Source organism: Lactobacillus acidophilus (assembly GCF_034298135.1).
Taxonomy (GTDB): Bacteria; Bacillota; Bacilli; order Lactobacillales; family Lactobacillaceae; genus Lactobacillus; species Lactobacillus acidophilus.
In genome coordinates this window covers 1,441,785-1,498,571 of the sequence record NZ_CP139575.1, presented here as the reverse complement: position 1 = coordinate 1,498,571, position 56,787 = coordinate 1,441,785, and the positions used below count along the sequence as shown (strand labels likewise).

68 protein-coding genes, 1 other RNA gene, 1 pseudogene and 1 other annotated feature (2 of these 71 running past the window's edge) are annotated in these 56,787 nt (G+C 34.8%); of the genes and pseudogenes, 59 read left to right on the top strand and 11 right to left on the bottom strand.

Going from position 1 to position 56,787, the window contains the following annotated elements; translation table 11 throughout:
- The 5 genes from SO785_RS07135 to SO785_RS07115 all read left to right on the top strand — a co-directional run.
- A protein-coding gene (locus tag SO785_RS07135) for an energy-coupling factor transporter transmembrane component T family protein (RefSeq protein WP_003549052.1) crosses the window boundary here: on the top strand, window positions 1-570 show its 3' portion. 228 nt of this gene lie to the left of the window's left edge; the window shows 570 of its 798 coding nt (coding positions 229-798); its start codon lies beyond the left edge, outside the window; its stop codon occupies window positions 568-570.
- Window positions 571-572: 2 nt separating this feature from the next.
- Window positions 573-1,361 (top strand): tRNA pseudouridine(38-40) synthase TruA, encoded by a 789-nt coding sequence (gene truA, locus SO785_RS07130; protein ID WP_003549053.1) that lies wholly within the window; start codon window positions 573-575, stop codon window positions 1,359-1,361.
- A 104-nt stretch (window positions 1,362-1,465) separates the two neighbouring features.
- Window positions 1,466-1,909 carry a 50S ribosomal protein L13 gene (gene rplM, locus SO785_RS07125; protein ID WP_003549054.1) on the top strand — a complete coding sequence of 148 codons (444 nt, stop codon included), beginning with the start codon at window positions 1,466-1,468 and terminating at the stop codon, window positions 1,907-1,909.
- Window positions 1,910-1,920: 11 nt separating this feature from the next.
- Complete coding sequence (gene rpsI / locus SO785_RS07120) at window positions 1,921-2,316, top strand: 30S ribosomal protein S9 (protein ID WP_003549055.1); 396 nt, start codon at window positions 1,921-1,923, stop codon at window positions 2,314-2,316.
- Window positions 2,317-2,415: 99 nt separating this feature from the next.
- Window positions 2,416-2,556, top strand: a complete 141-nt coding sequence (locus SO785_RS07115) for a hypothetical protein (protein ID WP_003549067.1) — start codon at window positions 2,416-2,418, stop codon at window positions 2,554-2,556.
- 210 nt (window positions 2,557-2,766) lie between these two features.
- Here SO785_RS07115 and SO785_RS07110 read toward each other — a convergent pair whose 3' ends face one another.
- Window positions 2,767-3,351: a DJ-1 family glyoxalase III gene (locus tag SO785_RS07110; RefSeq protein WP_003549069.1), complete on the bottom strand. Its 585-nt coding sequence runs from the start codon at window positions 3,349-3,351 to the stop codon at window positions 2,767-2,769.
- A 45-nt stretch (window positions 3,352-3,396) separates the two neighbouring features.
- A complete protein-coding gene (locus tag SO785_RS07105; RefSeq protein WP_003549070.1) occupies window positions 3,397-4,056 on the bottom strand; it encodes an HAD family hydrolase in 660 nt (219 codons plus the stop codon).
- Window positions 4,057-4,129: 73 nt separating this feature from the next.
- Between SO785_RS07105 and SO785_RS07100 the strand changes: the two genes are divergently transcribed.
- From SO785_RS07100 to SO785_RS07075, 6 genes are all read left to right on the top strand, one after another.
- Window positions 4,130-4,888, top strand: coding sequence for a sulfite exporter TauE/SafE family protein (locus tag SO785_RS07100; protein WP_003549071.1), 759 nt, complete (start codon window positions 4,130-4,132; stop codon window positions 4,886-4,888).
- 39 nt (window positions 4,889-4,927) lie between these two features.
- The gene (locus SO785_RS07095) at window positions 4,928-5,608 is read left to right on the top strand and encodes a histidine phosphatase family protein (protein WP_003549072.1); all 681 of its coding nucleotides are present in this window, start codon (window positions 4,928-4,930) and stop codon (window positions 5,606-5,608) included.
- Window positions 5,609-5,669: 61 nt separating this feature from the next.
- A complete protein-coding gene (locus tag SO785_RS07090) occupies window positions 5,670-6,569 on the top strand; it encodes a cation diffusion facilitator family transporter (RefSeq protein ID WP_003549073.1) in 900 nt (299 codons plus the stop codon).
- 8 nt (window positions 6,570-6,577) lie between these two features.
- Window positions 6,578-6,760, top strand: a complete 183-nt coding sequence (locus SO785_RS07085) for a hypothetical protein (RefSeq protein ID WP_003549074.1) — start codon at window positions 6,578-6,580, stop codon at window positions 6,758-6,760.
- A 1-nt stretch (window position 6,761) separates the two neighbouring features.
- On the top strand, window positions 6,762-7,439 hold the full coding sequence (locus SO785_RS07080; RefSeq protein ID WP_021721658.1) for a 2,3-bisphosphoglycerate-dependent phosphoglycerate mutase: 678 nt from the start codon (window positions 6,762-6,764) through the stop codon (window positions 7,437-7,439).
- 103 nt (window positions 7,440-7,542) lie between these two features.
- Window positions 7,543-8,478 (top strand): AAA family ATPase, encoded by a 936-nt coding sequence (locus tag SO785_RS07075; protein ID WP_003549076.1) that lies wholly within the window; start codon window positions 7,543-7,545, stop codon window positions 8,476-8,478.
- A 50-nt stretch (window positions 8,479-8,528) separates the two neighbouring features.
- Here the strand turns inward: SO785_RS07075 and pepC are convergent, their stop codons facing one another.
- Together pepC and SO785_RS07065 are read right to left on the bottom strand one after the other, a co-directional pair.
- Window positions 8,529-9,878 (bottom strand): aminopeptidase C, encoded by a 1,350-nt coding sequence (gene pepC / locus SO785_RS07070; protein WP_003549077.1) that lies wholly within the window; start codon window positions 9,876-9,878, stop codon window positions 8,529-8,531.
- Between the two features lie 70 nt (window positions 9,879-9,948).
- Entirely contained in the window at window positions 9,949-10,245 is a 297-nt protein-coding gene (locus SO785_RS07065) for a hypothetical protein (RefSeq protein WP_003549078.1), read from the bottom strand.
- Window positions 10,246-10,376: 131 nt separating this feature from the next.
- Here SO785_RS07065 and SO785_RS07060 point away from each other — a divergent pair, with 131 nt between their 5' ends.
- From SO785_RS07060 to SO785_RS07015, 10 genes are all read left to right on the top strand, one after another.
- Window positions 10,377-10,928 (top strand): dCTP deaminase/dUTPase family protein, encoded by a 552-nt coding sequence (locus tag SO785_RS07060; RefSeq protein WP_011254121.1) that lies wholly within the window; start codon window positions 10,377-10,379, stop codon window positions 10,926-10,928.
- Window positions 10,928-12,304 (top strand): DNA repair protein RadA, encoded by a 1,377-nt coding sequence (gene radA / locus SO785_RS07055; protein ID WP_003549080.1) that lies wholly within the window; start codon window positions 10,928-10,930, stop codon window positions 12,302-12,304. The genes SO785_RS07060 and radA overlap by 1 nt, the downstream gene beginning before the upstream one ends.
- Before the next feature lie 77 nt (window positions 12,305-12,381).
- The gene (gene gltX / locus SO785_RS07050; RefSeq protein WP_003549081.1) at window positions 12,382-13,881 is read left to right on the top strand and encodes a glutamate--tRNA ligase; all 1,500 of its coding nucleotides are present in this window, start codon (window positions 12,382-12,384) and stop codon (window positions 13,879-13,881) included.
- 106 nt (window positions 13,882-13,987) lie between these two features.
- Window positions 13,988-15,412, top strand: coding sequence for a cysteine--tRNA ligase (cysS, locus tag SO785_RS07045; RefSeq protein ID WP_419773398.1), 1,425 nt, complete (start codon window positions 13,988-13,990; stop codon window positions 15,410-15,412).
- Window positions 15,405-15,848: a Mini-ribonuclease 3 gene (locus SO785_RS07040; protein ID WP_003549083.1), complete on the top strand. Its 444-nt coding sequence runs from the start codon at window positions 15,405-15,407 to the stop codon at window positions 15,846-15,848. Before cysS ends, SO785_RS07040 begins: the two co-directional genes overlap by 8 nt.
- Entirely contained in the window at window positions 15,835-16,587 is a 753-nt protein-coding gene (gene rlmB, locus SO785_RS07035; RefSeq protein ID WP_003549084.1) for a 23S rRNA (guanosine(2251)-2'-O)-methyltransferase RlmB, read from the top strand. Before SO785_RS07040 ends, rlmB begins: the two co-directional genes overlap by 14 nt.
- 139 nt (window positions 16,588-16,726) lie before the next feature.
- The gene (locus tag SO785_RS07030) at window positions 16,727-17,263 is read left to right on the top strand and encodes a DNA-directed RNA polymerase subunit sigma (RefSeq protein ID WP_011254124.1); all 537 of its coding nucleotides are present in this window, start codon (window positions 16,727-16,729) and stop codon (window positions 17,261-17,263) included.
- Between the two features lie 98 nt (window positions 17,264-17,361).
- Window positions 17,362-17,580, top strand: a complete 219-nt coding sequence (locus SO785_RS07025) for a P8 family protein (RefSeq protein WP_003549087.1) — start codon at window positions 17,362-17,364, stop codon at window positions 17,578-17,580.
- Window positions 17,581-17,718: 138 nt separating this feature from the next.
- Window positions 17,719-18,327, top strand: coding sequence for a hypothetical protein (locus tag SO785_RS07020; protein WP_003549088.1), 609 nt, complete (start codon window positions 17,719-17,721; stop codon window positions 18,325-18,327).
- A gap of 1 nt (window position 18,328) precedes the next feature.
- Complete coding sequence (locus tag SO785_RS07015; protein WP_003549089.1) at window positions 18,329-19,813, top strand: gluconokinase; 1,485 nt, start codon at window positions 18,329-18,331, stop codon at window positions 19,811-19,813.
- Here the strand turns inward: SO785_RS07015 and SO785_RS07010 are convergent.
- Both SO785_RS07010 and SO785_RS07005 read right to left on the bottom strand, forming a co-directional pair.
- Window positions 19,810-20,691 (bottom strand): helix-turn-helix domain-containing protein, encoded by an 882-nt coding sequence (locus SO785_RS07010; protein ID WP_003549090.1) that lies wholly within the window; start codon window positions 20,689-20,691, stop codon window positions 19,810-19,812. The genes SO785_RS07015 and SO785_RS07010 overlap by 4 nt on opposite strands.
- Window positions 20,692-20,813: 122 nt before the next feature.
- Window positions 20,814-22,556 carry a 1-deoxy-D-xylulose-5-phosphate synthase gene (locus SO785_RS07005; protein WP_003549091.1) on the bottom strand — a complete coding sequence of 581 codons (1,743 nt, stop codon included), beginning with the start codon at window positions 22,554-22,556 and terminating at the stop codon, window positions 20,814-20,816.
- 187 nt (window positions 22,557-22,743) lie between these two features.
- Between SO785_RS07005 and rpmG the strand changes: the two genes are divergently transcribed.
- The 12 genes from rpmG (at window position 22,744) to SO785_RS06945 (ending at window position 31,541) form a co-directional block, all read left to right on the top strand.
- Complete coding sequence (gene rpmG / locus SO785_RS07000; RefSeq protein WP_003549092.1) at window positions 22,744-22,893, top strand: 50S ribosomal protein L33; 150 nt, start codon at window positions 22,744-22,746, stop codon at window positions 22,891-22,893.
- Window positions 22,894-22,901: 8 nt separating this feature from the next.
- Window positions 22,902-23,069, top strand: a complete 168-nt coding sequence (secE, locus tag SO785_RS06995) for a preprotein translocase subunit SecE (RefSeq protein ID WP_003549093.1) — start codon at window positions 22,902-22,904, stop codon at window positions 23,067-23,069.
- A gap of 113 nt (window positions 23,070-23,182) precedes the next feature.
- Window positions 23,183-23,740, top strand: coding sequence for a transcription termination/antitermination protein NusG (nusG, locus tag SO785_RS06990; RefSeq protein WP_003549094.1), 558 nt, complete (start codon window positions 23,183-23,185; stop codon window positions 23,738-23,740).
- Window positions 23,741-23,866: 126 nt separating this feature from the next.
- Window positions 23,867-24,292: a 50S ribosomal protein L11 gene (rplK, locus tag SO785_RS06985; RefSeq protein WP_003549095.1), complete on the top strand. Its 426-nt coding sequence runs from the start codon at window positions 23,867-23,869 to the stop codon at window positions 24,290-24,292.
- Between the two features lie 79 nt (window positions 24,293-24,371).
- Entirely contained in the window at window positions 24,372-25,064 is a 693-nt protein-coding gene (gene rplA, locus SO785_RS06980) for a 50S ribosomal protein L1 (protein WP_003549096.1), read from the top strand.
- 103 nt (window positions 25,065-25,167) lie between these two features.
- Window positions 25,168-26,034 carry a phosphate ABC transporter substrate-binding protein gene (locus SO785_RS06975; protein WP_011254125.1) on the top strand — a complete coding sequence of 289 codons (867 nt, stop codon included), beginning with the start codon at window positions 25,168-25,170 and terminating at the stop codon, window positions 26,032-26,034.
- A gap of 3 nt (window positions 26,035-26,037) precedes the next feature.
- A complete protein-coding gene (gene pstC, locus SO785_RS06970; RefSeq protein WP_003549098.1) occupies window positions 26,038-27,033 on the top strand; it encodes a phosphate ABC transporter permease subunit PstC in 996 nt (331 codons plus the stop codon).
- Window positions 27,034-27,035: 2 nt separating this feature from the next.
- Window positions 27,036-27,923: a phosphate ABC transporter permease PstA gene (gene pstA, locus SO785_RS06965; RefSeq protein ID WP_003549099.1), complete on the top strand. Its 888-nt coding sequence runs from the start codon at window positions 27,036-27,038 to the stop codon at window positions 27,921-27,923.
- Window positions 27,924-27,928: 5 nt separating this feature from the next.
- Window positions 27,929-28,726, top strand: coding sequence for a phosphate ABC transporter ATP-binding protein PstB (gene pstB, locus SO785_RS06960; protein ID WP_011254126.1), 798 nt, complete (start codon window positions 27,929-27,931; stop codon window positions 28,724-28,726).
- A gap of 1 nt (window position 28,727) precedes the next feature.
- Window positions 28,728-29,483, top strand: coding sequence for a phosphate ABC transporter ATP-binding protein PstB (gene pstB / locus SO785_RS06955; RefSeq protein ID WP_003549101.1), 756 nt, complete (start codon window positions 28,728-28,730; stop codon window positions 29,481-29,483).
- A 16-nt stretch (window positions 29,484-29,499) separates the two neighbouring features.
- Entirely contained in the window at window positions 29,500-30,177 is a 678-nt protein-coding gene (gene phoU, locus SO785_RS06950) for a phosphate signaling complex protein PhoU (protein WP_003549102.1), read from the top strand.
- 182 nt (window positions 30,178-30,359) lie between these two features.
- The gene (locus tag SO785_RS06945) at window positions 30,360-31,541 is read left to right on the top strand and encodes an AEC family transporter (protein ID WP_003549103.1); all 1,182 of its coding nucleotides are present in this window, start codon (window positions 30,360-30,362) and stop codon (window positions 31,539-31,541) included.
- 55 nt (window positions 31,542-31,596) lie between these two features.
- On the opposite strand, the gene SO785_RS06940 is transcribed toward SO785_RS06945, so the two are convergent.
- Window positions 31,597-31,968 carry a hypothetical protein gene (locus SO785_RS06940; protein ID WP_003549104.1) on the bottom strand — a complete coding sequence of 124 codons (372 nt, stop codon included), beginning with the start codon at window positions 31,966-31,968 and terminating at the stop codon, window positions 31,597-31,599.
- 89 nt (window positions 31,969-32,057) lie between these two features.
- Window positions 32,058-32,179, top strand: a sequence feature (ribosomal protein L10 leader region).
- Window positions 32,180-32,221: 42 nt separating this feature from the next.
- On the opposite strand from SO785_RS06940, the gene rplJ reads away from it, so the two are divergent.
- The 25 genes and pseudogenes from rplJ to SO785_RS06815 all read left to right on the top strand — a co-directional run bounded on the left by rplJ (window position 32,222) and on the right by SO785_RS06815 (window position 49,644).
- A complete protein-coding gene (gene rplJ / locus SO785_RS06935; RefSeq protein ID WP_003549105.1) occupies window positions 32,222-32,734 on the top strand; it encodes a 50S ribosomal protein L10 in 513 nt (170 codons plus the stop codon).
- A gap of 49 nt (window positions 32,735-32,783) precedes the next feature.
- Window positions 32,784-33,146, top strand: a complete 363-nt coding sequence (gene rplL, locus SO785_RS06930; RefSeq protein WP_011254128.1) for a 50S ribosomal protein L7/L12 — start codon at window positions 32,784-32,786, stop codon at window positions 33,144-33,146.
- Between the two features lie 85 nt (window positions 33,147-33,231).
- Window positions 33,232-34,068: an ion transporter gene (locus SO785_RS06925; protein WP_015613298.1), complete on the top strand. Its 837-nt coding sequence runs from the start codon at window positions 33,232-33,234 to the stop codon at window positions 34,066-34,068.
- A gap of 1 nt (window position 34,069) precedes the next feature.
- On the top strand, window positions 34,070-34,690 hold the full coding sequence (locus SO785_RS06920; RefSeq protein ID WP_011254130.1) for a class I SAM-dependent methyltransferase: 621 nt from the start codon (window positions 34,070-34,072) through the stop codon (window positions 34,688-34,690).
- Between the two features lie 134 nt (window positions 34,691-34,824).
- Window positions 34,825-35,007 (top strand): hypothetical protein, encoded by a 183-nt coding sequence (locus SO785_RS06915; RefSeq protein ID WP_015613299.1) that lies wholly within the window; start codon window positions 34,825-34,827, stop codon window positions 35,005-35,007.
- An 87-nt stretch (window positions 35,008-35,094) separates the two neighbouring features.
- A complete protein-coding gene (gene tadA / locus SO785_RS06910; RefSeq protein WP_021874023.1) occupies window positions 35,095-35,601 on the top strand; it encodes a tRNA adenosine(34) deaminase TadA in 507 nt (168 codons plus the stop codon).
- 48 nt (window positions 35,602-35,649) lie between these two features.
- An RNA gene (gene ffs / locus SO785_RS06905) (signal recognition particle sRNA small type) lies at window positions 35,650-35,736 on the top strand.
- A 59-nt stretch (window positions 35,737-35,795) separates the two neighbouring features.
- The gene (gene dnaX / locus SO785_RS06900) at window positions 35,796-37,586 is read left to right on the top strand and encodes a DNA polymerase III subunit gamma/tau (protein ID WP_003549111.1); all 1,791 of its coding nucleotides are present in this window, start codon (window positions 35,796-35,798) and stop codon (window positions 37,584-37,586) included.
- Between the two features lie 177 nt (window positions 37,587-37,763).
- Window positions 37,764-38,921 (top strand): RNA-guided endonuclease InsQ/TnpB family protein, encoded by a 1,158-nt coding sequence (locus tag SO785_RS06895; protein ID WP_011254133.1) that lies wholly within the window; start codon window positions 37,764-37,766, stop codon window positions 38,919-38,921.
- Window positions 38,922-39,118: 197 nt separating this feature from the next.
- Window positions 39,119-39,454 (top strand): YbaB/EbfC family nucleoid-associated protein, encoded by a 336-nt coding sequence (locus SO785_RS06890; protein WP_003549112.1) that lies wholly within the window; start codon window positions 39,119-39,121, stop codon window positions 39,452-39,454.
- Complete coding sequence (gene recR / locus SO785_RS06885) at window positions 39,455-40,054, top strand: recombination mediator RecR (protein WP_003549113.1); 600 nt, start codon at window positions 39,455-39,457, stop codon at window positions 40,052-40,054.
- On the top strand, window positions 40,054-40,293 hold the full coding sequence (locus tag SO785_RS06880; protein WP_003549114.1) for a YaaL family protein: 240 nt from the start codon (window positions 40,054-40,056) through the stop codon (window positions 40,291-40,293). The genes recR and SO785_RS06880 overlap by 1 nt, the downstream gene beginning before the upstream one ends.
- Window positions 40,294-40,394: 101 nt before the next feature.
- Entirely contained in the window at window positions 40,395-41,045 is a 651-nt protein-coding gene (gene tmk, locus SO785_RS06875) for a dTMP kinase (protein WP_011254134.1), read from the top strand.
- Window positions 41,046-41,366: a cyclic-di-AMP receptor gene (locus SO785_RS06870; RefSeq protein WP_003549116.1), complete on the top strand. Its 321-nt coding sequence runs from the start codon at window positions 41,046-41,048 to the stop codon at window positions 41,364-41,366.
- The gene (locus SO785_RS06865; protein ID WP_003549117.1) at window positions 41,367-42,224 is read left to right on the top strand and encodes a DNA polymerase III subunit delta; all 858 of its coding nucleotides are present in this window, start codon (window positions 41,367-41,369) and stop codon (window positions 42,222-42,224) included.
- Between the two features lie 11 nt (window positions 42,225-42,235).
- A complete protein-coding gene (yabA, locus tag SO785_RS06860; protein WP_011254135.1) occupies window positions 42,236-42,586 on the top strand; it encodes a DNA replication initiation control protein YabA in 351 nt (116 codons plus the stop codon).
- A pseudogene (gene rsmI, locus SO785_RS06855) lies at window positions 42,586-43,439 on the top strand (16S rRNA (cytidine(1402)-2'-O)-methyltransferase). Before yabA ends, rsmI begins: the two are co-directional and overlap by 1 nt.
- Window positions 43,440-43,441: 2 nt before the next feature.
- Window positions 43,442-44,179 carry an acyl-[acyl-carrier-protein] thioesterase gene (locus SO785_RS06850; protein ID WP_011254136.1) on the top strand — a complete coding sequence of 246 codons (738 nt, stop codon included), beginning with the start codon at window positions 43,442-43,444 and terminating at the stop codon, window positions 44,177-44,179.
- Between the two features lie 47 nt (window positions 44,180-44,226).
- Window positions 44,227-44,745, top strand: a complete 519-nt coding sequence (locus tag SO785_RS06845) for a folate family ECF transporter S component (RefSeq protein ID WP_015613301.1) — start codon at window positions 44,227-44,229, stop codon at window positions 44,743-44,745.
- A 27-nt stretch (window positions 44,746-44,772) separates the two neighbouring features.
- Window positions 44,773-45,507 (top strand): tRNA (adenosine(37)-N6)-threonylcarbamoyltransferase complex dimerization subunit type 1 TsaB, encoded by a 735-nt coding sequence (tsaB, locus tag SO785_RS06840; RefSeq protein WP_003549123.1) that lies wholly within the window; start codon window positions 44,773-44,775, stop codon window positions 45,505-45,507.
- Window positions 45,491-46,063: a ribosomal protein S18-alanine N-acetyltransferase gene (gene rimI / locus SO785_RS06835; protein ID WP_003549125.1), complete on the top strand. Its 573-nt coding sequence runs from the start codon at window positions 45,491-45,493 to the stop codon at window positions 46,061-46,063. Before tsaB ends, rimI begins: the two co-directional genes overlap by 17 nt.
- Entirely contained in the window at window positions 46,060-47,109 is a 1,050-nt protein-coding gene (gene tsaD, locus SO785_RS06830) for a tRNA (adenosine(37)-N6)-threonylcarbamoyltransferase complex transferase subunit TsaD (protein ID WP_003549127.1), read from the top strand. Before rimI ends, tsaD begins: the two co-directional genes overlap by 4 nt.
- Window positions 47,110-47,246: 137 nt before the next feature.
- Window positions 47,247-47,960: a deoxyribose-phosphate aldolase gene (gene deoC / locus SO785_RS06825; protein WP_011254138.1), complete on the top strand. Its 714-nt coding sequence runs from the start codon at window positions 47,247-47,249 to the stop codon at window positions 47,958-47,960.
- Window positions 47,961-47,969: 9 nt separating this feature from the next.
- On the top strand, window positions 47,970-48,941 hold the full coding sequence (locus tag SO785_RS06820; RefSeq protein ID WP_003549130.1) for a Gfo/Idh/MocA family protein: 972 nt from the start codon (window positions 47,970-47,972) through the stop codon (window positions 48,939-48,941).
- Window positions 48,934-49,644 carry a GntR family transcriptional regulator gene (locus SO785_RS06815; protein ID WP_011254139.1) on the top strand — a complete coding sequence of 237 codons (711 nt, stop codon included), beginning with the start codon at window positions 48,934-48,936 and terminating at the stop codon, window positions 49,642-49,644. Before SO785_RS06820 ends, SO785_RS06815 begins: the two co-directional genes overlap by 8 nt.
- Before the next feature lie 48 nt (window positions 49,645-49,692).
- Here the strand turns inward: SO785_RS06815 and SO785_RS06810 are convergent, their stop codons facing one another.
- The 4 genes from SO785_RS06810 to SO785_RS06795 all read right to left on the bottom strand — a co-directional run bounded on the left by SO785_RS06810 (window position 49,693) and on the right by SO785_RS06795 (window position 56,096).
- The gene (locus SO785_RS06810) at window positions 49,693-50,880 is read right to left on the bottom strand and encodes a CoA transferase (protein WP_003549134.1); all 1,188 of its coding nucleotides are present in this window, start codon (window positions 50,878-50,880) and stop codon (window positions 49,693-49,695) included.
- 71 nt (window positions 50,881-50,951) lie between these two features.
- Window positions 50,952-52,289 (bottom strand): formyl-CoA transferase, encoded by a 1,338-nt coding sequence (frc, locus tag SO785_RS06805; RefSeq protein WP_003549137.1) that lies wholly within the window; start codon window positions 52,287-52,289, stop codon window positions 50,952-50,954.
- Window positions 52,289-54,037: an oxalyl-CoA decarboxylase gene (gene oxc, locus SO785_RS06800; protein WP_044304031.1), complete on the bottom strand. Its 1,749-nt coding sequence runs from the start codon at window positions 54,035-54,037 to the stop codon at window positions 52,289-52,291. Before oxc ends, frc begins: the two co-directional genes overlap by 1 nt.
- 139 nt (window positions 54,038-54,176) lie before the next feature.
- A complete protein-coding gene (locus SO785_RS06795) occupies window positions 54,177-56,096 on the bottom strand; it encodes an ABC-F family ATP-binding cassette domain-containing protein (protein ID WP_021874026.1) in 1,920 nt (639 codons plus the stop codon).
- Between the two features lie 183 nt (window positions 56,097-56,279).
- On the opposite strand from SO785_RS06795, the gene SO785_RS06790 reads away from it, so the two are divergent.
- Window positions 56,280-56,787: the 5' portion of a redox-sensing transcriptional repressor Rex gene (locus SO785_RS06790; RefSeq protein ID WP_003549143.1), read on the top strand. Its footprint extends 128 nt past the window's final position; 508 of the gene's 636 nt are visible here — the first part of the coding sequence; its start codon is at window positions 56,280-56,282; its stop codon lies off the right edge, out of view.

The following is a 56,787-nucleotide window of genomic DNA, read 5'->3' as shown; positions in this document are numbered from 1 at the left end:
TTCTTTACATCGCTATTACAGCTATTTTTTATGACGGGTGGTAAGATCTATTGGCAATGGTGGATTTTTACACTTTCAAGCTATGGTTTGATTAATGCAATTTATATTTTTATTAGATTTACACTAATTATTTTGATATCAACTGTAATGACTGTTACCACAATGCCTTTGGAAATTGCAGATGCAATGGAGTGGTTACTTAAACCGCTAAAAATATTTAAAGTTCCAGTAGATAAAATTGCATTAGTAATTTCGATTGCTTTGCGCTTCGTGCCTACGTTATTTGATGAAACGTTAAAAATAATGAATGCACAAAGATCACGTGGGGCTGATTTTAATGATGGCGGATTAATAAAAAGGGCAAAAGCAGTTACACCAATTTTAGTTCCTTTGTTTATTCATTCGTTAGAGACAGCTCTTGATTTGTCAACTGCAATGGAATCAAGAGGATATCGGGGAAGTAGCGGTAGAACGAAATATCGTGTATTAAATTGGTCAAAATATGATTTGATTTCTTTAGGCTATTTTGTACTTTTAGTAGGATTATTATTAATTTTTAGGACACACTAATTATGTTAACTAGATATAAAATGACAATGGCCTATGATGGGCACTTATTTCATGGCTTTCAATTACAGCCTGATCAAAGAACTGTTCAGGGAACAGTTGAAGATGCTTTGAAAAAAATGACTAAGGGGAAAAGAATAATTGTTCAAGGTTCTGGTAGAACTGATGCAGGTGTTCATGCAATTGGACAAGTGATACATTTTGATTATCCAGGCAAAGAAATACCAGCGAATAGGATGATTTTAGCATTAAATTCGATGATGCCAACGGATATTGTATTTACGGATTGTCAGATAGTTGATGAGGACTTTCATGCTAGATATTCAATAAAAGGAAAGTGGTATCGATATCGATTAAGTTTAGATTACTTTGTAAACCCATTTAAAAGATTTTATACAGGGCATTTTCCTTATCAATTAGATCTTGAAAAAATGAGAATAGCGGCCCAAGATCTATTAGGAAAACACGATTTTACTAGTTTTGCTGCAAGTGGTGGACAAATTAAAGATAAAGTCAGAACAATTTATTATATTAATATCACTAAGGATGAAAAAGAAAATGAAATAGTATTTGATTTTATCGGTTCAGGTTTTCTTTATAATATGGTTAGAATTATGGTCGCAGCCTTACTTGAAATAGGTAATGAGCGTCGACCTTTACATGACTTGCGGCGAGTAATTGCAGCTAAAGATAGACAAGAAGTTCGACAAACAGCTCAGGGAAGTGGCTTATATTTGTATCATGTTTTTTATGATGAAATACCGCAAAAATATCGTCAGGACCAGTATTTATAATTGACATTTTTCCTAAAAGGACGTACTCTAGTATAGTATGTTTGTCCACGATAGGCCCCGGAAACTTATTGTTTTCAAACTGCAAATAAACGGAGGAATTTAAATTGCGTACTACACCATTAGCAAAATCTAGTGAAATCGAACGTAAGTGGTACATTATTGATGCAACTGACGTATCTCTTGGTCGTCTTTCTGCAGCTGTAGCCACTATTTTGAGAGGTAAGAACAAGCCTCAATACACACCTAATGTTGATTGCGGTGATAACGTTATTGTTGTCAACGCTTCAAAGATTAAGTTGACTGGTAAAAAGGCTTCAGACAAGTTCTACTACCACCACTCATCATGGCGCGGTGGCTTGAAGGCTGTTTCTTACGGTGAGTTGCTTGCTAATAACCCAGTTAAGATGGTTGAAATCTCAGTTAAGGGCATGCTTCCAAAGAACACTCTTGGTCACCAAGAATTCTTGAAGATGCACGTTTATGCTGGTGAAGATCACAAGCATGAAGCACAAAAGCCTGAAAAGTTAGATATTAACAAATTAATCTAGGAGGTTAAATAATGGCACAACAAGCTGCATACACAGGTACTGGTCGCCGCAAGGACTCAGTTGCACGTGTTCGTTTAGTACCAGGTAACGGTAAGATTACTGTTAACGGTAAAGATATTGATCAATACATTCCATTCCCTAACTTAGTTAAGGACTTAAAGCAACCTTTAACTTTAACTGAAACTGAAGGTCAATACGACATTCACGTTAACGTTAACGGTGGTGGTTTCTCAGGTCAAGCTGGAGCTATCCGTCTTGGTATCGCTCGTGCTCTTCTTGAAGTTGACCCAGACTTCCGTGGTCCACTTAAGAAGGCAGGTTTCTTGACTCGTGACCCAAGAATGAAGGAAAGAAAGAAGCCAGGTTTGAAGAAAGCCCGTAAAGCTTCACAATTCTCAAAGCGTTAATCTTTGGATTTTACGTTTATATATCAAAAAGCATTCCCAAGTGGAATGCTTTTTTTGTTAGATAGATTTGGTTGAAGATTCATAGGAGTTTATAAAAGATTGTTAGAAAGTAAATTAGACGATATTTTAGATCAAGTGGATGAAAAGGCATATACGACAGCATATTTGGACTTTTTTCCAAAGACTTTTCAATTTGATAATGATAAATTTGATGAGTTTGAAAATTGCATTGATGGATAATAATAATTTGGCTTTGGTTTTATATGAAGGTGGAATGAGATTAAGTTTTTATAATTTAACAGCTAATCAAAGAGAAGTGGCTGAAAAGTTAGTAATATCTCAAGGCTTTTATTTTAAAGAATCGCACTAATACTTTTGTTTAATTCTAATAATGTAATCAAAAAAGACTTGAAGAACATATATCTTCAAGCCTTTGAATTGCGCTAAAAATTATAAACTATCTTGAATATTTTCAGCTAAGTAGTCGTAAAGCATACCCTTCTTTAATGCCTTGGTATCAACACCTAAAGCTTCCGCGATCGCATAAGCAAATGCCCATGCGGTAGCAGGACCACGGCTGGTTATAATCTTATGTTTGTCATCAGTAACAGTGATTCTTTCTGAAAAATGAGCATTTGGTTGATCCTCTAAGCATTCATCTTGAATACCTGGATAGCAAGTAAAGTCAGCATCATCTAAAACACCATAATGAGCAAGTGCACGAGGAGCAGCGCACATAGCAGCATCCCATTTACCCGCTTCATGACGCTTAACCATTAAGTCACGCAATTTTTCATTATCACGCAAGTTAGCTGAACCATTCATTCCGCCAGGGAATGCAACTAAATCATAGTCGAGCAAACCATCGTTGACAACTTTATCGCAAGTAATTTCAATGTGGTGATCGCCATCAACTTTTTTGCTAGTTAAGCCAACCATATCACACTCTACATTTAATCGGCGAAGTACATCGACAATACTTAAACCTTCAACTTCTTCACAACCATCTGCAAAGACCACAGCAACTTTTGTCATTAAAAGTCATCCTTTCTTTTTATCATGCTGATTCTATTATACTAGTTAATTAACGTCTAAATAAAATGAGAGATCTGATAATTTACTGAGATGGAGCGTAGGACGAGGTGAAATTGGAATCTTATCTTTTTTAGGAGCAAGCCAAAGTGATTTTAAATTGGCATTTTCAGCACCTTGAATTTCTTCATCTAAATTAGTACCAATTACTAAAATATTGTCGGGATCAATATCAGGATGATCTTTAAGAATTTTGAAAAAGATATTTTTATTAGGCAATTTTTCTTTAAAGTCATCAGCAAAATAAGCATGATCAAATAAGCTAAGTAGTTCTGTCGGCATAAGTCGCGGTTCTATTTGTTCTTTTGTTTCTTTTGCGAGTAAGATTAAAGATACTTTGCTGCTGATTTCATCTAAAAATTCAATTGCGCCTTTAACTAATCTAGTTTGTTTCTTCATTTCATTGTCAAAAATGGTATGCGTTTCACTAAGATCATTTTTTAAAAAAGTAGACAAAGATAGATCAATTTGTTCAGTAATTGATAGAGTTTTGAATTGCTTTTGCAAACTGGTATATCTTAATCTCTCAGCTGGTCCCCAATCAAGACCGAAGTATTTTAAGGTTTGACGCAAGGCAGTTTTAACAGCTAGTTTTTCATTTAAAAGGCTGCCTTCTGGAATGAAAATTAATGTATTAAATGTAGACATACAGTACCTTCTTTTTACGTTAGTAATCATTAGAATTATAATTAATTAGACAATTTTAGGAAAGGAATTAGAAATGACAATTTGGACAATTATTTTCTTACTAATTGGTGGAGTAGCAGGTGGATTGTTATCATCTGTTGCTTCAATGGCTTCACTAGCATCATATCCAGTATTGCTTGCGGTTGGTATCCCACCTGTTTATGCTAATGTGACTAATGATGCAGCTCTAATTTGGACAAGTATAGGCTCGACTATTTCTTCAACCAAAGAGTTAAAGGGACATTGGAAGGAAACATGGTTTTATACGATATTTACTGTTATTGGGTCGGTAATGGGATGTGTGTTACTTCTTTCATTTCCATCTAGTGTTTTTGAAAAAGCTGTACCTTTTTTTATTGCATTTTCAGGAATTATGATCATCATTTCGGGTAAGCATAATGCATTAAACACAGCTAAACAGCCAATGTGGTTGAAAATAGTATATTTAGTTGCACTTTTAATTATGGGTGTTTACACAGGATATTTTGGTGCGGCAGGTGGAGTTATTGTATTAGTTCTTTTAACATATATTACTAATGAAAAATTTATTGTAATTAATGCGATAAAAAATGTAGTTTGTGGATTTGCTAATTTGGTAGCTTTAATTATTTTTATGTTCACGTCACGAATTTATTGGTTACAAGCTATTCCGCTTGCTATTGGTATGTTCATTGGTGGTTATATTGGACCAGCCATTTTAAGAAGAGTTCCAGAAAAACCAGTTAGAATTTTTATTGCTGCATTGGCATTTACACAAGCAGGATACTTCTTTTATACCGCATATTTGCGTTAAGTTTGATACAATGTTTATTAATGAAAAAGGAGGGTTAATATGGCAACAGAAGTTTATTTAGTTCGTCATGGTGAAACGATGTTCAACCAATTGAATAAAGTTCAAGGTTGGTGCGATTCTCCATTAACAGTTAAGGGGATTAATGATTTAAAAAGAACTGCTAATGCTTTAAGTCAAGTACACTTTGATAATATGTATTCGTCAGACCTAAAAAGAGCGATTGATACTGTTCATTTAATGAAAGATGCTAATGTGGTTTCGGATATTGGGAAAATTAGAAAGTTGCCAGAATTTCGTGAAGTTTTCTTTGGAACTTTCGAGGGTGATGATATTAACCAAACTTGGGATCAAGTAGCGATGGCTGCAGGAATCGGGCATGAAGATGATGTGGCCAAAATTATTAATAAGGTTGGATTAGACAAATTCCGTGAAGCAACTAAGAAGGCAGATCCACGTCATTTAGCAGAAAATACTCAAGAATTAGATAAAAGAATGATTCGTGGGATTAATGTTTTACGCGATCTAACTAAAGATGAACAAAGAGTATTATTAGTGAGTCACGGAGATTTTATAAAGACATTAACTATTAAATACTGGAAGGACAGTGATGGTATCCATGATATTGTCTTTCCAAATAATGGTAGTGTTACTCGTGGAATTTTGCATGATGATGGAAAATTCGAAATTGTTGATTACAACATCGATGCTGAAAAACTATAAAAGAGTCCTACTGCATAAGTAGGGCCTTTTTTGGTACACTGATAACGAAAGGAAAATTTAGATGAATAAGGACCATACAACTAAACGTTATGTGTTTGTTACACTGCTTAATGTTATTATTACTATCGCAGAATTTTTGGGCGGTATTTTTTCAGGATCATTAGCGCTTTTATCTGATGCTGTCCATAATTTAAGCGATGTGGGTGCGATTATTTTATCTTTTATAGCGCATTTAATTAGTAGAAGAAGTCGGAATAATAATAAGACTTTTGGTTATGAAAGAGCAGAAACATTGGCAGCTTTTACTAATGGTGTAGTTCTAATCGTAATCAGTGTAGTGTTATTTGTGGAAGCAATCCAACGCTTCTGGGAGCCAGAACATATCCATGGTGGTATTATGCTGGTAGTATCAATTATTGGCTTGCTTGCTAATATAATTTCTATGCTTGCTATGCATAGGGATGCCAAAGGTAACTTAAATGTTCGCTCAACATTTATTCATATGCTTAGTGATGCCTTATCTAGTGTAGCTGTTGTAATTGGTGCGGTGTTTATTTACTTTTGGAATGTTACTTGGCTTGACCCTGTATTAACTATCTTGGTTTCATTGTTTGTTTTACATGAAGCCTATGAAATTACTATGAAAGCTGCTAATGTTTTGATGGAATCCAATCCCGATATTGATCTTGATAAAGTTAATGAAATAGTCCTATCTTTTCCAAAAGTAACTAATATTCACCATGTTCATGTATGGCGCTATAGTGATGATTTTATAATGATGGATGCGCATATAAATGTTGCACCAGATATGTGTGCAGATGAGCTAGAACAACTCTATCAAGAAATTGGTAAAAAGCTAAAGAAAGAATTAGGCATCAATCATATAACTTTACAGGCAGAATGTAAGCGAGGACAAAATGACGATATGATTGTGCCAGGACGTGGAAATAACGAAGATTAGGTGAAGAGATGTTTTCAGTAAATATTTTTACAGCTGTAATTGTATTAATTATGGGTATCTATGATATGTCCTATGCATTTAACAGGCGTAAACAGCCCACGAATAAAGGCGGAATTGTAGCTTTTATGATTTTGGGAGTGATTTTTACAATAGCTGGAATAATAATGATTATTAGATCTTTGGTGGGATAAAATTGCAAAGTTAGTATTAGTTAGACATGGTGAAAGTGTTGCGAATGCTGAAAATGTTTATACAGGATGGAATGATGTTCCATTAACTGAAAAGGGAAAGCAACAAGCAAAAAAAGCAGGAAAATTAATTAATACTATTACTGATTTTGCACCAACTCATATTCATACATCTGTTTTATCAAGGGCTATTGTTACTGCTAATATAGTAGCTGATACATGTGGTTTATTATGGTTACCTATGACTAAGACATGGAGACTAAATGAACGCCACTATGGTGCTTTAAGAGGCCTTAATAAAGATGTTTCACGTAAGGTGTTTGGTGTAGAACAAGTTTTATTATGGCGTAGAGGTTTTAATTCGATTCCTCCGGCACAAGGATCACCAGTAATTGATCGTCGTTATAAATTATGTGACCAGCACTTGATGCCAAGAGCAGAAAGTTTACATCAAACTCAAAATAGATTAATGCCATATTACTATGATCATATTGCTCCTAAATTACTCAATGGCGAAGATCAATTAATTGTTGCACATGGTTCTAGTTTAAGAGCTTTAATTAAAAAACTCGAAAATATTAACGATCATGATATTGTTAATCTAGAAGTCCCTAATGCAGAGCCAATTGTTTATACTATGGATGATCAATTGAATATTATAAATAAAAAAATTTTACGTTAAATGCAGTTAAAGCTGCATTTTTTGTGCTCTGAATAAGGATTTTCTTTTATCTATGGTAAAATCTATAGTGATTTCTAGAAATATTTAGTTTGGAGTATTAGGCATGCGTAAATTATTTTTATTGCGAGGTGCACCTGGCTCCGGTAAATCTTCTTTTATTGCACGTCATCACTTAACGCCTTATGCGATCAGTCGTGATCAAATTAGGTTATTATTGGCGGATTTAACAGTTTATTATCAAGAGGATGCGGATGTATTACACCAAGTTATTCCGCGGCACGTAACAGTGCGTACTGAGCAAATGGTGGATCACCTTGTAGAACACAAGATGGAACATGGGGAAACTGTGATTGTCGATGGAACTCATATTGTTCCAAGTGCAATCGAGCATTTTAAACCATGGGTAGAAAAATATCATTATGAATGCTTCGTAGTAGATTTGATGCAGCATAATACGCTAGAGAATTTACTTAAGCGTAATCAAACAAGAATGCATTATGACTGGGTTAAACCAGAAGTAGTAAAGCAAATGTATCGCTCATATGAAGCACATCCAGAAGTACCATATTGGGCACATAAAATAGTTCCAAATCAAATGGAACATGCTTTATCACAAAAGGAAAGTAATCTAGATCGTTACTCACATGTAATTGCTATCCCAGATAAAGTTGATGAAAAAGATTTCCCACATGTTCATATTTCGAATTTTTATTTTTCTTTTAATGAAAAATTTACTGAAAAGTATGGCACATATCGAAATGTAGTTTCAATTGCGAAAACTGAAGAGGAAGCTGTAAAACAGTTTAAATTACCATATTTTGTTTTTAAGTTTCACCATAAGCATTTCTTAATTTCTGCATACCCAATCAGAAATGAAATGTTGGATCCTATTAGAAAAGTAAAGGGAGTTTGGACATATTCGACAGGATTATACAATGTGGCAGATTTTATTAAAGAATTTCCAGAAAATCCTAAACAACATGTTCACCAATTTAACTTAAGCAAATTAGATCCAACACGTTTGCTACATATTTGGTAAAAGAAAAGAGTTATGTATCAATTTGATACATAACTCTTTTTAGTCAGCTATTAAAAATCAAATGCTAAAGCACCCATTGGATCCCATGGTAATAATTGGATTGGATCTTTAACACCTTCATCGTAGGCTTTCTTTAAGTCGTCTGGCAAGAATTTCTTGTTGATAACAGCTTGGTAAACAAATGAATCAAACCATTTGTCGCTCATTACAAAGTAACCTTTGAAGCCAGGCTTTTCGCCCCATGAGTTTTCGATCTTCCACTTAGTTGGTTTGCCATCAACAATATCAACACCAGTGATAACCATAGCATGGTCCATCATACTTTCACCAGAATCAAGCTTTTCAGCCTTTGACATTGAAAAGTCCACGTCAAATAATTCGTCACGTCTGTAAAGGTCAGTATCAAGAAGACCAGCTCTTCTTTCTGAGTCCTTAACAACGTTTGAACCAAACCATACAACTTCGCCGCTCTTTAGTTGCTTGATGATTAAGTCTTTCATTTCATCAACCTTTAAGTTCAAGTGACGAACTTGACGACCACCTTCAACATTACCTAAGTATTCAACTGAGAATACTTTATGGAATGGCTTGTCACTAGTTGGAGCATTGATAGTTGAGATGTGGTCTTCAAGGTCCATACCAACATATTTATCAAAGAATTCCTTTGGAGTAATGTCCTTATCAATATGGTAATTCTTGTCATCGTCACGATATTCGAAGTTAAATTTCTTTGGTGGAACGCCAAGTGAAACAGCTAGTACGCGGAAGACATCGTTAAGCATTTCTTCCTTACGAGTTTGAATTTCTTCTTCTGACTTACCATCGTTAACCAATTTACGTAATTCTAGACCATCTTTACGAAGCAAGGTGTTTAAAGTGTCGTTTAATGCACTTGAGTTAGTTGCATTAGCAGTTTCTGGGTAAACACTCTTTGGTACGATACCGTATTTTTCAATAATGCCACAAAGCATATCCCATTGACCACCGTCTTGTTGTGGAGTGGCAAACAAGAATGAAACTTTGCGATCGCCGAGTGGCTTATCTGCAGTTGCAATAACATTTTCAAAGAACCAGTTTGACTTTTCAAATTTATCCCAGAAGTTGGTGTAATTTTGAGATAATTCGAAGTCCTTCAATTGGAATTTCTTTTGAAGTGGGTGACGCATGGTATTTAATGCGCTGAACATCCAGCAACGACCGGATTGCTTTTGGTCAGCTGGTTTACCAGTTTCAATTTCAATTGAAAAAGTTGGATCAAGATCAATTTTAGTTTGTAAATCTTGACTTGCTTTAAAAATGCCATTTTCTTGTGCTGCACGGCTGGCAACTTTATAAGCTGGGTGATTAGTTAAATCTTGTTCAAATTTATTAATAGTATCCTTAGAAATTTCTTTTGACATTAATTTTTTCCTCCTTTTATCATAATTATTATTTTAAAACATAAAATTATGTCCGTCTATCATCGAAAATTTAATCTTGGTAAGGTTTGTGATACCAGATATTTTTAAGATCGGGATACTTTTCAAAATATTTGATGGCAATGGGATCGAGTACCCAGATAGGATAGTCAGTATTTTTCACATAGGTAATAACTTCTTGCATTAATAAACTTAATTCATGTTCATCATGCTCATCAGGATTTAAAAAAATATGGTTCATTACCCAGACAGTTTTGTCTTTGCGCTGAATTAAATCGATATCAGTACTAGAAGTTATTTGTTTATCACTGCCATTTCTTTGAATAAAATACTTTTTTGTGTCAGTCATTTTACGTCCTTTTTCTAAAAAATATTGCAATGTTTTACGTAATTAATAATGAGGCTTAATGTTTTGCCCTAATTAAAAACATTGTAAAATATATAACTGTCAAAAGAAAAGAATAAATGGGGGTTAACAGAATGAAAACACGCGGATTTGAAGTAGTTGCTAAGTATCAAGATAAAAATATTAATTTGCCTAGAAGACAAACTTTAGCCAGTGCTGGTTATGATATCGAAGCTGCAGAAGATATAACCATTCCCAGTATTTGGCGTTTGAATTTTGTGCGAATTTTTAGATTAATTAGAAATGGACATCAGCTTTATGAGCGTGATTATGAAATGTGTGATCAAACATTAAAGCCAATTTTGGTGCCAACAGGACTTAAAGCATATATGCCCGAAGATGAAGTACTTATTTTAGCTAACCGTTCATCAAATACTTTTAAAAGAAATTTGGCATTACCAAATGGAATTGGTGTAATTGATGCTGATTATTACAACAATCCTAATAATGAAGGGGAAATATTTGTTCAAGTGCTTAATTATGGTGTTCGTCCACTTCATATTCATAAAGGTGACCGTATTGCTCAAGGGATTTTTATTAAATATCTAAAAACTGATGATGATGATCCAATTAGTCGACAAAGGGTTAGCGGTTTTGGTTCAACAAACGAAAAGAAGGATGATTAATGGCAAGGGTAAAAACTCAATATAAATGTCGCTCCTGTGGTTACATTTCTGCTAGTTATTTAGGTAGATGTCCTAACTGTGGAGCATGGAATCAATTTGAAAAAGAAACTGAAGAAGTACAAAAACGTTCAACAAAAGCTACAGCTAGCCGTTTAATCCAAAAAACTGGCGTAAATGAACCAGTAAAGCTAGATAAAATTAAAGCGGAAAAAGAAGAGAGAATTTCTACTAAATCAGAAGAATTAAATCGTGTTTTAGGTGGCGGAATTGTACCTGGATCGCTTGTATTAATCGGTGGAGATCCTGGAATTGGTAAATCAACTTTAATGTTGCAAATTATGAGTGATTTGGCAGAAAAGCATAAAGTATTATACGTTTCCGGAGAAGAATCAGCTAATCAAATTAAGCTAAGAGCTGATCGGTTAGGAATCGGACAGAGTAACATGCTTTTATATCCTGAAAGTGATATGCATGATATTCGTGAACAAATTAATGATGTTAAACCTGATTTTGTAGTTATTGATTCAATTCAAACAATGAATGAACCTAGCTTAGATTCTATGACAGGTTCTGCCTCACAGGTTCGTGAAGTAACTAGTGAATTGATGAAAATCGCAAAAATGGATGCAATTACTGTTTTTGTAATTGGACATGTAACTAAAGAGGGTGCAATTGCGGGACCTAAAATTATGGAACATATGGTAGATACTGTTCTATATTTTGAAGGGGATGAGCACCATACTTATAGAATTTTACATTCTGTGAAAAATCGTTTTGGTGCTGCTAATGAAATTGGCATGTTTGAAATGGTGAATGAAGGGTTAAAAGAAGTAACTAATCCGTCAGCTATTTTTCTTGATCAAAGATTACCAAATTCGACTGGTTCAGCAGTAGTTGTTTCTTTGGAAGGAACACGCCCGCTTTTGGCAGAAATTCAGGCTTTGGTTACGCCAACGGCATTTGGTTATGCAAAAAGAACAACGTCAGGGATTGATTATAATAGGGCTGCTCTTTTACTGGCAGTACTTGAAAAGCGTGGTAATTTGATGTTGCAAAACCAAGATGTATATTTGACTGCTACTGGTGGGATTAAGTTGAATGAGCCTGCGATTGATTTGGCGATTGCAATGTCTGTTGCATCTAGTTATACAGACAAAGAAATTTCACCAACTGATTGTTTTGTAGGTGAAGTAGGTTTAACGGGAGAAATCCGTAGAGTAGATAAAATTGAAGCTAGAGTAAAAGAAGCTGCTAAAGTTGGTTTTAAGCGAATTTTTATTCCTAAACACAATATGTATCAAGGATTAACTAATAACGGAATAGAAGTTATTCCAGTTTCAAGCATTCCGCAAGCGTTAAAATTAGTTTTTAATTAGCACAGATTGAATTCTTACTATATAACGAGTAAACTAGGAGTGTTTGAATCTACTAAATTTTGAAAGAGGCATGAATTTTGGCTAAAGAAAAAATCCGTGTAAGATATGCACCAAGTCCAACCGGTCACTTACACATCGGTAACGCACGTACTGCACTTTTTAACTATTTATTCGCCCGTCATAATAAGGGTACTATGGTATTGAGAATCGAAGATACCGACCAAAAACGTAATGTTAAAGGCGGTTCTAAATCTCAAATGGAAAACCTTCACTGGTTAGGAATTGACTGGGATGAAGGTCCAGATAAAGGTGGAGACTACGGTCCATATCGCCAATCAGAAAGAAAAGACATTTACCAAAAGTATATTGATCAATTACTTGAAGAAGGTAAAGCATACTACTCATACAAGACTGAAGAAGAACTTGAAGAGCAACGTGAAGAACAACGTGCTATGGGTGTTGCTCCTCACTACACTTACGAATATGAAGGTATGACTGCTGATGAAATTAAGCAAGCTCAAGAAGAGGCTAAGGCTAAGGGCTTAAAGCCAGTTGTACGTATTCATATTCCAGAAATGGAAACGTATTCATGGGATGATATTGTTAAAGGTCATCTTGAATTTGAATCAGATACCATTGGTGGTGACTTCGTTATTCAAAAGCGTGATGGTATGCCAACTTATAACTTCGCAGTTGTAGTTGATGATCACTTAATGAAGATTACTCATGTTCTTCGTGGTGACGATCACGTTTCAAATACTCCTAAGCAATTAGTAGTTTATGAAGCACTTGGTTGGGAACCACCTAAGTTTGGTCACATGACTTTGATCATTAACTCAGAAACTGGTAAGAAGCTTTCTAAGCGTGATGAATCTGTTCTTCAATTTATTGAACAATATCGTGATCTTGGTTACTTACCAGATGCAATGTTCAACTTCATTACACTTCTTGGTTGGTCACCAAAGGGTGAAAATGAAATCTTCACTAAGCGTGAATTCATTAAGCAATTTGATCCAGCACGTTTATCTAAGTCACCTGCTGCTTTTGACCAAAAGAAGCTTGAATGGATTAACAACCAATATATCAAGAAGGCAGATCGTGATACTTTGCTTGACTTGTCATTGAACAATTTACAAGAAGCTGGCTTGGTTGATGAACACCCAACACCAGAAAAAATGGAATGGATTCGTCAACTTGTAAACATTTACGCCGTTCAAATGTCTTACACTAAGCAAATTGTTGATATGGCTAAGATTTTCTTCGAAGATGCTAAGGAACTTTCTGATGAAGAAATCGAAGAAATCAAGAATGATGATGGTCGTGCAGTAATTGAAGAATTTAAGAAGCAATTAGACCTTATTCCAAGATTTACTGCAGTTCAAATTATGGGTGCTATTCAAGCAACTCGTAAGGCAACTGGTATAAAGGGTAGAAAATTATTTATGCCAGTAAGAATTGCTACTACTCGTTCAATGGTAGGACCTGGTATCGGTGAAGCCATGGAACTTTTGGGTAAGGATCGTGTTGTAAAACACATTGATTTGACTTTGAAGCAAATGAGCGATAACAATCTTTAATTTAAAAAAGAATAATTAAAAGAAGAAGCTGCAGATAACTGCAACTTCTTTTTCTTTCTGCTAAAATAAAAAATAGCTATTTTCATAGAAGGGATAAGTGTTAGCCGTGAGAATTTATAATACACTGACGCGTAAAAAAGAAGAATTTAAACCATTGGTTCCAGGACAAATCAGCATGTATGTGTGTGGACCAACGGTGTATAACTATATTCACATCGGTAATGCTCGTAGTTCAATTGCCTTTGATACTATTAGACGTTATTTTGAATATAAGGGCTATCAAGTAAAATATGTATCTAATTTTACGGATGTTGATGATAAGATGATCAATGAAGCTCGCGCTGAAAAAATCACTGTACCTGAGCTTGCTGAGAAATTTATTAATGCCTTTTTAGAGGATACAACAGCTTTAAATATTGAACCTGCAACACTTCATCCTCGAGCAACTCATGAAATTAAAGATATTATCAATTTTGTTAAGGTATTAATTGATAAAGGCTATGCTTATGAAGTAGACGGTGATGTTTATTATCGCGCTAAGAAGTTTCAACATTATGGTGAACTTAGTGATCAAAATATTGAACAGCTTGAAGAAGGAGCTTCAGAGCATATTAACGATGAAGAACAAAATCGTAAGGAAGATCCTATTGATTTTGCTCTTTGGAAAGCGCAAAAAGGACCTGATGAAATTGCTTGGGATTCTCCTTGGGGCAAGGGACGTCCAGGCTGGCACATTGAATGTTCAGTTATGAGCACTAAGTATTTGGGCAACACAATTGATATTCATGGTGGTGGTCAAGATTTGGAATTCCCACACCATGAAAATGAAATTGCTCAAAGTGAAGCTAAAACAGATCAAAAATTTGTTAATTACTGGATGCATAATGGCTTTGTAACAGTGGGCAAAGATCAGGAAAAGATGTCTAAATCTTTGCATAATTTTGTAACTGTGCATGATATTTTAAGGAAAATCGATCCTCAAGTATTACGCTTCTTTATGGCTAGTGTACAATATCGTCGTCAAATTAACTATTCTGAAGAAAATTTAAAGCAAGCTGCAACTATTTTAGATAGATTCAAGAATACTTTGACCAATATTAATTATCGTATTGCTGATGATACACCAACTAAGACTTCGGAAGATCTTGTTAAGGCGATTAATGAAACTGAAGAAAAATTCGTCGCAGCAATGGATGACGATTTTAATGTTCAAAATGCTTTAACATCAATTTATGATTTATTGCCAGTCGTTAATGCAAATGCAAATAGCGATAATGTAGATAAGGATGCTTTAAAGCTATTTGAAGAAAAATTAGCCGCTTGGCTTTTAGTATTTGGTGTGGATATCAAAAAGCTATGTGCGCAAACTACTGGTTCAAATGATGAAGAGATTGAAGAACTGGTAAGTAAGCGTGATGAAGCACGTAACAATAAGGATTGGGCAACTAGTGACCAAATTCGTGATCAATTAAAAGAAATGGGCATTACTATTCAAGATACCCCGCAAGGGACAAGGTGGACACGTGATTAAAACTAAGAAGTTAATTGAAAAAGATGTAGATCCTGATACTTTAAATGGGCAGACTTTGGCTTATTTAGGGGATGCAGTTTATGAAGTAATTATTCGTCGTCACTTAGTAAAGGGCGGTATTGTGAAGCCTCAAGTTTTACAACGTGAAGCAACTCATTACGTTTCCGCTAAAGCTCAAGCTGCATTGATTACTAAAATGCAGGACGAAGAAAAATTGACTGAAGCTGAATTAGCTGCTTTTCGTCGTGGTCGTAATGCTAAAAGTCATACTAAAGCCAAAAATACTAGTTTAAAAACTTATCAATTATCAACTGGTTTTGAAGCCATGATTGGTTATCTAGATTTATTGAATAAAAATGATCGTATTCAAGAACTTGCTGATTGGTGCATTGAGACTGTAGAAGAGGATGGATTAAAAGATTATGACTTCAAATAAAGATTTCGTATTTGGTCGCCATGCTGGACTAGATTATTTAAAAACACAAAATGCCGATAAAATTAATAAAGTATTTTTACAACATGGTATTCAAGAAGATTTCGCTAATCAAGTTTATGCTTTGAGCAAGAAAAAGCGATTAGTGGTTCAAAGTGTACCTAAGAATAAACTTGATCGTTTAGTTGATGGTGGTAATCACCAAGGCTTAGTTTTAGCAATATCAAGTTTTGATTATGCAGATTTAGGAAAGATGCTAGATAAGTTTGATGAAGATGGAAAAGAGCCATTTTTGTTGATGCTTGACTCAATTGAAGATCCGCATAATTTAGGCTCAATTTTACGTACGGCAGATGCTACAGGTGTTGATGGGGTCATTATTCCTAAGCGTCATGCAACGGGGTTAACTTCTGTGGTAGCTAAAACATCAACTGGTGCGATTGACTATGTTCCGGTGGCCCGTGTTAATAATTTGGTTCAAACTACCAAGGAATTAAAGAAACGTGGATATTGGTTCTTTGGTACCGATATGGCAGGAGTAGATTATCGTGAATGGAACGCTAAGGGCAAGACTGTTTTGGTTATAGGTAACGAAGGTAAGGGGATTGCACCGCTTTTGAAGAAGCAAATGGATCAAACAATTACTTTGCCAATGATTGGTCATGTTCAATCATTAAACGCAAGTGTTGCAACTGGCGTTTTGCTTTACCAAGCTTATAATAGTAGACATCCTTTGAAATAATAAAAAGGCAGACAAAAATTATCTTTTGTTTGCCTTTTTTGATACAAAATTTTCAATATGTCAGAATAAACATCCGTTTTCTTATAGTACATAAAAGTTAAAAGGTATCCTCGGAGAAAAAAGCAAAGAGGAAAATGAAATGTGTACTGAAGAGAAGTTAATTAATAAAGCAAAAATGGGTGATGATCAGGCATTAAAAGAATTGTTTTTCTTGTATAAACCATTAGTTAATTCAATTCTAAAGAAATATTACTTGCATCATTATGATCGTGATGATTGGGAGCAAGAAGCATTGATTATTTGTTACGAATCTGTAGTAGTTTTTTCTGGTAAAAAAGGAAGTTTTGGTAGTTTATATAAAACTAAGTTATCTAATCATGCTCGAACGTTAGTTAGGTATAATACTGCGTTGAGAAGACAAATATACAATCATTCTGTTTCTTTAGATAGTAATTTGTGTATACAAGAACCTGGACGAAGTGAATTGATAACGCCCGTTAAAACTATATATCATGAGTTTATCGAAAGCTTGTCTCGTCTGGAATTAATTGCGGTATTGACAATACTAGGCGAAATTAGTGTGGAATACGTAATTAATAATTTAAAAATAGAATATATGCAATTAGTTAGGGCGAGATCAAGAGCAATTCAGAAGATGAGAAATGTATTATTCTGATAGGTTTCAATGTATATTTGTATAAATTTGATTTTTTAGCTGATACTGAGAAAGTGAGGTATAATAAAAATGTAGAATATTTTAGGAGGTAATTTAAGATGGCAGACGAAATTATTAAGACTGCATTGTTAGACCGTCACATGAAGGAAGCTTTTGACTGGAGTGATTCTGATATGCCAGTTAGAGATGCCCTTTGGGACTACTTTATGGAAAAGAATGGTAGAGATACCATGAAGACGGAAGAAGATATGCTTCCATTTTTGAAAGACTCAGATGAAAAGATCGAAGCCTTCGTTAACGAAAATCTTAAGAAGTAAATCCAACTAAAAACAATGTTCTACGCACAGTGGTCACGCATGTTTGACCACCAAAACAGCTGCTTTTCGGTAGCTGTTTTTTTGTGCTCTAAATAAACTTTTGCTATACTTTTCAAAAATTATTGAAAGAGAATATATATGGGGAAGAAGAAACGAAAGAAAGTATTAAAAGAAGTCAAAGCGATTGAGGAAATAGTAGGTTTTTTATTTGAAAATACTACTTATTACTATTTAGATACTGTACCTGAAACTATTAATGCCGAATCTTCTTATTATGATGGTTATCAGACTTGGCGTGATAAATCTTATTTACCAGCTTTTGCAGAAGGGGCTACTAGAGTTGTTTTTGCCATGATGGAATATAATTATGCGGAAGTGTATTTAGAACCTGACTGTTGGCCCAAGAAAAAATCTAAGTATAGTAAGTATCTAGGTAAAAATATTCGTAATATTGGCTTTGATAAGCTGGAAAAAATTATTAAACATATAATTTTAAAATGGCAAGGAAAGTTAATTATAAAATTAATCGATAAAAAGCATCGAGAGTTTTTTATTGAAATTGCTGACGAATGGGAAACCAGTTTTTATAATTTAACAGGTAAAAATCTAAAATTAGTAAAAAAATTAGTACAAAGCGAAGGTTTATTTTTACAAAAAGTAAAAAATAGACGATGGGATTGGGATGATCTACCCAAGTCCTGGCAAGATAAATCTTATAAGAAATGGAAGAAGTTTTATCATAAGTAAAATGAAATATATTATTGGCATGGATGTTGGCACCACAGCAACTAAAGGCGTCCTTTACGACATAAATGGAAAAGCAGTAGCTTCTGTTAGTAAAGGTTATCCGTTGATTCAAACAAAAGTAGGGCAGGCCGAAGAAGATCCAAAATTAATTTTTGATGCAGTTCAAGAAATCATTTTTGATTTAACGCAAAAAATAGATGGAAAAATTGCGGCTATATCATGGTCGAGTCAAATGCACAGTTTGATTGGCTTAGGTTCAGATGATGAACTGTTAACTAATAGCATCACGTGGGCAGATAATTGTGCCAAAAGTATTGTCCAAGATGCAAAAAATAGGGGCTTCGCCCAGCAGATTTATCGTAAAACGGGAATGCCGATGCATCCCATGGCCCCAATTTATAAATTATTGTGGTTAAAAAATAAAAAAACAGAAGTATTTAGCCAAGCTCAAAAATGGATTGGGATTAAAGAATATATAATCTTCCGATTGACGGGAAAGTTAGTTACTGATACCACTATGGCTGCTGGTACAGGAATACTTAATCTTAAAACATTAACTTGGGATCAAGAATTATTAGATATTTTAAAAATAAAAAAAGAGCAACTCCCTAAGATAGCTCAGCCTACAAAAGTTATTTTTCCTATTAAAACAGAATATGTAAAAAAATTGGGAATAGATTCTGATACTAAAATTATTTTGGGAGCTAGCGATGGTTATTTGTCTACGATTGGCGTTAATGCAATCGATAGTGATCACTGTGCTTTAAATGTGGGAACATCGGGGGCGATTAGAACAATAGTTGATCAACCTAAAATAGATCCAAGTGCTAGTTACTTTTGTTATCCAGCTGATAAAACACATTATTTACTAGGTGGTCCAGTAAATAATGGAGGAATCGTATTTAATTGGGCTCGTCAAACTTTGTTTGATGCTGACGAAACGCCGCAAGATTTTCTTGATGTTGCTCAAACAGCTCCAGCGGGAAGTCGTAATTTGATCTTTTTGCCTTATTTAGGAGGAGAACGTGCTCCAATTTGGGATGCAAATGCACGTGGCTCATTTGTGGGATTAACTCGTATGCACCAAAAACCTGAAATGGCACGAGCGGTGATTGAAGGTATTATCTTTAACCTCTATGATGCTGCTTCTAATTTGATTAAAAATACTAAAAAACCAGTTGCAATTAATGCAACTGGGGGCTTTCTCAAGAGTGATTTTGTAAGACAACTTTGTGCTAATATTTTCAATGTTCCTATCGTTACTATGAAGGAACAACAGAGTGGAACACTAGCCGCTATGTTTTTAGCAAGACAGGCATTAGGACTCAATCAAGATCTAAGTGAGATCGGACAGTTTGCTCAAGCTGATAAAGTTTACTTTCCTAATCCAAAAGAAGCAGCCACTTATCAAAAACTATTTCCACTTTATTGTGAAATTAGGAATGCTTTGGCTGCTTCGTATGGTAAATTTTCTAATATAAATTAATCAGATAACTTTTTAATAGGCATCATTTCGATGTATCCCCTTGTTCCAATAGGCTCAAGCTGAATTTTAGGATTATTTTTGTCCCAAGTGTAGCCAATTGTTTTAGGATCATATTTTTTTATTGCAGATCTCACTTCTTCAATGATCTTGCCACAATCTTCTTCTGCAAACGGCTCACTTTGAAACATAAGGTATTTGGTAGCAGGAAGTTTAATAATATCAAAGCCTTTAGGAACCGGATCTTTGTAATCAAGATCTACTTCAACTCCTTGAATATATTCAGAAGTGTTAGGTTTTCTATATTTAGCGGGTAACCATAAACAAACAGGTTCTCCATTAATAGATTTTATGCTTTTAAGTAGTCCCCAAGTTTCACAGCCTACTTCGTCGCAATAGTCGAGATAGTCAGTAGCTTTAATACCGCGCTTGAGGATAACTTTTCTTTCAGGTTTATCAATAACTTGGATGAAAATATTTTTAGTGTTCATGGTAGTATCCTTTCTATGCTTGTTAGGCTTAAATTTTATGCCATAAGGATTAAATAAATAGATTGGAACAGGATGAGCAGCATATTCACTTGGATTACATTGAAATTCATGATAAAAAGCTCTTTGATAACCATCTACGCTTTTAAAACCACTTTCGAATACAATATCAGTAATTTTGCAATTATGATCGCGCAATTTTAGAGCAGTTTGTGCCAAACGTAAACGTCTAATGTATTTTGCAGGCGTCATATTTAGATAGTTAACAAATAGTCGATAAGAATACCAAGGTGAATATAGCGAAACTTTAGATAGAGCGGTAAGTGTAATCTGCTCATTTAAGTGCTCTTGGATATAGTCTTGCATGCGTTGAACTGCTTCGATTTGTTCCAATTTTCATTCCTCCTTATATGTTGTATTATGCCGGATTAATTTGGAAACTACTCGACTTATTTTGCCATAAAAAAATCTCTTCAGGAAAATATCTGAGGAGATTTTTAATTTTATATATTTTCTTAAGCGTTCTTAACATCTTCAACGATTTGATCAACAGTCATACGATTGTCTTTCAAAATATCGTTCAATGGTATTTGATCAGTATAAACACGCTTTTGACCGTAGTTTAAAACTTTAACGTCTTTATTGCCAAGATAAGAAGCAACTTTTTCACCAAAGCCACCGTCTAAAAGGTTGTCTTCAAGTGTAATGATAATTTTGTTTTCATCAGCCAATTTATCTAAGGCTTCTTTATCCAAGATGTTGGCAGAAATCGGGTTAACCAAACTTGCACCCAGTTTTTCAGTTACCTCTTTGCCCAGCATGTCATACATGTCACCTAAAGCTAAAACTGCAATATCTTTGCCAGGTTTGATGTCATATTTGATTTCTGAGTAATTACGCTTTACTTCTTCACCTACAGGAACTTTCTTAGTCGGCATTTTGATTGCTACAGGGTGTTTTCTTTGCTTAATAGCCCATTCCATCATATCTTTTTCCTCAGCTAAAGTAGTAGGAGCAAGGTAAATCCAGTTAGGCAAGTTAGAAATCATTACTTGGTCAAATACGCCGAGGTGAATTTTACTTGTGCCCGAAATACCACCACCTGCTACCATCATGACAACAGGTAAGTCATTAGCAGCTACATCGTGTGATAATTGGTCAAATGCACGTTGTAAGAAGGTTGAATTTTCAAATAATACTGGAATTGCGCCTTCCTTTGCCATACCTGCAGCAAAGGCAACAGATTCTTGTTCAGCAATACCTACATCATGGTAATTTTCAGGGTATTTGTCTTTAATTTCATCAAGTCCAAATACACCAGGAATTGCAGCATTGATAGCCATGATCTTTTCGCCGTTTTCAATATGTTCCTTCATCACATCCATTGCTACAGAAGTTGCACTTGGACTTTTTGGAGCTGGAACAGTTGACTTGTCAGTCTTTAAATCAAATGGCATTACCCAGTGGTGTGCTTCTTCATTGTCAATTGCAGGTTGGTAACCTTTACCTTTCAAGGTATTGATATGAAGTAAAATTGGATGATCTACATCTTTAACAGCCTTAAAAGCTTCAATCATCGATTTGATATCATTTCCGTCAGCGATGTAGCGGTAATCAAAACCCATAGCAGTAAATGGGTTTTCTTTAGTTTCACCATTTGAATCACGGAGCTTCTTTAATGCAGTAACCAGACCACCAACGTTGTCATCAATTGACATTTGGTTATCGTTTACTACTACGACTAAATTATGTGGTTCAATTGCAGCGTTGTTTAAGCCCTCGTAAGCAAGACCACCAGTCATTGAACCATCACCAATTAGGGCCATAATATTTTCATGTTCGCCCATTAAATCTCTGGCTTTAGCCATACCTGTTGCTAAAGCAATAGAAGTAGAGGTATGACCTACAGCATAGTAGTCATATGGGCTTTCGTCTGGATTAGTATAAGGAGTTACATCTTCGTAGTGCTCTGGATCAAGCCAAGCTAAAGCTCTACCAGTTAGCATTTTATGAGGGTATGTTTGGTGTGAGACGTCCCAAACAATTTTGTCTTTTGGTGCATTAAATACATAATGATAAGCAATACTTGCTTCAACGATTCCCAAATCTGGACCTAAGTGTCCACCTTTAGCAGCATCTTTTTCTAGAATTAGTGTCCGAATTTCTGTAGCTAATTCTTCCATTTCTGGAATAGTTAATTTTTTCAAATCTTTAGGACCAGAAACTTTATTTAATAAATATTCAGGATGTTTATTCATGAGAGTTTACCTTTCTAAAAATAATATGCAAACTTATTATAGATAAGTGAATTAAAGAATTAAAATATTTAGATATTATTGATGACTATTCCTTTTGATTATCAGTTTAGAATTGACGAGTTTGTTTTGACAGTATAAAATACACACTAAGTATGTGTTTTTATAAAGAAAGTTTGGAAGTGAGATTATGGCAGTGAAGAAGGCAGCCCTAGCTTGCAGCGTATGCGGGTCAAGAAACTACTCAATCACCGCAAGTAAGAATCGCACTCAGCGACTTGAACTTAAAAAGTTCTGCAAGCATTGCGGTAAAATGACGTTGCACAAGGAAACGAGGTAATAAAGCTAATGATTAAGTTTTTTAAGGGTGTAGCCCACGAAATGAAGTTGGTTACTTGGCCAACTGCAAAACAAAATAGACGTGATACAGTAACTGTTATCACAAGTTCAGTTTTGTTTGCCGTATATTTAGGTGCACTCGACTGGCTCTTTAGCTGGTTAACCCAAAAGATGTAATTCGGTAGCAATAATATAGAAAATACTGCTAATGCATGTTATAATAAGTAACAGCTTGAAGAAACCTCTGTGGGAGGTTTTTTTGTTTACCCAAAATTAAGGAGAATATTAACATGGTTGAAACTACTCAGAAGAAATGGTACGTTTTACATACTTATTCTGGCTATGAAGATAAAGTTAAGTCGGATTTGTTATCACGTGCTCAAAGTATGGGGATGCAAGATTACATTTTTCGTGTAATGGTTCCAGAAGAAGAAAAAGTTGAAACTGTTCGCGGTAAGAAACAAGAAGTTGAAGAAAAGATTTTTCCAGGTTACGTTTTAGTTGAAATGGTTATGACTGATGAAAGTTGGTTTGTTGTAAGAAATACACCTAACGTAACTGGTTTCGTTGGTTCACATGGTGGTGGTTCCAAGCCGTCACCACTTCTTGATGAAGAAGTAAGTCGTTTACTTAAGAATCAAGGACAACCTGCTAAAACTCCAACTGAAGACTTTGACATTGGTGAAACTGTAACTATTACTGAGGGTGCATTTAACGGCATGGTTGGTAAGATTACTGATATTCAACCAGATAAGTATAAATTATATGTTTCAGTTGATATGTTTGGTCGTGCTACTACTGCAGAACTTGATTATGATCAAGTTAAGAAGTTTGATGTTAACGATTAATCATAAATTTAGTTGTAATTATAATTAAACGATGGTATTCTAATACGGTACGTTTATTATTGTGGGAGGAGAAAAAAGGAAAATTCTCCATTTTAACCGCATCACGGAATCAAGGAGGTTTTGACCGTGGCAAAGAAAGTTATTAACGTAGTTAAGTTACAAATTCCAGCTGGCGCTGCAACCCCTGCACCTCCAGTTGGTCCTGCTTTGGGTCAAGCTGGTATTAACATTGTTGGTTTTACTAAAGACTTCAATGCTAGAACTGCTGATCAAAAGGGTATGATTATCCCTGTAGTTATTACTGTATATGAAGATCGTTCATTCGAATTCATTACTAAGACTCCACCAGCACCAGTTCTTTTAAAGCAAGCTGCTAAGATCGATAAGGCTTCAGGTGAACCTAACACCAAGAAGGTTGGTAAGGTAACCAAAGACCAAGTCAAGGAAATTGCTGAGACTAAGATGAAAGACCTTAACGCTGCTGATATTGAAGCTGCTATGCGCATGGTTGAAGGTACCGCTAGAAGTATGGGTATCGAAGTCGAAGACTAATCCTGTTATTTAGTTAACACATTAGGTGGGAGAGTTAAGAGAAGCTCGTTTGACCACATATACAAGGAGGAATTCACACATGCCAAAGCATGGTAAGAAATATTTAGATGCTGCCAAGAAGGTAGACTCAAATAAATTATACTCAGTAGCAGAAGCTATGAAACTTGTTAAGGAAACTTCATACGCAAACTTTGACGCTACTATTGATGTAGCTTACAACTTGAGCGTAGATCCTAAGCAAGCAGACCAACAAATTCGTGGTTCAATTGTTTTGCCAAACGGTACTGGTAAGACCCAAACTGTTGTAGTATTTGCTGAAGGCCCACAAGCTGAACAAGCTAAGGCTGCAGGCGCTGATTTTGTTGGTTCAGACGACTTGGTAGAAAAGATTCAAGGCGGCTGGTTAGACTTTGATGTTGTAGTTGCAACTCCAATGATGATGGCTAAGGTTGGTCGTTTAGGTCGTGTACTTGGACCTAAGGGATTGATGCCAAACCCTAAGACTGGTACTGTAACTATGGACATTGAAAAGGCTGTTAAGAACGTTAAGGCAGGTCAAGTAGAATACCGTGTTGACCGTCAAGCAGCTATCCACACTCCTATTGGTAAGGTATCATTTACTGAAGACCAATTAGTAGAAAACTTTGATGCTTTACGTGACGTAATTTTACGTGCTCGTCCAGCATCAGCTAAGGGTCAATACATTAAGAGTGTTGCTGTTTCAGCAACCTTTGGACCTGGTATCAAGCTTGATCCATTAAACTTAGACTAATTTAAATTAGATTAATAAAGGCGCCGCAATGTAGCGGGGCCTTTTTTTCTATGTTATCATTAATTGAACTTTGTAGAATCTAGATACTTTAAGGAGGAATGTTATGAAAAAGCATTCCATGGGAAAAATAATTGTTTTGTTGTTGCTAATGTTGGTTTGTACTGGCGGCTGTGCTAATAGTGGCTCTAGAATAACTATTGTTGGCTCAAGTGCAATGCAGCTTTTAGCTGAACAAGCTGGTAATGACTACCGTTTGAAGCATGCAGATAGTAATATCGTTGTTCAAGGTGGTGGATCAGGAACTGGTCTTAGTCAAGTTCAAGCTGGTGCTGTACAAATTGGTACATCAGATGTATTTGCTGAATCGCAAAAAGGGATTGATGCAAGTAAGCTTAGAGATTACAAAATTGCCGTGGTGGGAATTGTTCCAATTGTAAATAAAGGCGTGGGAGTAAAGAATGTTTCTAGCAAACAACTAGAACAAATTTTTACAGGTAAAATCACGAATTGGCGTCAACTCGGTGGAAAAAATGAGACTATTACTGTAATAAATCGTTCAAAGGGAAGTGGTACTAGAGGGACCTTTGAAGATATTATTTTACATGGTAAAAAGCCGATTAAATCTCAAGAACAGGATTCTAACGGTACTGTTAAAAAAATTGTAAATACCACACCAGGTACAGTTAGTTATTTATCATTTCCTTACGCAAATGATACTCACATTCAAAAATTAAGTATTGATCATGTAAAACCTACAAACAAAAATATCACTACAAATAAGTGGAAATTATGGTCATATGAGCATATGTATACAAAAGGAAAACCATCTAAAAAGGTAAGATCATTTATTGATTATATGCTGGGCAAACATGTTCAACAAAAACTTGTACCTAAGATCGGATATTTGAGTGTTAATGATATGAAGGTAACTCGTAATAGTAAAAATCAAGTTACACAAATAGGAAAATAATTCATGGATAAAAAAGATAAATTAAAAGAAGTTGTCAATCAGGCAATCGCTGAGCAACATGTTCCGCATGTTAAGCTGAAAAAGATTGGACCAGCTGATGTTGATATTGATAAGTTGACTAAGCCTTCTAAAGAAACTCATCAAGAATATTGGGGGAAAGGCTTAACTTATTTTGCTATTGGTTTAATTATTGTATTGGTTGTCTCAATTATTGGATTCGTAGGTTACCATGGGTTAGCTACTTTTATTGGCGATCATGTAAATGTATTCCATTTCTTAACTTCGACAGATTGGGATCCGGGTGACGGGAAGAATCATGTTGGTGCTGCCGTCATGATTGTTACTTCATTTGCAGTCACTCTTTTGTCGGCGCTGGTAGCAACACCGTTTGCTATTGCTATTGCATTATATATGACTGAATATTCTTCTAAAAAGGGGGCTAATTTCTTACAATCAGTAACTGAATTACTTGTAGGTATTCCATCCGTAGTTTATGGTTTCCTAGGATTGACTATTATTGTACCCGTAATCAGAAATATATTTGGTGGAACAGGATTTGGTATTTTAGCTGCAACTTTAGTTTTATTTGTAATGGTTTTACCAACGATTACTTCATTGACCGTTGATGCTTTAAAGGCAGTTCCTGGTCATTTTAGAAAAGCTTCAATGGCACTTGGAGCCACACATTGGCAAACGATTTATCGTGTTGTGCTTCGTGTAGCAACGCCAAGAATTTTGACAGCTGTAATCTTTGGGATGGCTAGAGCCTTTGGTGAAGCTTTGGCTGTACAAATGGTAATTGGTAATGCTGTTCTTATGCCATACAACTTAGTAAGCCCATCAGCAACTTTAACTAGTCAATTGACCAGTCAAATGGGTAATACAGTTATGGGTACATTGCCAAATAATGCATTATGGTCATTGGCATTACTACTTTTAATTATGTCTTTGGTCTTTAACTTCTTAGTTAAACTAGTAGGAAAGAAGGGACAAAAGTAGAAATGGATGCAAAAAAGAGAGATAAATTAGCAACAGCAATTATTTATATTTTTGTTGGGATTGTTGTCTTAATTCTTGCGGGTATTTTAGGGAATATCTTGATCACTGGTATTCCGCATTTGTCCTGGTATTTTTTAACTTCTGAAGCTTCATCATATAAAGCTGGTGGTGGAGTTAGAGATCAATTATTTAATTCACTTTATTTGTTAGTTTTAACTACAATTATTTCTTTACCAATAGCACTTGGTGCGGCAATATATTTAGCTGAATATGCTAAAGATACTTGGGTAACAAATTTAATTAGAACTACAATTCAAATTTTAAGTTCTCTTCCATCAATTGTTGTCGGCTTATTCGGTTATTTACTTTTTGTAGTTCAATTTGGCTTTGGCTTTTCAATTATTTCGGGTGCGCTAGCCTTAACTTTCTTTAACTTACCAATTTTAACAAGTAATATTGAAGAGGCACTTAAAGGTGTACCGCAAGCTCAGCGTGAAGCGGGGCTAGCTTTGGGATTATCTAATTGGAAAACAATTCGTGGTATTGTTTTGCCAGCAGCTCTTCCAGGTATTTTAACAGGAATTATTTTAAGTGCCGGACGTATTTTTGGTGAGGCTGCAGCCTTAATTTATACAGCAGGACAAAGTGGCTCAACTGTAAATTATGCGGATTGGAATCCGTTTAGCCCTACTAGTCCATTAAATGTAATGAGACCGGCAGAAACACTTGCAGTTCATATTTGGAAAGTAAATACTGAAGGTATTATTCCGGATGCAACGGTTGTTTCTGCAGCTACATCTGCATTATTAGTAATTGTGGTAATTGTATTTAATTTAGGTGCACGTTATTTAGGAAATAAATTGTACCGTAAATTGACTGCAGCTAAATAGGTGGTATGATGCAAGAATTAAAACAAAGCTATATCAAAACTTTTGATAAAGATGACGTGGCACTGTCTACAAATGATTTAAGTGTTTTGTACGGTGGTAAGGTTCAAAAGCTCTTTGATGCTAGTTTACAATTTAAGAAAAATACGATCACTGCTTTAATCGGTGCATCTGGATCAGGAAAATCTACTTTCTTACGTTCACTTAATAGAATGAATGATAAGGTGGCTACAGTAAACGGTGAAATTTGGTTTCATGGTTTAGATGTAAATAAGCCTAATATCAATGTTTATGAATTAAGAAAAAGTATTGGAATGGTATTTCAGCGTCCCAATCCTTTTCCTAAATCAATTAGAGAAAATATAGTTTACGCTTTAAAAGCAAATGGTAAGACTGACAAGCAGGAACTTGATAAGATAGTGGAAGAAAGTTTAAGAGCTGCTGCTTTGTGGGATGAAGTAAAAGATAAACTAGATAAGAGTGCTTTGGCGCTTTCTGGTGGGCAACAGCAACGTTTGTGTATTGCTAGAGCACTAGCTGTTCAACCACAAATTTTACTCTTAGATGAGCCAGCAAGTGCCTTAGATCCAGTATCAACTTCTAAATTGGAAGATACGCTCAAACAATTAAGAAGTAAATATACTATGGTTATGGTTACTCATAACATGCAGCAAGCTTCAAGAATTAGTGATTACACAGCATTTTTCCACTTGGGGCATGTAATTGAATATAATTCAACAGCAGAAATCTTCACTAATCCTAAAGGTAAAATTACTGAAGATTATATTCAAGGAAGTTTTGGTTAAAATGAAAACAATTATTTCAGCAAAAGATGTGCATTTGAGCTATGGCGATTATGAAGCACTTCATGGTATAAATCTTAATTTTAAAGAAAAAGAATTAACTGCGTTAATCGGACCATCAGGATGTGGTAAGTCTACATTTTTACGTTGTTTGAACCGAATGAACGATGATATTGAAAATATTAAAATCACCGGTGAAATTAAGTTTGAGGGACAAGATATCTATGGTTCGAAAATGGACTTAGTAGCCCTTAGAAAAAATGTAGGTATGGTTTTTCAGCAGCCAACTCCGTTTCCATTTTCTGTTTATGATAATGTAGCCTATGGGTTGAAAATTGCTGGTGTAAAAGACAAAGAATTGATTGACCAGCGAGTAGAAGAAAGTTTAAAACAAGCTGCTATTTGGAAAGAAACTAAAGATAATTTAAATCGTAATGCCCAAGCTTTTTCGGGAGGTCAACAACAAAGAATTTGTATTGCTAGAGCTTTGGCAATTAGACCTAAAGTGGTTTTGCTTGATGAACCAACTAGTGCGCTTGACCCAATTTCAAGTAGTGAAATTGAAGAAACATTAATGGATTTAAAACATCAGTACACTTTTATTATGGTTACACACAATTTACAGCAAGCAGGGCGTGTTTCAGATCAAACAGCATTTTTAATGAATGGTGATTTGGTTGAAGCCGGACCAACTGAAGAAATGTTTATTGCACCTAAGAAACAGATTACAAGTGACTATCTTAACGGTCGTTTTGGTTAAATTTTGAGGTATAAAGATGCACGAAATATTTTTAGATGAATTAAAAAAGTTAAACACAGAATTTATGGAGATGGGTGTTTTTGTTAATGATCAAATTGATCAAGCCACCCGTGCATTTGTTGATCATGATAAAAAAACAGCACAATCCATGGTCGATAATGAGGAAAAAATTCCTACTGAATCAATAGATATTCAAAAAAAAGCATTGAAATTAATGGCTTTACAACAACCAGTTGCTACTGATTTTAGAGTAGTTATTAGTATTTTGAAAGCTACAACTGATCTAGAACGAATTGGTGAAAATGCTATGAGTATTGCTCTTGAAACAATTCGTGTAAAGGGCAATCCGCGTATTCCTGAAGTTGAAGAAATTATTTCGAATATGACACATAATGTTCGTCACATGCTTATCCAAATTTTGACAGCTTATGTGCAAGACGATGAAAAAATGGCTAGAGATGTAGCTAGTCGAGATGAAATTATTGATCATGATTATGTTCGTGCTAGAAAGCTAATCGTGGACGGAATAGAGAGTGATCCCTCAAGAGCTGCAGCTTCGTCAAGTTACTTTGTAGTAACTAGATTATTAGAACGAATTGGCGATCACATTGTTAACTTAGCTAGTTGGGTGGTATACAAAACTACGGGTGAATTAGAAGAATTATTTAATCCCACCGAAACTAAGACAATATAGGTAAAAAGAAGAGTATATTTAATACTCTTCTTTTTGTTTATAACGTTATTTAATAAATTAAATAAGAAATCCATTTTACTTTTTCAATTAAAAGTCCATAATGAAGAGGAAACGTTGAAAGCGTTAAATAACAGATCTGTTATTTAAACTGTAGGATATAGTTTCATCGTAAGGAGAAAAATATGGTTACGATATTAATAAACGACATTATACCAATTTTGGTAATTATGTTGTTAGGATATGTGTGTGGTAAATTCACATTCTTTGACGATGATCAACGTCAAGGATTGAATAAACTGGTTTTAAACATTGCTTTACCAGCGGCTTTATTTATTTCAATTGTTAAAGCTACGCGTAAGATGTTTGCGCAAGATATAGTTTTAACATTGATCTCATTGATCGGTGTTACTGGTTTATTCATGCTCAGTTATTATTTGGATAAACTGATGTTTCACAGATCAACGCAAGAAGCTGCGGTTTGTGCATTGATTGCTGGTTCACCAACTATTGGATTTTTGGGTTTTGCGGTTCTTGATCCAATTTACGGAAACAATGCAACAACTAACTTAGTTATTGGAATTGTTTCTATTGTTGTTAATGCTGTAACTATTCCTTTAGGTTTGTCTTTAATTAACAGAGGACAAGCTGCTTTAAAGGAAAAGGCAAAGGCTAAGAAGAATAATGGTGGTACTGAAGTAGAAGTTAAATTACCGCAAAAAGGTACTACTGTTAAGAAGGTCAAGAAGGTTACTGTTCCTGATGACGTACCTGTTAGTGATGAAGAAGCTAAAGCTCTTAGTGAAGTTGGTATTCAACGTGAAATTGATTTAGTCCATGCAGAATTTGATGATCACGCCGGAGAAAGCAACGGTAAACATATGAATCCAACTTTAAAATCAATTCTTGATGCGATTAAGAAACCAGTTGCAGCTGCTCCACTTATTGCGGTTATCTTTGTTTTGATTGGAATTAGAGTTCCTAGTTCATGGGCCCCTACATTTGATTTGATTGCTAAAGCTAATGCTGGTGTTGCTGTTTTAGCTGCCGGTTTAGCTTTATCAACTGTTAAATTCTCAATTGATAAAGAAGTTATTTGGAACACATTCTTCCGTCTATTTTTAACTCCTGCGATTATCGTAGCTGCTGCATATTTATGTGGTATGGGTTCAGATCCACAAAAGATTTCAATGCTTTGTTTAGCAACTGGTTTACCACCTGCATTTTCAGGAATTATTATTTCCAGTCGTTACAACATTTATGTTAAGGAAGGGGCAAGTTCAGTTGCCGTTTCAACTGTATTCTTTGCAGTAAGTTGTATCTTTTGGATTTGGGCTTTGCCACTTATTGCCAACGTTTTCCATTAATTGAATAATTAGAATAAGAAACGGATCTGTAAAACAGATCCGTTTTTGTGTGTACTTATTTTTGCTTTTGATCTTTAATGGGGATGCAACCAGCGATAAAAATAGCACTGCCGATAATTAACCAGGCATTATTTTGAAACATATAAGAAAAGTTAGCGATTAAAATTCCAGCTATGATAATGATCCAGTCGATAAATAATAAAAGCCGCTGCTTGGAATTCAAAATTTGCATACTTTGAGAAATACTTATAATTGCTTGTACAACAACTATTAGTGCTAAAAGCATCCAAATTAAATTGGAAATAAAATTTTTAGGATTTTGAATAATACTTTCGATACTAATAAATAAAACAGTAATACCAAGTAGTAAAAATAGAATATTACGTAATTTAATTAAAATACGTTGTTTGCGTTCTTGATCAGTCATTGTTCTCTCCAATCTTTTTTCTTAATCTTACATACTTTTTAGTAATTTGTAAATTTATCCTTGCTATCTTTGATAATGCCTGCTACAATAGTTAATTGTAAATTCTACCTAAGACTCGGGTGGCATGACGCCTCAAAATCCCGCCGAGGCCAGAAGATAATGAAGATTTTTATGCTCCATGTCTTTCGGCATGGAGTTTTTGCTTTAAAAGGCCTTATAGAATTTATTAATGCGATTATGGAGGTGAAATTAATTGAGTAAAGCTGCTATTGCTGAAAAGGAAAAGCTCGTTGATGCATTTGCTGAAGAACTTAAAGCTGCTAAGGCTATCTTAGTAATCAACTACCTTGGTTTAACTGTTGAAGAAGTTACTAACATGCGTAAGGATCTTCGTGATAACGATGTTAAGATGAAGGTTATCAAGAATACTTACTTAAGACGTGCTGCTGCTAAGGCTGGTATCGAAGGTCTTGATGATACTTTTGTAGGTCCTACTGCTGTTATCTACACTGATAACGCTGATGATATCACTGAACCAGCTCGTATCGTTTCTAAGTACGAAGACGATTTCGATGTTATCGAAATCAAGGGTGGTATGCTTGAAGGTAAGTTGACTTCTAAGGAAGAAATCAAGGAACTTGCTTCAATTCCAGGCCGCGAAGGTTTGCTTTCAATGCTTGTTTCTGTATTGCAAGCTCCTGTCCGCGACTTCGCTTATGCTGTTAAGGCTGTTGCTGAATCTAAGGATGAAGACTCAGCTGAATAATAAAAAATATATTTAATATCTAAATTCTAATTTTTCGGAGGATACTTAAATGGCTTTAGATACTGAAAAGATTATTGAAGAATTAAAGGGTGCTTCAATTCTTGAATTGAACGACCTTGTAAAGGCTATTGAAGACGAATTTGACGTTACTGCTGCTGCTCCAGTTGCTGCTGCAGGTGCTGCAGGTGCTGCAGAAGCTAAGTCAAGTTTCGATGTTGAATTGACTGAAGCTGGTCAAGAAAAGGTTAAGGTTATTAAGGTTGTACGTGATATCACTGGTCTTGGCCTTAAGGACTCAAAGGACCTTGTTGATGGTGCTCCTAAGAACGTTAAGGAAGGCGTTTCAGAAGACGAAGCTAACGACATCAAGGCTAAGCTTGAAGAAGTTGGCGCAACTGTAACCCTTAAATAATTACAGCCCAACTGGGCATTTGAATAGGCTCTTCGCTATGTGCGGAGAGCTTATTTTTTTGTATAATTAATTTATGATGATAAATATGAATAGAAAAATAACTACTTATCAGTGGTGGATCGCTACTTTAGCAATTGTATCTATTTTTTTGATTATATTGGATTTTGCGGCAGTAATTGATATCAATATTCCTACCAGCAAATGGTTTTGGATAAATGATGGAATTGTTGTTTATTTTGCTATTAATTATTTTTATCATTTAAGTAAGTCGAATGATAAGAAAACCTTTTTTAAAAATCATATCTATGATTTATTGATTATTATTCCAATAGGAATGTTATTTGTTGTTTTGAATGCATTTAATTTGTCTAGTTTGGTATCATATTTGAGGCTTTTACGTTTAATCCGCCTAGCAGGTTTAATGGGAAAACTAAGACAAATCTTTCATACTAATGGTTTATGGTATGTGGTATTTTTTACAATTACATTTTTACTTGTAGGGGCGGAAGCTTTTGCAATAAGTGAACATGTATCATTGGATACCGCATTCTGGTGGGTTTTATCCACTGCATCTACAGTAGGATATGATGGAATATTTGGTAAGACAATACCACCGCATAGTATTGTAGGGAAATTTGTTACTTTAGTGATGATGTTATTAGGAATTGGAATTGTAGGGATGCTGACATCATCTATAACATCGTATTTAGTACGTAGAACTAATGGTGCTAATACACTAGAGACACATGATAATATTGAGTTGATTTTAAAAAAGTTAGATGATATTGAACAACAAAATAAAGAATTAACTTATCAGAATAAAAAACTACAGGCGGAAATTCAAACATTAAAGGGAGAAAAGAATCCTCCTAATGAGTTACATAAGATAAAAAACTGGCTTGAGAATAAAAAGGAAAAATAAAATGAGTAAACAAGAAAATCAGATGTATTTTGCTACAGATCCTACTGCTAAGCATGATGAACATATAATAGATTATCACGTAGACGGTATAGATTTAAAATTTAATACTGATGCGGGCGTCTTTTCAAAGATGCGAGTTGATTATGGTAGTGGCGTTTTAATTAAGGCAATGAAAGATATTAGTTTTCCTAAAGCTAATATCTTAGATGTTGGTACAGGGTATGGTCCAATTGGATTATTTGCCGCTAAATTTTGGCCTGATCAAGAAGTAGATATGATTGATGTCAACGAACGTGGACTTAATTTGGCACGTGAGAATGCCAAAGTTAATAATATTGAAAATGTAAATATTTATGCTTCTAATTGTTATGAACAAATAGATAATGATAAAAAATTTGGGTTAATATTAACAAATCCACCAATTAGGGCTGGTAAAAAAGTGGTAAATGAAATTTTAATTGGAGCAAATGAACATTTAGTGAGTGGCGGCGTGCTTTTAGTAGTCATTCAAAAAAAGCAAGGAGAACCTAGTGCACGTAAGAATATGATAAATACTTATGGTAATTGTGAAATTTTAACAAGAGATAAAGGGTATTATATCTTAAAATCTATTAAAAATTAAATAAATTAAAAAGTATAAAAACCTTATGAGAACGGTATTAGAGTTCGCTCAAAAGCTTTATTTTGTTGAATAATCTCAATATAATATAGTTATAGAAAACAAGAGTATGTGAATATGTGAAGAGGTTATTAACAATGAAAAAGGCTTGGAAATATGTAGTTGCCGTTCTAATCGTGATAGTTGGAGTATTTATGTTGGGTATGATTTCAGGAGATAATGAAACTGCTGCACCAGCAGGCATTGCTGCATTATATCTTATTTTGTCAGGTATTTTCTTCTATCATAACTTTAGAAATCGCAATATTAGTAATTTATAATTTAAAGGTTGCTAAGACTGATCAGGATGATCAGTCTATTTTTTTGCTAAAATAAGTTATAGCAAAATACGAATGAGAGGGATTTTAATGCTTTCTAGCGACGAAAAAAAGACATATATGCAATTAGCTATAGATAAAGCAAAAGAAGCTGAAAAACAAGGAGAAGTCCCAATTGGAGCAGTTGTAGTAGATCCAACGGGAAAAATTGTTGGGACAGGCTATAATAGACGAGAATTAGATGAAGATTCAACGCAGCATGCAGAGATGATTGCAATAAAAGAAGCATGTAAAAATTTGGGGATGTGGCGATTAATAGATTGTAGTTTATTTGTGACTTTAGAACCATGTCCAATGTGTGCGGGTGCAATAATTAATTCTAGAATAAAAGATGTTTATTTTGGTGCACTAGATCCAAAAGCAGGAGCTTGCGGATCCGTAGTAGATTTATTTGCAGTTGAAAGATTTAATCATCATCCGCATGCCATTCGTGGATTATATCGTGATCAATGTGCCCAAATGTTAAAAGATTTTTTTAGAGCAATTCGTGAAAAACAAAAGCAAGCAAAGAATGCTCAGAAAACTGAAAATAATTAATTTTTTAGAGCAAGAAACTAGCAAATTTTTCCAAAATACGTTATCATACTTGATGGGCAATGTTTGACCTCTGAATCGTGTCAGGACCGGAAGGTAGCAGCACTAAGGTTGTTCAGGCATGTGCCTTTTATTAGAAATTAACAAGCTCTTAGCTCTTTTAGAGTTAGGAGCTTTTTTACTAGGGAAGAGAATTTATGGCTTATCAAGCGCTATATCGTAAATGGCGACCACGGACTTTTGATAGTGTGATTGGTCAAGAAGCGATTACAGATACCCTTAAGAATGCAATTAAAAGAGGAAAAGTATCTCATGCTTTTTTATTTGCAGGTCCGCGAGGTACTGGTAAAACTTCTTGTGCAAAGATATTTGCTAAAGCGTTGAACTGTACTAATCTTCAAGATGGTGAGCCCTGCAATGAATGCGCTAATTGTATTGCAGCTAATGAGGGTTCAATGCCTGATATCATGGAAATTGATGCCGCTTCAAATAACGGTGTTGATGAAATTCGTGAAATTCGTGATAAGGTAAAATATGCTCCAACAGAAGGAAAATATAAAGTTTATATTATCGATGAAGTTCACATGTTGTCGATTGGTGCATTTAATGCTTTACTTAAAACGTTAGAAGAACCACCAGAGCATGTGGTGTTCATTTTGGCAACAACGGAGTTGCAAAAAGTACCAGCTACGATTATTTCAAGAACACAACGTTACAACTTTAAGCGTATTTCAAAAGAAGATCTAGAAAATAGGATGAAATATATTCTAGATCAAGAAAATATTAAATATGAAGTTAAAGCTTTGAATGTAATCGCACAAGTAGCCGATGGGGGAATGAGAGATGCCCTCAGTATTCTAGATCAGTTGCTTAGCTATGAAAAAGATAGTGTGAATTATGAAGATGCATTACAAATAACTGGTTTTGCGGCAAGAGAAAATATTGAGAAAATTTTGTTAGCATTATTAGAGCAAAATTCTGTTAATGCATTAAAATTAGCTCAAGAATCCTTGGATCAAGGTGCGAGTTCCAAAAACATATTAGATGAATTGATCGACATGGCTACTAAGAGCTTAATGGTGATTAAAGCTAATGAAGATCAAGGGGCATTTTTAACAGAGAATTTTATTGAAAAAATCAAAGATGTGCCAACGGATACTTATTATCGCCTGATTACTCTTGCTAATAATGCATTAAATGATTTGCGTTACACTAATCAACAACAAATACCATTAAAGGTATTTTTAGTGGAAGCAAGTAGTAATGTTCAAGAAAAAACAAGTAAGAGTGTTTCAGCTGCTGTAGTGCAACCGCCTGCTGATTCAAGTGCGATGCAAGCAGAACTAGCTGCATTAAAAAAGCAGGTAGTTGAATTGACGCAAAAAATGACACAGCTAACTGATCGACCTAGCTTCAATAAAGATCAAGTTTTTCATTTGGATACGGCTGTGCCTAAGCATGTGCATAAAATTGTAGAAAAACAACAGGCAGCACCAGTTAAGAAGCCGGTCAAAAAAATCAAAAAAACCACAGCAGAAAACCGCAAACAGGTTTATCATGTTCTTGAGCATGCAACTAGGGATGATCTAGAAGCTATCAAAAATGTATGGCCAGATTTGCAATCTGTACTTGCTGTTTCAGAAAGAGCATTGCTTGATGTTCTTGAGCCTGTGGCAGCTAGTCCAGATCAGGTTGTAATGAAGTGTAAATATACATTATGGTTTGAAAATGCTAGCTCGGACAGTGATTTATTAGATAAATTGACAGATCAAATTGAAAAATTCGCTAAGCATTATTATGGAATTGTTTTAGTTCCAGATGAAGATTGGTTAACAGTAAGGAAAGAATTTGTTGAAAGTCATAAAGAGGAATTACTGGCTAAAAAAAAGCAGCAAATTGAAGATAAAGATGCAGAATCAAAAGAAGACATCAAAGTAGTTGATACGGCAAAAGAACTTTTTGGTGATGCAGTTACTATAAAAGATTAATAAGGAGCTGGTTAACAGTTAATAAAAATATAGAAATATGTAGAAATTTATAGATGAAAACAAAAGATTAAGCTTATTTAGAAAGTTAAACATGGAAAATAAGCTTTGATTCAATATTTACTTGTTTTGCTTCGTCTTCTTAGATAAACTTATGTTTGCATTCTGGGAGGTGAAGCAATGATTAAAACACAAGTAGTAAAGCTAAAAGTTAATAAGACCATGCAAAAGCATCTTGATGCTTTGTGCGACTATCGGCGATACTGCTGGAATAAAGGCTTAGAAACTTGGCAATTAATGTATGAAGCTCATACACTAAACAAAAAAGATAATCCCAGTCCTAACGAACGCAGAGTCCGCGATGAACTAGTCACAAATAAAGCTGACTGGCAATATGATTTGTCTGCCAGATGTTTACAATTAGCGATTAAAGACTTAGCTAATGCTTGGAAGAATTTCTTTGATAAGGCTCAACCTGATTGGGGAATACCTAGTTTTAAATCAAAGAAATCTCCCAGACAAGGCTTTAAAACTGATAGGGCTAAGATTGTTAATGGCAAGCTTCGACTTGATCGTCCAAGAAGTATTTCAAAAGACTCTTGGCATGATCTATCAAGCTATGAAGTTTTAAAGATGAGTGAAGTCAAAGTAGTAAGTATCTTCAAAGAAAAAGGAGCTTATTATGCGGCCCTTACCTACGAAGAAGAGCCTATTTCAAAAACTAAAACTCATCAAAAGACAGCAGTTGATGTCAATGTCGGTCACTTTAATTACACAGATGGCAAAATTAATGTTTTGCCTGCTAAATTGCAAAAGCTTTATAAGCGCATTAAGCATTATCAAAGAATGCTGGCACGTAAAAGAGAAGTTAACGGTAAGTTAGCTACAAAATCAAATAATTACTATGCAGTGAGAATCAAATTGCAAAGAGATTATCGCAAGGTAGCTAATATCCAAAATGATCTTTTACAGCAGTTCACTACTAAGCTTGTAGATAATTACGACCAAATTGTAATTGAAGATTTAGCAGTAAAGCAAATGATGATGACCCATGTAGCTTCCAAAGGAATGCAGAGATCGCTGTTTAGTAGATTTAGGCAGATATTAACTTATAAGTGTAATTGGTATGGCAAAGAATTGATCTTAGCTGATAAAACATACCCATCAACTCAAAGATGTGCTGCGTGCGGTTATGTCAAAAAAGGCGAGGAAAAGATCACTTTGCAAGGTAACAAAAAGCATGGTACCAAACATAATGAATATATCTGTTATGAGTGTGGCTACAAGAACGATCGAGATAAAAATGCGGTTTTAAATCTTTTAGCTTTAGCAAGATAAAAAGAAATAAAGACAACGGGGCTGGCTAAGCCCTTAAACTGTAAGAGCTGGTCAATGTGATTACTCCCAAGTGGAATATCAGAATACTAGTGAAGACGACAGTAAGTGAAACAAAGAAAGGAAAAATATATCTTTCTGATATGTAGAAAATTCGTCTTCTTCTACATATTTCCATGTTTTATATAGCAGAAAAGATTATGAGTAGAAGACCTAATTTTGGCGGTATGGGCATGGGCGGAATGAACATGCAACAAATGATGAAGCAAGCAAAGAAGTTGCAAGCACAAATGGCAGAAGAACAAGAAAATATTACTGCTCAAGAATTTGTTGGTAAGTCAGCAGATGATCTTGTTGTGGCAACTTTTAGTGGAGATCGTAAACTTAAAGACATCAAGATTGATAAGGATACTATTGATCCAGATGATCCAGATATGCTTCAAGATCTTATTATTGATGCAGTAAATAAGGGTTTATCACAAATTGATGAAGCAACTCAAGCAAGTTTAGGTAAATATACGAAAGGCTTGATGTAATTGCAATATCCATTACCAATTGCTCATTTAATTGATGCTTATATGAAGCTTCCAGGAATTGGAGAAAAAACGGCTACCCGCTTAGCTTTTTATACAATGGATATGCCACAAGAGGATGTTGAAGACTTTTCTAAAGCTTTAATTCAAGTAAAACAAGATATTCATCAATGTCCAATTTGTGGCAATATCACTGAAAAAGAAATATGTGATATTTGTTCAAATCCTAATCGTGATCAAACAACTATCATGGTTGTCGAACAGCCTAAAGACTTAATGGCACTTGAAGAAATGGGCGAATATGATGGACTTTATCATGTGCTTCATGGTGTACTTTCACCAATGGATGGAATTGGGCCAGAAGAAGTTAATATCAAATCTTTAATTACTCGTTTACAAAAAAATGATGATGTTAAAGAAGTGATTTTGGCGCTTAATTCTACTCCAGAAGGTGAATCGACGTCTATGTATATTAGTAAGTTGATTAAACCAGCTGGAATTAAAGTGACTCGTCTAGCCGCAGGACTTTCTGTCGGAAGCGACATAGAATATGCTAATTCAATTACATTGAAGCGAGCAGTACAAGGAAGAACAACATTATAATGGCTAAAAAAGATAAAGATAAAATTAAAGAACTTGGTGATCAAAAATTAGTTGCAGAAATTGAAAAGTTACAGAATCAAATTTCTTTGGAACAAAATCTTGATCAAAATACTTTAGATTTATCAGACGATAATTATGTTCAGAATAAAATTTTAAAAGCAAAGTATACTTTTTTATACAATGAGGCTCGTTATCGGGGCACAAGATTTAGTGGTATAACTAATGCTATTACTCAATAAAAAAAGTCCTTTTAAAGGGCTTTTTTTATTTTGATAATTAAAAATTACTAGGACTGTTAATATTTATGATTCTTCTGTAAAATAGACCTATGGAGGATTTTATGAAAGGTTATTTTGTTAGCTTTGAAGGCCCAGATGGTGCAGGCAAAAGCACTGTTTTAAAAGAAGTATTAGCTGAAATAGCTCCTCAACTTAAGACACAATATCTTGTGACACGTGAACCTGGTGGATCTAAGATCGCAGAAAAGATTAGAGATATAATTTTAGATCCAGCAAACGATAAGATGGATCCAAAAACTGAAGCACTTTTATATGCTGCAGCTAGAAGTCAACACGTAGAGGAAATAATTAAACCAGCTATTAATGAAGGTAAGGTAGTTTTTTCTGATCGGTTTGTAGATAGTTCTTTGGCATATCAAGGTCAAGGTAGAGATTTAGGCATTGCTAAGGTAAAACAGATTAATGACTTCGCAACAGATAAATTAGATCCAGATCTAACTTTCTTTTTAGATATTGCGCCTGAAATTGGCCTCAGTCGAATTAAAAAATTACGTCCTGCTCAAGAAGATAGGTTAGAACAAGAAGATATTGCTTTCCATCAAAAAGTTTATGAGGGCTTTTTGAAAGTAATAAAAATGTATCCTGATCGATTTGTGGTAATTAATGCAACTCAGCCAATTGATCAAGTTGTAAAACAAGTTGTTACAGAACTTAAGCAAAGGTTGCCAAAGACTATTTTGGAGAATAATTAAATGAAATTAGTAATTGCAATTGTTCAAAAAGAAGATTCAAATAATTTGCAAAAGGCACTTGTTAAAAATAACTTTCGTGCTACTAAATTAGCAACTTCAGGTGGTTTTTTAAGTCAAGGAAATACCACTTTTTTAGTAGGGTGTGAAGATGAGCAAGTGGACGATATATTAAAAGTAATTAAGCAAGAATCACGAGCAAGAGAAGAAATTGCAACACCTCATATGGTTTCAACTGGTTATGAAATTACTCAACCTCTTAAAATTACTGTAGGTGGTGCAACTTGTTTTGTTGTTCCGGTTGATAAATTTAAGCGTTTTTAAATGATTAATATTTCGAATGTGGGCGTTAAGCAAACCCAATTTTTACAAAAAGCATATAAGCAAAAAAAACTGGCGCACAGTTATTTGTTTGTCGATAGTGATGAGGAACGTGCATTAAATACAGCATATTGGCTAGCATGTTTGTTTAATTGTACTGGTGAAAATAAACCGGACGGAACTTGTCAGAATTGTAAGCAAATCCTATCAGGTAATCACCCTGATGTATTACTAGTTCAATCTGATGGTAAGCAAACTTTGGGAATTGATCAAATAAGACCACTTAAAGAAGAATTAGTTAAAAGTCCGGTTGAAAGTAGTAGACGGTTCTTTTTTATTAAGGAAGCACAGAAACTAACGCTATCTGCAGCTAACGGTTTACTTAATTTATTAGAAGAACCAGTTGCACCAGTTGTAACTATTTTAATTACTAATAATAGTGATCAAATTTTACCAACGATTCGTTCAAGAACTCAGATTATTAATTTTGATAATGGGAAAAAGAGAAATGGAAAGACGGAGATTCTATTAGAGAATGGTTTTACTCAAAGTGAAATTAATGAACTAGGGAATCTTGAAAAGTGGGATCAGGAAATTAAATATTTTTATCAAGAAATGCTTGAGCATAATAGTTTGGCATTAATCAGTGCGCATAAATTATCTGAAAATGCTAAATTAGTGTCAGAACAGCGGTATATTTTAATTAAGCTAAAATTGCTAGCTGAGCAAGACTTAAACGATCCACTTAAACTAAATTTAGCAGCGCAAATGCTGAAAAATTTAATTGAAGTGGATAAGATGCGTTTAAGCAATGTAAATTTGCGGAATTCGTTAGATTATCTTGCTTTAAGATGGAAGTAGGTGCTTTAGAATTGGATCCATATTCAAAATTACAACGAGTTAAAGAAACAACAGAAAATATGGCAAAAACTATTGCCAGTTTGGAAAATGATATTTTAGAAACCTTAAAAGAAAATACTGAGTTAAAGGTTGAGAATCAACTGCTTCATGAAAAATTAGATAAATTGACAGCTAATCAACCTGCACCTGAGGTTAAAACTCAAAATGGGTTAGAGTCATTAAAGAAAATATATGATTCGGGCTATCATATTTGTAATATGTATTATGGTTCACATCGTGATCCAGATGCTGATTGCATGTTTTGCCTTGATATTTTAGATAATTTTGGTGAAAAAAAAGGTATTAAAAAGGATGGTAGATAATGAAACGTCAAAGCAGTTATGCAAGAGATGAAGGAAAGCTTTATTTAGTACCTACACCAATTGGTAATTTGGAAGATATTACTATTCGGGCCAAAAAGGTATTAACAGATGCAGATTATATTGCTGCAGAAGATACCAGAACTAGTGGAATATTACTTGAAAAAATTGGTGTCCATAATAAAATGCTCTCGTTTCATAAATATAATTCTAAAGAACGTGCACCGGAATTAGTGAAGATGATGAAAGATGGTGCAGTTATTGCTGAAATTAGTGATGCGGGGATGCCCGTTATTTCTGATCCAGGCTATATCTTAGTGCAAGAATGTATTAAAAATGATATTCCAGTAGTACCACTTCCGGGTCCTTCAGCATTTGCGACAGCTCTTATCGCATCTGGGTTTGATGCACAACCATTTACTTATTATGGTTTTTTACCTAGAAAATCATCAGAGCAAAAAAATATTTTGAACAAATTGCTAAAGCTAAAGCTACATCTATCTTTTATGAAGCACCACATCGCTTAGCTAAAACTTTAAAAACCATGGCATCTGTTTTGCCTAAAGATAGACAGATCGTAGCTGCAAGAGAATTAACTAAAATCCATGAAGAATTTGTTCGTGGTACGGTTGAAGAGTTAATGAATTATTTTGCTGAAAATGCACCACGTGGTGAATTTGTTATCTTGGTGTCACCTAATGAAGATGAGCCAGAACAATTATCTTGGCCTGAATTAGTTAAAATGGTTGATGATTTGGTAGAAAAAGGCGAGTCAAAAAAGGATGCTATTAAGCAAGTAGCCAAACAAAATAAAGTGTCAAAAAATGAATTATATGATCAATATCATCAAGGATAATTATGGAATATAAAGAAAATTATCAAATCGAATTTAAAGATTGTGATGAAAATCGTCGATTGAAATTACCTGCATTGGTTGATCTAATGATGCAAGTTTCAGAACATCAATTAGATAAAAGAAATGCTGGTACAGATGATTTAGCCCAAAAAGGATTGGGTTGGGTTGTAACACAGTATCATTTTGATATTAAAAAAATGCCGCAAGCTGGCGATCAAGTGATTTTGAGTACTTTTGCAAGTGGTTATAATCGCTTTTTTGAATATCGTGACTTTGGCGTTAGTGATAGTGCAGGAAATCCATTAGTAGTCGTTAAAAGTCAATGGGTAATGCTTAACTTAAAAGAACGGCACATGGTACCTGCTGATGTAAAAATGATGGAAGAGTGGGGTGCTCCTCTGCTTAAAAAAATGCCACGTTTTCCTCGGTTGAGGGCACAGGATAACTATGAGAAAAAACGGATTTATCGTGCACGATATGATGATTTAGATACTAATCATCATGTGACTAATAGCCATTATTTTAGTTGGTTTATTGATATGCTTGACCGTGATTTTTTGAAAAATCATGTGGTTGAAACTATTGATATTAAGTTTGACAAAGAAGTTTATTATGGTGAGAGAGTATATTCTTGCATGAACCTACTTCAAAATGATAATATTAATTCATCTCATGCAATTGAAGCTGAAGATGGTACAGTTAAGGCTATCTGTGAATTGAAATGGCATGAAGTAAAATAAAAACATGACAGTATGGTAATGCTTTTTTTATGGAAGGGGATGGCTGTATGAATACAAAAAAGCTGTTAAAAACGGATTTACAACGATTAATCTTTTTAGGAATTATTGTTGCAATGAAAATAATTTTGGGGCAATTTTCTGTTGGACCAGCTACAGTTAAAGTGGGATTAGGATTTATTGGTAGTGTTTTGTTAGGCTACTTTTTTGGCCCAGTCTGGGGAACAATTGGTGGAGGAATAAGTGATTTAGTTGCCTCTGCAATTTTCGGTAATCAAGGTGGATTTTTTATTGGCTTCACTTTAACTGCAATGGTAGGACCATTGATTTATGCGTTATTTTTGTATAATAAACCAGTTAAAATTTGGCGAATAGTTGTTTCAACTATTCTGGTAACTATTATTGTTAACATAGGAATGAATACCTTATGGCTGCATATTATGTACAATATGAATTTTAATGCGGCCTTAATTCAGCGGTTACCTAAAGAGTTGATCGTACCATGGATCCACATGGTTATAATCTACTTTGTATTACAAGCTGTTTCTCGTGTTAAAATAAAAAAGTGATTTAAATGTAGAAAGAGAATATTTAGAATGAGAATCTTAAGCGTTTCTACGGCTACTAATCATTTAAGTGTTGCATTAAATGATAGTCAACAAATTATTGTCGAAAAAAATGAACAAGATGAACGTAATCATAGTGAACATCTTGATCCATTAATTGATGAAATTTTAAAAGAAAATCAGTTAACCTTAAAAGATATTGATCGTTTTGCAGTTGCTATTGGCCCAGGTTCATATACTGGGCTTAGAATTGGAATTACTACTGTTAAAATGTTTGCTAGTGTTTTGAATAAAGAAGTAGTAGGAATTTCAACATTACAAGCATTGGCTAAATCCGTTAAGGAAGATGCATTAGTAATTACTGGATTAGATGCAAGAAATAATAATTATTTTGCAGCAGGCTATAAGAGCGGTGATATTCCAGATAATGTAATTCCTGATGGTCACTATAATATCGATGTCTTAATTAAAGCAATCCAAGATTATACTGCTAAAAATGAAGTTAAGAAGCTTGTTTTAGTGGGAACTGGTTTAGAAAAACAAGATGAAAAATTTAAGGCTTTGAATATTCCATATAAATATGGTAATGATAGTCAAAATGTAATCCATGCAGGCTTAATTGGACAATTAGCTGAATACTCAGAACCAGTTGATCCAGATAAGTTATTGCCACGCTATCTACGTAGAACTCAAGCTGAAGTAGATTGGCACAAGAAGACAGGAAAACCATTCGAACCAGATAGTCATTATGTTGAAGAAGTTTAATCAATTTTTCCATCCACAAGTTAATCGAATTGATATGAATTTTTCACCTTTTATGGTGAATATCAATGGAAATGTTTTGCAGGTAATGCAGGCAACCGATGATAATATTCCAGATTTATTGGTATTAGAAGAACAGGTCTACTCAGGACATACACCTTGGAATAAGTTTTCATTTGAATCTGAGTTAAGAAAAAGACAAAGTTCTTTATATTTAGTTGTATACCATGCCTCTACTTTAGTTGCTTTTATTGGTGCAAGATTTAATCCAGAAGAAACACATATTACTAATATTGCTGTTTCACCGTTATATCAACATCAGCATATTGGAAAATATTTAATGGAATTGATGATTGATTTAGCTCGTGAAAATACTAGTGATTGTGTAACTTTAGAAGTTCGCACAGATAATGAAATTGCACAGAGGCTATATAGAACATTAGGTTTTAAAGGTAATTTCATTAGAAAGAATTATTATCAAGATACTAATACTGATGCTTTAAATATGGTTTTATGGTTAAAACCACATAAAATTAAGAGAAAGAAGTTTACATTTTGAGTGAAAAGAAAGACGTTCGCATTTTAGCTTATGAAAGTTCATGTGATGAAACTTCAACTGCTGTTATAAAAAATGGACGTGAAATTGAAAGTTTAATTGTTGCAACCCAAATTAAAAGTCATCAACGTTTTGGTGGAGTTGTACCTGAAGTTGCTAGTCGACATCACATTGAAGTAGTTAGCCAAATTACTAAAGAAGCTCTAAATGAAGCAAATTGCAGTTGGAAAGATATTGACGCAATTGCTGTAACTTATGGTCCAGGCCTTGTAGGTGCCCTTTTGATTGGAGTTAGCGCTGCTAAGGCTGTATCTATGGCAACAGGAATTCCATTGATTGGTGTTGATCATATTATGGGACATATTATGGCTGCTCAATTAAAAGACGAAATTGAATATCCAGCTATTGCTTTGCAAGTGTCTGGTGGTCATACTGAAATTGTCTTATTAAAGGATCCTACTCATTTTGAAATTATTGGTGATACTCGTGATGATGCTGCAGGTGAAGCATATGACAAGATTGGTCGTGTGCTTGGTGTAAATTATCCTGCAGGTAAGACGATTGATGCGTGGGCACATCAAGGTAAGGATACTTTTAATTTCCCACGTGCGATGCTGGAAGATGATGATTATGATTTTTCATTTTCGGGTCTTAAGTCAGCTTTTATTAATACTTGTCATCATGCAGATCAAATCCATGAAAAGTTGAATAAATATGACTTGGCTGCTAGCTTTCAAGCTGCTGTAATCGATGTTCTTGCTCATAAGACTATTAGAGCAATCAAAGAGTATAAACCTAAGACATTTATTATGGGTGGCGGGGTTGCCGCAAATCAAGGTTTACGTGATCGAATGAGTGAAGAGATTGCTAAGCTTCCTAAAGCAGATCAACCAAAAGTTATTTTGCCTGATCTTAAACTTTGTGGTGATAATGCTGCTATGATTGGTGCAGCTGCTTATAATCTTTATAATGGTGGGCAATTTGCTGATCTGACTTTAAATGCAGATCCATCATTAGAATTGCCATATGCTAAAAGTATGTTGAATTAAATAATAATTATAAAAATACCTAAGAAAAAATTTCTAGGTATTTTTATGTTATTACATAATTGTTGATTTATTGATTAATTTGCTCTAATATAATCAGTGTAAGTAATATGTTATTACATATATCAGAGGTAAAAATTATGAAATATACTTTAGACGACTTTGCACGTTTAATTGATCACACTAACTTACACGCTGATGCAACTGAAGCCGATATGAAGAAGTTATGTGATGAAGCAAAGAAATATCATTTTAAAATGGTAGCTATTAATCAAGTTCAATCCAAGTTTTGCTCAGAGCAATTAAAGGGAACAGACATTGATACTGGTGCTGCAATTGCTTTTCCTTTAGGACAACAAACTATTGAATCCAAGGTATTTGATACTAGGGATGCAATTAAGAATGGTGCTAATGAAATTGATTATGTGATTAATATTACTCAATTAAAAGCTAAAGACTACGATTATATAAAGCAAGAAATGCAAGAGATGGTTAATGCTTGTCATGAAAATCATGTTCCATGTAAAGTGATTTTTGAAAATTGCTATTTAACCAAAGATGAAATAAAAAAATTAGCTGAGATTGCTAAAGAAGTAAAGCCTGACTTTATTAAGACTTCTACTGGCTTTGGTAGTTCAGGCGCTAAGGTAGAAGACGTAAAGCTAATGAAATCAATTGTTGGCGATGAAGTAAAAGTAAAGGCTGCCGGTGGTATTCGTAATAGTGATGATTTCTTAGCCATGGTGCGCGCTGGTGCTGATAGAATTGGTTGTTCTGCTGGAGTCAAAATTTATCAAGCTTTAAAGTGTAGAATGAAAGACGACCATGTGGATAGTATTGAGATTGCACGTTAGGAGAAAAATATGAAATTAGGAATTGTAGGTAGCGGACAAATTGTGCATGATTTTTTATCGGCTAGTGCAAAGATGAAAGATGTAGAAATTATAGCCATTTCTACTATTCCAGCTGAAAAAGAAGTTGCTACAACTTTGGCTGATCGATATCATATTGCAGAAGTTTTTGTTGATAACAAAAAAATGTTTGAAGACAAAAAGATCGATACGATTTATATTGGTGTTCCTAATTCACTGCACTTCTCAATAGTAAAAGAAGCTTTAATGATGGGTAAAAACGTTATTTGTGAAAAACCATTAGTTGAAACCAGTGAGCAGGTGAAAGAACTTAAAAGAATAGCTGATGAACACCATGTTTTGCTATTTGAAGCAATGACTGTGCTTTATTTGGAAAATTATTTCCATCTTAAAGATGATTTGAAAAAAATTGGTAAAATCCATGTTGTGGCATTAAACTTAACACAAATTTCGAGTCATTATGCAGACTTTTTGGCAGGTGAGCATATTGCTAAGTTTGATCGCAAACTTGGCGGTGGTGCGTTAATGGATATGAATATTTATAATATTAATTTCTGTGTAAGTCTATTTGGTCAGCCTAATACAATAGCTTATTTACCAACTGTTCAACGTAATACGGATACTTCAGGTATTTTAAATCTAAGCTATAATGATAAACAAGCTAGTTTAATCGCAGCTAAAGATGCAGTTGGTCCTACACGATCATATATTGAAGGCGAAAAAGGTCTAATTTATTTTGATGGTCCGTTAAATGTTTTACCTGATTACTATGTTCAAATTGGCCAGGACAAGCCACAGCATTATAATTTTAATGAATATGATCACCGCATGATTAGTGAATTTAATTATTTTGCCAAGCAAATAAAAGAGCATAATCAAAAAGCAGCTGATGCAGCTTATGAACATAGTTTAAATGCAATTAAAGTTTTAGAAAAAGCACAGGAATTTTTACCCAATGACTAAGGCAAAGTATCAACAAATAGAAGAAATTTTGCGTAGGCAAATTACTAATGGTCATTATCAAGAAGGCGATCTGATACCTAAAGAATTTGATTTAGCTGAAAAATATCAGGTTTCGCGGCCAACAATTAGACATGCAGTTCAGGATCTAGTTAATCAAGGTTATTTAGAACGACGTAAGCATGTAGGTACAATTGTTAAACAGACGAAGATCGGACAAGAGTTTACACATGTATTGCAAAGCTATAATAGCGAAATGTCACAAAAGGGGTTAATTGCCCAGACTCAAGTTTTGTTTTTTAAAAAAGAAAAAGCATCGGCTGAAGTAGCTAAGGCATTAGATTTAACAGAAAATGCGCCAGTATACAAACTGACGCGTTTGCGTTCTGCTGACGGTAATCCTATCGTATTAGTGACCACATATCTACCCGCAAGCAAGTTATCTGATTTTGAGAAAATAGATTTTACGCAACAATCTCTTTATCAAGAACTAGAGAAAAGATCATTGCCAATCGTTCATGTTAAACGTAAGTTAGAAGTGAAGTCGGCGGATGAAATGACGGCAAATCTATTGAATATTGAAGAAAAGGTACCTATCTTTTATTTCCACACGTATGGTTATACTAAAGGTGAAGTGCCATTAGAATATTCAATTGCTATGTATCGTGGCGATGAGAATTATTTTGTAATTGATTTAAAAAGATAAAAAGAAGCAGATCAATTTCTCTGCTTCTTTTATTATGTTTAGATATTTTTATTCAAATTCTTTTCTGATCTTATCACCGTTTTCATTCAGCTTAGGTGCATCTTTTTGTAAACCGTATGAATTCCAAGTGCTATATTTCATTGGTGAACCAAGTACTTCGTTGCCATCAGGTAATGTCTTAACCATGCCACGAGCAATAATTTGATCTAAACGCCGAGTTTTGTCAACGTTGAGAACTAATCCTGCAGGAATACCAGCTTCATGTAAGATTTTATCCCACTCTGCAGCATTTTTAGTCTTAAGTACTGCTTGCATTGTATTTTTAACCTTTTGCCAATTCTTTTCACGCAAGTCATTGGTTTTAAAGTTAGGTTGATTTACCCATTCATCATGTCCTAAGGTATGTGATAGAAGACTCCATAAGTGATCATTACCACAACAAATAGCAATAGGTTGGTCCTTACAGTCAAAGGTATCAAATGGGTACATATCTGGATGACGGTTGCCGATACGATGTGGCACTTCATGTGGTCCTAAAGCTAGCATTAAATCCTGAACCATTAACGAGAAGGTTGAATCGAGCATTGACACATCAACTGTAGTTCCTTTACCAGTGCGATCGCGAGCAACTAAGGCGGTCATAATTGCGCTGTAGCCCATAATACCCGCTACTACATCAGAAACTGAAGTTCCAACTCGGGTAGGTTTACCTTTAGGTGTACCAGTTGCATCCATTAAACCTGAGACAGCTTGGACAATTGTGTCGTAAGCTGCTTGTTTAGACCAAGGGCCATATTGACCAAAGCCAGAGATAGATGCAAAGATCAATTTAGGATATTTCTTGACCATCTCTTCAGGACCAAAACCCAAACGCTTCATAACACCAGGACGGAAGTTTTCTACCACCACATCAGCTTTGGCAATCATTTTTTCAGCTAAGGCATGGTCTTTAGGATCCTTTAAGTCTAAAGCAACGGATTCCTTACCAGCATTGCAGATTCTAAAATATTCACTTGATCCATCAGAGATATATGGTCTCATGTGTCTAGTATCATCACCAGTTTTTCGTTCAATATGAATTACTCGAGCACCTGCGTCAGCCAACATTCTAGTACAAGTTGGACCTGATAAAACATGGGTAAAATCAACAACTAAGATACCGCTTAAAGGGTAAGGCTTGTCTTTATCTAAGTGAGTATTATTAACTTCTAATGCGTTATAATTGGGTTCAGTCATTATGACACACTTTCTATATAAAAAGAAAAAAGCTGTCCAAATTTTGAACAGCTTTTTTCGGTAAAAATTAATTATTCACCTTTAATAACTTGAACACGTGGATTCTTAGGGCCTTTAGCCTTAGAAATTACGCCTTCTTCAGTTAATTTCTCAATTTGGTCTGGATCATAACCAAGTGAAGACAAAATTTCTTTGTTATTTTCACCAAGGTCTGGAGCACGCTTATAGTCAGGCTTGTAGTTAGCAAGAGTAAATGGTAAACCAATAGTCTTGAATTTACCACGATTACCACCTTGATCGATAGTTACAATTGTACCATCTGAGTTCAAGTCTGGATCATTTTCAAGTTCATGCCAATCAAGGACAGGACCAACTGGAATACCAGCTTCACCTAAAGTTTTGGTTAATTCAAATTTGTCATAATTCTTGGTGTAGCTTTCAATACATTGGTAAAGAGCTTCTTTATTCAATTGACGATGTTGCCAATCTTGGAAACGTTCATCAGTAATCCATTCTGGATGACCCATGGTATTTGCAATAGCTTCCCAGCTCTTGTTACTGTTTTGAACAACAATGTAGACATAAGCATTAGGATCAGTTTCCCAGCCTTTAGCTTTATAAGTCCAACCGATAACTTGACCACCTTCAGTGTTCTCAGCACGAGGAATAGCGTCTCCCCACTTATAGTTAGGGTAAACAGCATAGTGAGGTAAAGCACCTAAGTTGTCTAACATAAGTTGGTCACGTAACTTAATACGGCAAAGGTTTAATACAGCATCTTGCATTGATTGGTATACATAAGTACCTTCACCAGTGTGTTCACGTTGCATTAAAGCAGCTAAAATAGCAATAGTTAAGTGCATACCTGAGTTTGAGTCACCTAAAGCAGCTGCTGATTGGGTAGGAACGTTAAATTCGCCTTTGTTCCAACCAGTAGCAGATGCAGCACCACCAGCAGCTTGAGCAACTGGTTCAAAAGCCTTAACGTTAGCAAAACGTGAGCCTTCGTTGAAACCTTTAAGTGAAGCCATAATCAAACGTGGATTAAGCTTGTGAACAGTTTCCCAACCATAGCCAGCTTTTTCTGCAGCACCAGGTTTAATATTTTCAACAAAGATATCGGCTTTCTTAAGCAAGTCGTACATGATCTTTTTGCCTTCTGGAGCCTTAATGTTTAATGTTAATGACTTCTTGTTGGCATTTAATTGTAAGTAGTACAAACTCCATGAATCTTGAATATCAAGTAATTCATTTCTGGTTGGATCACCAGTATTAGTACGTTCAATTTTAATAACTTCGGCACCAAGCCAAGCTAAAATTTGAGTACATGATGGACCAGATTGTACTTGAGTCCAGTCAACGACTTTAATACCTTTTAAAGGTGCATATTCATTTTCTTCTTCAGTCATTATTTATTCTCCTTTGCTTCAAGAGAACTTAAGTCCAACTTTGGGTTTAAGTTGCCGATATGACCTGATTCTTTACCCATTGACTCAGGAATTTGAGCATCGATGATTGTTGGGTTACCTGATTCATACGCTTTTTCAAGAGCATCTTTCATTTCTTCGTAGTTATTTACACGGTAGCTATCACCGCCGAATGCCTTAGAGATATCACCATAGTGGGCATTGTGATCCAAGACAGTAGGGCCTGGTTGATCAGGAACAACGTTAACATCACCGTTGTAAATACCACCGTTGTTAATAATAACTACAATAACAGGTAAGTGGTAACGGCAAATAGTTTCCATTTCCATACCATCAAAACCAAATGCTGAGTCACCTTCAAGGGCAATAACTGGTTTGCCAGTTTCAATAGCTGCAGCAATGGCATAACCCATGCCAACACCCATAACACCCCAAGTACCAGTGTCAAGACGGTGACGAGGCTTTTGCATACCAATTAAGTCACGACCAATATCCAAAGTGTTGGCACCTTCACTTACTAAATAAGTATCAGGATGCTTTTGCATTAAGTCATTAATTGGTTCAATTGCGCTGTAGTAGCCTAAAGTTGATTTAGCTTCTGAAGCTGAAATTCTTTTAGCAAACTTAGTATTGTTCTTTTCGCTTTCGGTCTTAATAGCATTAATCCAATCTGTTGGTGCCTTAACACCAGCATTGATAGCGGCAGAATTTAATTTTTGCATTACAGATTTAATGTCACCCTGTAATGGAGCATCAATCTTTCTGTTTGAATCAAATTCAGTTGCATCAATATCAACTTGAATAAACTTGGCGTCTTCACTGAATAATGGAGATTCACCGTTTGAAAGCATCCAATTAAGACGTGCACCGATCAAAAGTACAACATCAGCTTGACCAAGTGTAAATGAACGAGCTGATGCAGCAGATGCTGGAGAATCATCTGGTACAACACCTTTGGCCATTGACATTGGCAAGAATGGGATATTAGTCTTATTAACTAATTCTCTGATTTCGTCTTCGCTTTGAGCGTAAGCAGAACCTTTACCAAGAAGAATTACAGGATGTTTTGCATCTTTTAATAATTCCACGGCACGGTTGATTGCATCATCTGATGGCAATTGCTTTGGAGCTGGATCTACAACTTTGTAGATATTAGCATCTGACTTTTGTGCAACTGTATCAGTGACAGTTGCTGCAGGAAGATCCAAGTAAACACCACCTGGACGACCACTAACAGCAGTTCTCACTGCACGAGCAACAGCTAGTCCCATATCTTCTGCGCGATCAACACGATATGCTGCTTTACAGAATGGTTTAGCAACATTATATTGATCAAGACCTTCATAATCTCCACGATCCAGGTCAATAATATGACGATCTGATGAACCTGAAATCATAATTAATGGGAAGCAGTTCTTAGTAGCTTGTGCTAAAGCTGTCAAACCATTTAAGAAACCAGGTGCAGATACAGTTAAAGCTACGCCAGGCTTACCAGTAATAAAGCCTGCACCAGCAGCTGCATCTACAGCTGAATCTTCACGTCTAAATCCATAATATTTCATACCCTTTAGTTGAGCTAAACGGGCAAAGTCGGTAACTGGAATACCTACAACACCATACATATTGTTTAAACCGTTAGCTTGTAAAGCATCGATTAAAAGTGCTGCTCCAGTGAGTGATGTATCAACCACGAAAAAACCTTCTTTCAAAAATCCCAAAAATGCTTTCATCTTGCATTTCAAGTTCAAGATACACCTCTTAAAAAAAGATACAAGCAAATTGAATAATAAGTTGTGTTATTTATAATATGCGTACACAAATAAAAAGAATACTTTTTTATATAAATAAATAAGTATTCTTTTTACTGTATTATTCAAAATTATCCAATGCTTCAATGGCCTTTTCCCAATTAACGTTAGCATCATCTAATTGTGCTTGAATATCAGATAATTTTTCTTGTAGTGGTCCAAGTTTATCAAAATTAGAAGCAATATCTGGATTAGCCATTTCATTTTGGATTTCTTGTTCTTTTTCTTCAAGTTCCTCAATTTGCTTTTCTGCTTGATCAATTGTGCGTTGCAATTTTCTCTTTTGTGAATCGCGTTGTTTTTGTTCTTGATAAGAAAGTTTTTGTTGACTTACTTGATTAATTGGTTCTGGCTTTTCTGCATTATTGTTTATAGTTGTTGCAGTTTGTTTAGCTTTTTCATTAAAGTAGTAAGAATAGTTGCCATTATAGATTTGAGCATGCCCATCTCTAACAGATACAATTTTGTTAGCAAGTTCGTTAATAAAGTAACGATCGTGAGAAACAAAGAGAAGGGTACCATCAAAGTCTTTTAAAGCTTTTTCTAGAACTTCTTTGGCTTCGATATCTAAGTGGTTAGTAGGTTCGTCCATTAATAAGAAATTGTCATGTTCAAGTGATAAAACAGTTAGGGTAAGTCTAGCTTTTTGTCCACCAGATAATTGTCCTACAGTTTTATCAATGTCCTTAGCTGTAAATAAGAAACTAGCTAAAATTGAACGAACATCACGTTCCGGCATTGTCTTATGTCTGTCCCAAACAGTATCCAAAACAGTTTTTGTTGGATCAAGACCTTGTAATTCCTGATCATAATAACCAATATCTAAAGAAGCACCATATTTAATTGAGCCGCTCTTAGGCTGCAATTTTTTCATAATAGTCTTCAGTAAAGTAGATTTACCAATACCATTTGGCCCAATAATTGCTACACGATCACCTTTATTAATTTGAAAAGAAATATCGCTAACCATAGTTTTATCAGGATAGCCAATGGTTAAATCATTGAAAATTAAGACTTCTTTCCCTGAAGGACGTTCGCTATTGAAATGAATTTTTACCTTATTTTTATGTTTAGGAGGTGTAAGACGTTCAATTTTTTCTAGTTTCTTACGCCGACTTTGAGCTCGCTTAGTTGTGGTAGCACGAACTAGATTTTTTTGAATGAATTCCTCATCCTTTTTAATTTCGGCTTGTTGCTTTTCATAAGCAGCCTCTAGATCTTTATCACGTTGTTGACGTTGCATTACATATGCTGAATAGTTACCCTTAAATGAAGTTAAATTACCAAATTGTAATTCGAAAATCTGAGTAGCTAAGTGATCTAAGAAATACTGGTCGTGAGATACTACTAAAATAGCACCATCGTAATTCTTGAGGAAACCTTCAAGCCAATCGAGTGTGTCAAGATCAAGATAGTTAGTAGGTTCATCGAGCAAAAGCAGGGCAGGTTTTTGTAAAAGAAGTTTTACAAATGCTAATCTGGTTTTTTCACCGCTGGATAAGCTACCAATCTTCTTCTGCCAAGTATTTTCAGGAAACTTAAATCCATTAAGTATACTTTTAATATCAGATTGATAAGTATATCCACCTTTTTGTTCGAAAGCGAATTGCTTTTGATCATATTGTTTAAGTAACTCTTGATCTTCAGGATGATCTGCAATTTGTTGTTGCATACTGATTAACGTCTTACTGTCTTTTATTAAAGGAGCAAAAACGCCTTCCATTTCATCCCAGATGGTTTTATCCTCATCCAGTGCATTTTCCTGGGCGATATAACCGACATCAATGCCTTTGTTTACTGTGAACTCACCGTGTGTAGGTTCTTGTTCACCCATCATAATTTTGAGTAGAGTAGTTTTACCTACCCCATTGGGACCAACTAAACCGATTCTGGCATTAGAATCGATTGAAAAATTAACATTTTTGAAAAGTGTGTTGGCACCAAATTGTTGTTCTAAATTGTGTCCTTGTGCAATAATCATAATTTTTCACCTAACCAATATTTTATCACAGGATGTGAATTAACTGAGCTCACTATTTTGAATTATATATGTGAAAAAAGTATATTTGTGAAGCTGGCACTTGCGTAAATGGTATATTAACAGTTATGATAGAAATGCTTGATTGTAAATTCACAAACTTGAGATACGTTTGGAGGATCAACTATGGAGAAAATAAAAATTCCAAAAGCTACTGCAAAAAGATTGCCTTTGTATTATCGGTATTTGCTCATTTTAAACGAGGAAGGTAAAGACAAAGTTTCTTCGACTGAATTATCTGAAGCAGTTCAAGTTGATAGTGCTTCTATTAGAAGAGATTTTTCATATTTTGGTGCTTTAGGTAAACGCGGATATGGATATGATGTTAAAAATTTGCTGAGTTTCTTTAAGAAAATTTTGAATCAAGATACACTAACTAATGTTGCGTTAATTGGTGTTGGTAACTTAGGACGAGCACTTTTAAATTATAATTTTAAGCGTAGCAACAATATCCGTATTTCTTGTGCATTTGATATTAACAAAGAAATTACTGGTCGAATTTTAAGCGGTGTTCCCGTTTATGATATGGAAGATTTAAAACAACAATTAAGTGATCAACAAATTTCGATTGCTATTTTAACAGTTCCTTCGACTGCGGCTCAAAGAACAACAGATGAAATGGTCGATGCTGGTG

Bases quoted from the DNA above. Each gene is read 5' to 3' on its own strand.
- dnaX (WP_003549111.1), top strand. From the start codon at position 35,796: ATGGCTTATCAAGCGCTATATCGTAAATGGCGACCACGGACTTTTGAT.
- SO785_RS07030 (WP_011254124.1), top strand. From the start codon at position 16,727: ATGTGTACTGAAGAGAAGTTAATTAATAAAGCAAAAATGGGTGATGAT.
- SO785_RS07025 (WP_003549087.1), top strand. From the start codon at position 17,362: ATGGCAGACGAAATTATTAAGACTGCATTGTTAGACCGTCACATGAAG.
- SO785_RS06865 (WP_003549117.1), top strand. From the start codon at position 41,367: ATGATTAATATTTCGAATGTGGGCGTTAAGCAAACCCAATTTTTACAA.
- SO785_RS06820 (WP_003549130.1), top strand. From the start codon at position 47,970: ATGAAATTAGGAATTGTAGGTAGCGGACAAATTGTGCATGATTTTTTA.
- SO785_RS06975 (WP_011254125.1), top strand. From the start codon at position 25,168: ATGAAAAAGCATTCCATGGGAAAAATAATTGTTTTGTTGTTGCTAATG.
- SO785_RS07075 (WP_003549076.1), top strand. From the start codon at position 7,543: ATGCGTAAATTATTTTTATTGCGAGGTGCACCTGGCTCCGGTAAATCT.
- SO785_RS07020 (WP_003549088.1), top strand. From the start codon at position 17,719: ATGGGGAAGAAGAAACGAAAGAAAGTATTAAAAGAAGTCAAAGCGATT.
- SO785_RS06795 (WP_021874026.1), bottom strand. From the start codon at position 56,096: ATGATTATTGCACAAGGACACAATTTAGAACAACAATTTGGTGCCAAC.
- SO785_RS06880 (WP_003549114.1), top strand. From the start codon at position 40,054: ATGGCTAAAAAAGATAAAGATAAAATTAAAGAACTTGGTGATCAAAAA.
- SO785_RS07005 (WP_003549091.1), bottom strand. From the start codon at position 22,556: ATGAATAAACATCCTGAATATTTATTAAATAAAGTTTCTGGTCCTAAA.
- radA (WP_003549080.1), top strand. From the start codon at position 10,928: ATGGCAAGGGTAAAAACTCAATATAAATGTCGCTCCTGTGGTTACATT.
- SO785_RS07090 (WP_003549073.1), top strand. From the start codon at position 5,670: ATGAATAAGGACCATACAACTAAACGTTATGTGTTTGTTACACTGCTT.
- nusG (WP_003549094.1), top strand. From the start codon at position 23,183: ATGGTTGAAACTACTCAGAAGAAATGGTACGTTTTACATACTTATTCT.
- pepC (WP_003549077.1), bottom strand. From the start codon at position 9,878: ATGTCAAAAGAAATTTCTAAGGATACTATTAATAAATTTGAACAAGAT.
- SO785_RS06915 (WP_015613299.1), top strand. From the start codon at position 34,825: ATGAAAAAGGCTTGGAAATATGTAGTTGCCGTTCTAATCGTGATAGTT.
- tadA (WP_021874023.1), top strand. From the start codon at position 35,095: ATGCTTTCTAGCGACGAAAAAAAGACATATATGCAATTAGCTATAGAT.
- SO785_RS07015 (WP_003549089.1), top strand. From the start codon at position 18,329: ATGAAATATATTATTGGCATGGATGTTGGCACCACAGCAACTAAAGGC.
- tmk (WP_011254134.1), top strand. From the start codon at position 40,395: ATGAAAGGTTATTTTGTTAGCTTTGAAGGCCCAGATGGTGCAGGCAAA.
- oxc (WP_044304031.1), bottom strand. From the start codon at position 54,037: ATGAAAGCATTTTTGGGATTTTTGAAAGAAGGTTTTTTCGTGGTTGAT.
- SO785_RS06845 (WP_015613301.1), top strand. From the start codon at position 44,227: ATGAATACAAAAAAGCTGTTAAAAACGGATTTACAACGATTAATCTTT.
- SO785_RS07065 (WP_003549078.1), bottom strand. From the start codon at position 10,245: ATGACTGACACAAAAAAGTATTTTATTCAAAGAAATGGCAGTGATAAA.
- tsaB (WP_003549123.1), top strand. From the start codon at position 44,773: ATGAGAATCTTAAGCGTTTCTACGGCTACTAATCATTTAAGTGTTGCA.
- frc (WP_003549137.1), bottom strand. From the start codon at position 52,289: ATGACTGAAGAAGAAAATGAATATGCACCTTTAAAAGGTATTAAAGTC.
- SO785_RS07060 (WP_011254121.1), top strand. From the start codon at position 10,377: ATGAAAACACGCGGATTTGAAGTAGTTGCTAAGTATCAAGATAAAAAT.
- SO785_RS06920 (WP_011254130.1), top strand. From the start codon at position 34,070: ATGAGTAAACAAGAAAATCAGATGTATTTTGCTACAGATCCTACTGCT.
- pstB (WP_003549101.1), top strand. From the start codon at position 28,728: ATGAAAACAATTATTTCAGCAAAAGATGTGCATTTGAGCTATGGCGAT.
- SO785_RS06895 (WP_011254133.1), top strand. From the start codon at position 37,764: ATGATTAAAACACAAGTAGTAAAGCTAAAAGTTAATAAGACCATGCAA.
- rpsI (WP_003549055.1), top strand. From the start codon at position 1,921: ATGGCACAACAAGCTGCATACACAGGTACTGGTCGCCGCAAGGACTCA.
- pstA (WP_003549099.1), top strand. From the start codon at position 27,036: ATGGATGCAAAAAAGAGAGATAAATTAGCAACAGCAATTATTTATATT.
- rplL (WP_011254128.1), top strand. From the start codon at position 32,784: ATGGCTTTAGATACTGAAAAGATTATTGAAGAATTAAAGGGTGCTTCA.
- rpmG (WP_003549092.1), top strand. From the start codon at position 22,744: ATGGCAGTGAAGAAGGCAGCCCTAGCTTGCAGCGTATGCGGGTCAAGA.
- SO785_RS06815 (WP_011254139.1), top strand. From the start codon at position 48,934: ATGACTAAGGCAAAGTATCAACAAATAGAAGAAATTTTGCGTAGGCAA.
- rimI (WP_003549125.1), top strand. From the start codon at position 45,491: ATGTTGAAGAAGTTTAATCAATTTTTCCATCCACAAGTTAATCGAATT.
- secE (WP_003549093.1), top strand. From the start codon at position 22,902: ATGATTAAGTTTTTTAAGGGTGTAGCCCACGAAATGAAGTTGGTTACT.
- SO785_RS07110 (WP_003549069.1), bottom strand. From the start codon at position 3,351: ATGACAAAAGTTGCTGTGGTCTTTGCAGATGGTTGTGAAGAAGTTGAA.
- SO785_RS07100 (WP_003549071.1), top strand. From the start codon at position 4,130: ATGACAATTTGGACAATTATTTTCTTACTAATTGGTGGAGTAGCAGGT.
- deoC (WP_011254138.1), top strand. From the start codon at position 47,247: ATGAAATATACTTTAGACGACTTTGCACGTTTAATTGATCACACTAAC.
- pstC (WP_003549098.1), top strand. From the start codon at position 26,038: ATGGATAAAAAAGATAAATTAAAAGAAGTTGTCAATCAGGCAATCGCT.
- phoU (WP_003549102.1), top strand. From the start codon at position 29,500: ATGCACGAAATATTTTTAGATGAATTAAAAAAGTTAAACACAGAATTT.
- SO785_RS06870 (WP_003549116.1), top strand. From the start codon at position 41,046: ATGAAATTAGTAATTGCAATTGTTCAAAAAGAAGATTCAAATAATTTG.
- SO785_RS07095 (WP_003549072.1), top strand. From the start codon at position 4,928: ATGGCAACAGAAGTTTATTTAGTTCGTCATGGTGAAACGATGTTCAAC.
- truA (WP_003549053.1), top strand. From the start codon at position 573: ATGTTAACTAGATATAAAATGACAATGGCCTATGATGGGCACTTATTT.
- SO785_RS07085 (WP_003549074.1), top strand. From the start codon at position 6,578: ATGTTTTCAGTAAATATTTTTACAGCTGTAATTGTATTAATTATGGGT.
- SO785_RS06890 (WP_003549112.1), top strand. From the start codon at position 39,119: ATGAGTAGAAGACCTAATTTTGGCGGTATGGGCATGGGCGGAATGAAC.
- pstB (WP_011254126.1), top strand. From the start codon at position 27,929: ATGATGCAAGAATTAAAACAAAGCTATATCAAAACTTTTGATAAAGAT.
- rplA (WP_003549096.1), top strand. From the start codon at position 24,372: ATGCCAAAGCATGGTAAGAAATATTTAGATGCTGCCAAGAAGGTAGAC.
- SO785_RS06945 (WP_003549103.1), top strand. From the start codon at position 30,360: ATGGTTACGATATTAATAAACGACATTATACCAATTTTGGTAATTATG.
- SO785_RS06850 (WP_011254136.1), top strand. From the start codon at position 43,442: ATGGAATATAAAGAAAATTATCAAATCGAATTTAAAGATTGTGATGAA.
- SO785_RS06940 (WP_003549104.1), bottom strand. From the start codon at position 31,968: ATGACTGATCAAGAACGCAAACAACGTATTTTAATTAAATTACGTAAT.
- SO785_RS06925 (WP_015613298.1), top strand. From the start codon at position 33,232: ATGAATAGAAAAATAACTACTTATCAGTGGTGGATCGCTACTTTAGCA.
- SO785_RS06810 (WP_003549134.1), bottom strand. From the start codon at position 50,880: ATGACTGAACCCAATTATAACGCATTAGAAGTTAATAATACTCACTTA.
- SO785_RS07105 (WP_003549070.1), bottom strand. From the start codon at position 4,056: ATGTCTACATTTAATACATTAATTTTCATTCCAGAAGGCAGCCTTTTA.
- rlmB (WP_003549084.1), top strand. From the start codon at position 15,835: ATGACTTCAAATAAAGATTTCGTATTTGGTCGCCATGCTGGACTAGAT.